This window comes from Micromonospora globispora, assembly GCF_003857015.1.
GTDB classification, from domain to species: Bacteria; Actinomycetota; Actinomycetes; order Mycobacteriales; family Micromonosporaceae; genus Micromonospora; species Micromonospora globispora.
Genome location: NZ_QGGF01000387.1, coordinates 1 through 57553, shown reverse-complemented (window position 1 = coordinate 57553; position 57553 = coordinate 1). Strand labels below are relative to the sequence as shown.

The window sequence follows — 57553 nt, the reverse complement described above, 5'->3', positions numbered from 1 at the left end:
AGGAAGTCGGCGACCAGTCGGTTGAACTCGTGGGCGTGCTCGATCTGTACCCAGTGCCCGCACCGGCCAAAAACGTGGAGCTGAGACTTGCTGATCAGGTCATGCAAGCGCAGGGAGTTGCGCAGGGGGATGACGCGGTCGTCGCGTCCGTGCACGACGAGGGTGGGGTGCTCGATCGCGCGGATCAGCCCTTCATCGAGCGTCATGGCATCGACGGCGGCCTGTCGCGGAGCCGGGAACATGGCGCGGTAGGCCTCCTGTACTCCGGGACGGGTGGCGGCCTCGAGACGGAGCCGGGCGAGGTCGTCGTCCACGAGTGAGCGGTCATGCGCGAAGACATCGAGGATCGCACGCATGTTGGGCAGGGACGGCTCGAAGCCCCAGACGGCGTCCAACTCCGGGGTCAGCTCGAACGGCACGCCGACGCTCCCCATGAGCACGAGCCTGTCGACCCGCCGCGGAAAGCTCGTGGCGAGGCTGAGGGCGAGCGCGCCGCCGAAGCTGTTGCCCACCACCGACACCCGCTCGAGGCTGAGTGCGTCCAGGAAGCCGACCAGATGGTCGGTCCAGGTCGCGAGGTCGTAGCGCACGCCTTCCGGACGCTGGGTGTAGCCGAAGCCCAGCACGTCCGGGGCGAGGACGCGGAAACGCTCGGACAGGGACGGCAGCGTGAGTCGCCAGTTGGCCCACGCGCTGACACCGGGACCGGACCCGTGGATGAGGACGATGGGGTCTCCGGAGCCGATGTCGTGGTAGTTGGTGCGGATTCCGTTGACGTCGACGGCTTCGCCGATCTCCGGGCTAGTAGGAGCAGTCTCCTGCATGGTGGGCTTCCCTTCTCTGGCTTGGGCAAGCAGCCATGCACGCATCGACCGGTAGGGCTTGAGCGGCGGGAGCAGCGCCTCGACCCAGCCGTCGACGACTCGGGTGGGATAGACCGTCGCGCCGTGGTCGGGCAGATCGGTGCGCTCTCCCGTGGTGAGGTCGAAGCGCCAGAAGTGCCCGGGACAGACGAGCGTCCCATTCTTCACGATCCCGCGTGAGAGCGCGATGTCGCGGTGCGGGCAGCGGTCGAGCAGTGCGACGAACTCCCCGTCGTCCCTGGCCACCACGCAGACCCGGTCCCGGTCCTGGCCGGAGTCGCCGATGACCTTCCCGACCGGCTGGTCGGGCACGACCTCTTCGACGCGACAGACGCGTTCCCATGTTCCGCTCACTCGTGCCATCCCAGTCCTGCGGAGATGCGCATGGCGGTCTCCACGATGGGGCGGATGAGGTGTCGCAGCCCGGCCTCCACGTCCTCGACGTACTCCGCCACGGACACCGAGGCGACCACCCGGCCGAGGGGATCGCGGATCGGCGCCGCGATCGAGCACATGCCGGGCTGGGACTCCCCGCGGTTCTCGCCGTATCCCTGGCGCCGGACTTGGGTCAGTTCGGCAAGGAACGCCGACTTGGAGGTGATCGTGCGGGGAGTCCTGGGCGTGAGGCGCATGCTTTGCACGAGGCGCTTCTGGTGGTCAGCCGGGAGGAAGGCCAGGAGCACCTTGCCGCTGGACGTCACGTGCGCCGCGTTGCGGCTGCCGACCGCCCGGAAGACCGGGATGGCGCCCGGCCCCTCCCTCCGCTCGACGTACAGCACATCGATGCCGTCGAGGATGGCGATGTGCAGGGTGCCGGCCGTCTTGGTGCGCAGCTGGTCGAGCGGGATCGTCGCCGCTTCGTGCAGGCGCTGGGCGGTCTCGGCGCTGGCCCCGAGTGAGCGCATCGTCGTCGTCAGCCGGAAGAGCCCGGTCTCCTCGACCTTCTCGAGTAGACCTTCTTCAACGAGAGTCCAGATGATCCGGTGGGCGGTGCTCTTGCCCACGCCGACGCGGCCGGCCAGCTGGGTCACGCCGAGCTGGGTGCTGTGCTTGCCAAACTCCCGGAGGATCCGCGCGGCCGCGGTCACGCTCGAGAGCCGCTCGGCGCCTGGTGAGGTTCCCGTGCTCATCGGGTGACGTCGTCCAGGACTGCTGCGAGGCAGGAGGCGGCTGGCGCTCCTGCCTCGGGGGCGACCCGCCCGGAGGTGAGGTCGGCGGCGAGGAGGGCGGCGGCGCGGTCGAGGCCGAGGCGTGCGCACACGCCGAACTCGTCGACGGTGCGCTGCTGGCGGGGCAGCGCGCGCCGGATCCGGTCGAGGTCGCGGAAGGTCTTGGCGTGCTGGTTGGCGAGGGCGACGCCCGAGTGCTGGGCGTGGTGCCCGCTTAGGCCGCCGCCGACGGCAACGGTGAGGTGGTAGACGGTGTTGGTGATCCCGAGGATGCGTCGTACGTCCTTGGGGGCGTCCTCGGCGAGGAGACCCAGCTCGGGCAGGACCGACGGGTCGTAGAACCGCACCGTCCAGGCGATGCCGTGGTGTTCGTCGGCGAACTCCACCTCCGGACCCTGCGGCGCGGGCAGCGGTTCGGTGGTGGCGACGAGGTGCAGCCGTTGGGCGGCCGCCGCGACCACGGTGACCTCGCCGGCAGCGACCAGGGGTAGTGCTCCACGCTCGGCCGGCGGCAGGTGACCGACATGGTCAAGGTACGTCGTGTGCAGGGCGCAGACGTACTCCCTGACGAGGTCGCGCATCGCCTCCGGTCGAGCGGGGGGCGGTTCATCACTCACCCTGCAAGAATGACGTGTCTGGCCCGATCGACCATCTTCCGTTCTGCATAGCGGAACAGTGGAGCCGCGGTCAGAAACCACTGCGTACGTTCTCCGACATGGAAGATGTGAACGGCGCCACAGGTCACCGCGATCTGGTCGAGGGCACGCCGGCGGGCACGCGGCGCATCTTCGCGCCCGACGCCCCGCCCGACGGAGCAAGGTTCGACCCGTCCGACACACGCCAGGCGCGGCCCAGCACGGTGGCCGGCCCTCCGCGCGGCATCCTGCGCCTCGGTCACGTCGACGTGACCGTCACCGACCTCGACCTGGCCGCGGCCTACTACACCGGCGTCATGGGAATGGAGATCAGCGCGCTCACCGAGGACTCGGTCTACCTCAAGTGCTGGGACGAGGAGGACCACCACTCGCTGCGGCTGCGCTACGCGCCCCGGATGGGGATGCACCTGATGTCGTTCAAGGTCCACCACGAGGACGACCTCGCCGACCTGGAGAACAAGGTCTCCCGGTACGGGTTCCCTGTCGAGCGGATCAGCAAGGGCGAGGCCGTGGGCCAGGGAGAGTCGATCCGCTTCTCCACCCCGAGCGGGCAGCTCATGGAGCTCGTGGCCGACGTCGAGAAGGTCGGCACGTCGCGGCCCCGGCACCAGCCCGATCCTTCGTTGGGCGACGACGGCCAGTTCGCGCGAGACCGGATCGCGCCGCCACGGATGGACCACATGCTGATCACCGCCGAGGAGGTCGGAGAGTCGACGCGGTTCTACATGGACGTGCTCGGCTTCCGGATCACGGAGCAGCTCCTCGACGGGAACGGACACCAGTTGGGCACCTGGCTGGAGCGGTCGCACTCGCCCCACGACCTCGCGATCGTCCAGGGCGCCAACGGCGGCCTCCACCACTTTGCGTTCTGGCTCGACGACTGGGACGACGTGCGCGATGCGGCGGACATCCTCGCCTACAACGGCATCCAGCTTGACGTTGGTCCGACCCGGCACGGCATCACCCGTGGCTCGACCATCTACTTCTTCGACCCGCTGGGGACGCGCAACGAGGTCTTCACCGGTGGCTATCGCCCCGATCCCGACTTCCCGACCCTGACCTGGACCGAGGACAACATCGGCCGCGCCGTCTTCTACTACGAGGGCGAGCTCAACGACCGCTTCATGAGAGTGCACACCTGATGACAATTCTGCGACTTTCCCACGTCGAGATCCGTGTCCCCGATCTCGAGCTGGCTACTGCCTACTACTCGGAGGTCATCGGCATGATCGAGACCGGGAGGGACTCCTCCCGGGTCTTCCTGAAGTGCTGGGACGAGCACCAGCACCACAGCGTCATCCTGACCCTGGAGCCCACCCACGGCCTGAACCACTTCGGGTTCAAGGTCACCGACGCCGAGGACCTCGACCACTATCAGGCGCGTCTCGAAGCCGCCGGCGTCGCCGTTCGCCGCTTCGCCGCGGACGAGTGGGCGCCCGGCCACGGGACATCGATCCGCTTCACGCTGCCCAGCGGCCACGAGATGGAGCTGGTCTACGGCATGCAGCAGGTCGGCAACCTGCTCCCGCAAACCAACCCGCCGCCGCGGCCGATGGGCCTGGTCGGCATCGCGCCGCCGCGGGTCGACCACATCTTCCTGACCGCCGAGGAGGTCGACACCAACACCCGCTTCCTCAGCGAGCACCTCGACTTCCGGCTCACCGAGCAGGTCCTCGGGGACGACGGGTTCCAGATCGCGAGCTGGCTCGAGGTGTCCCACCGCTCGCACGACATCGCGTTCATCACCGGCCCGAACCACGGGTTGCACCACTTCGCCTACTGGGTCGACGGCTGGAACGACCTGCGGGGTGCCGCCGACGTGTGCGTCTACCACGGTGTCCACGTCGAGACCAACCCCACGCGACACGGCGCCACCCGCGGCCAGTGCCTCTACTTCTTCGATCCGGTGGGCAACCGCAACGAGATGTTCACCGGCGGCTACTGGGTCGACCCCGGGGCCGAGCCGATCACCTGGACCGAGGCTGAGATGGGCAGGGCGATGTTCTACTACGACGGCGTCGTCAACCAGCAGTTCCTCACGGTGCACAGCTGAGAGGCCTGGAGATGACCATCGAGGACCAGAGCAGTTCGTCGGCGCTGCCACGCACCGAGCGCCCCGACGCGCCGGCGTACCTGACCCGCCACCGGGCGCGACGCTCGGTGCCAGCGGCGGTGCCGGACGAGCAGGACGAATCCATCCCGCTCTACCTGCGCCAGTTCCGCGGTCGGGACCATCGCAGCGACCCGGTCATGTATGACGGCAACGTGGTCGGCTCGTCGCGCGCCTGGGCCGAGGTGACCCGCACCAAGGAGATCGTGCCGGAGCGGCGTGACCAGCTCGCCACGATCGACTGCGACATCTACCTGGTCCGGCACGGAGAGACCCAGGGCTACTCCTCGGAGTCGGGCCTCACGCCGTTGGGCTCCTGGCAGGCACACCGGCGCGGCCAGGAGTTCGCCCGGCGGGTCACCGACGGCATGACGGTCGAGCTGCTGTGTGCGCCGACGAACCGCGCGCGCCAGACCGGCGAGCATCTGCGCCGCGGCCTGCTCGATAACATCGAACTGTACGGCCGGGGCAACCCCAGCATCGGGCAACTCCGCGACGACCAGAACTTCCGCAACTTCGAGGTCGCGACGCCGGAGGGTCCCCGCGACGTCACCAGCGCCTTCCGGATCTACCACCGGGAGATGGAGAAGTACGAGCGGGTCGGACTCGGCGAGCGGCCCGGGTGGCTTGTCGACATCGACCGCTTCTGGGGCATCCAGCAGGGCGGCGGTGACCCGATCACCCACTGGCTCACGATGCCGATGATGTACTTCGAGCCACCGGTGTCGTGCGTACGCCGGTTCTGGCGCGGCATCCTCACCGTCCACGCCCAGACCTCCGCCCGGACTGTCGTCGTCGCCACGCACTCGGGCCCGATCCGCGCCTTCGCCACTCTGGCGATGGGCTACGACCCCGGCGAGCCGTTCAACACCGAGTTCGTCCGCGTGCGGCTCGTGGCCGGCGGTACCACCGCCCTCGTCCTCTACCGGAACCGTGTCCAGGAGGTCGTCATCCCCGACCTCGATGCCCTGCCTCCCAACTCCGACCCCCGTTTCCAGGAGTGACGTCCATGCCCGACCGTCTCACCGCCATCCCCTTCGAATGCCTCGTGACCGAGCAGCACCCACTCGTGGGCGGCAAGTGCGCCTCGCTCGGCACGATGAGCCAGGCCGGCCTCCCGGTCCCGCCGGGTTTCGCGGTCACCATCGACGTCTTCGCCGACGCCAAGCAGGGCTCGGGCCTGATGCCCCGGATCAAGGACCTGATCACCAACGTCGACACCGACGACCAGACCGCCCTGGTGAGTGCGGCGAGCCGGGCCCGCGAGATGGTGCGCAGCTGGAGGCTGTCCGAGGAGCACGAGAACCGCCTCCGGCAGATGTACGCCGACCTCTGCGCCCTATGCGGCACCGAGGACGTGCCGGTCGCCGTACGGTCCTCGGCAACGGTGGAGGACTCGCCGGACGCCTCGTTCGCCGGTGAGCACGACACCTACCTGTGGGTGTGCGGCATCGACGACGTGCTCGAGAAGGTCCGTGGGTGCTGGGCGAGCCTGTTCACCGAACGGGCGATCACCTACCGCAACGAGATGGGCTACGACCACGACCGGGTGGACATGGCCGTCGCCGTGCAGAAGATGATCCGTCCACGGGCTGCGGGGGTCGCCTTCACCCTGGACCCGACCAACGGTGACCGTTCCGGCATCTGCATCGACGCGGCCTGGGGCTTCGGTGAAGGTGTCGTCTCGGGTGACGTCACCCCCGACAACTTCCTGGTCGACAAGGTGATGTGGTCGATCAACCGCCGCATCATCAGCCCCAAGACGCACGCGCACCTCCTGACCGAGGTTGAGGGCTCCCACTGTCCGCGGGTCAGCCGGGTGCAGCTGCCGGACGACCAGGTCAACGTGCCGTCGCTCACGGACGATGAAATCGTCGCCATCGCCAAGCTCGCCCGAGCTGCCGAGAAGCACTACGGCTGTCCCCAGGACATCGAATGGGCCGTGGACGACGACCTCCCTGCGGGCGAGGACGCGGTACTGCTGCAGGCCCGTCCCGAGACGGTGTGGAGCAAGAAGCGCCACCGCGTCGGAGCGAAGACCGATGCCACGGCGTCCATCGTCGACACCTTGGTCAATCCCTTGTACGCGAGAAGGCGGAAACTGCCGGCCTGACTCGAGATCGGGACCCCGCCCGCCACAGGTACCGGCGGCAGAGATTCACCATTCCACCACCCGCTTTGCCTGACCTGAGGAGGCCACCATGGCCGATCGTTTCCCCAGCCCGTTCGAGATCCAGACGCCCGAGGGGGCGGAGGGCTGGCAGGAGCTCTACACCTACTCGTCGCTCTTCTGCGAGGAACGACGCGAATACGAGGAGGGCGCCTTCTGGTTCCACGACGGCGTGCACTGGCCCGAGGCACTGACTCCCTGGGACACCACGTTCCTGGAGTTCGCGCTCGCTTCCCTGTCGCAGTACAACACGCGGCACTACATCATCCCGCCGGCGTACGGCGTCGACTTCCGCATCCTCAACGGCTACGTGTACCTCAGCCCGGTACCGGCGCCGCCCGAGGACATCGAGAGCCGCGTGCCGCTGTTCATGGAGCGGGCGGGCTTCTACTTCGGCAACTGGAACCGGCTGTACGACGACTGGTTGGTCAAGATCCGTGACCTTGTCAAGGAGATGAGTGAGCTCCGCCTGGAGCCATTGCCGCAGTTCGAGGACCTCGAGGTCATCACGTCCGGTGTCGGCAAGGGATCGGGCAACGAGCTGCTCGCGTCGTACCACCGCCTCCTCGACCTCGCCCTCACCCTGTGGCAGTACCACTTCGAGTTCCTCAACCTCGGCTACGCCGCGTACCTGGACTTTTTCGGTTTCTGCAAGACGGCCTTCCCCTCGATCCCCGACCTGGCCATCGCCAAGATGGTCGCCGGTGTCGATGTCGACCTGTTCCGGCCCGACGACGAGCTCAAGAAGCTCGCGCGGCTGGCGGTGAGCTCGGGCATCGACGACCGCTTCGACGCGGGCGACGTGGCGACGACCTGGGAGAAGCTGAAGTCCGACGAGGCGGGCCGCGCCTGGATCGCCGAGTGGGAGAAGGCCGCCGAGCCGTGGTTCAACTTCTCGACCGGCTCGGGCTTCTACCACTCCGACAAGATCTGGATCGAGAACGTCGAGGTTCCGGTCGGCTACATCGCCGACTACATCACCAAGGTCAGGGACGGCGTGGACCTCGACCGCCCGATCCAGGCCCTGCACGCCGAGCGCGACAGGGTCGTCGCCGAATACCGCGAACTGCTCGACTCCGATGAGGACCGGGAGGCGTTCGACGCCAAGCTCGGTCTGTCGCGCACCGTCTTTCCGTACGTCGAGAACCACAACTTCTACGTCGAGCACTGGGCACACTCCGTGCTGTGGCGCAAGATGCGCGACGTCGGCAAGGTGCTCAAGGCGGCCGATTTCATCGTGAACACCGACGACGTCTTCATGTTGAAGCGCGCTGAGGTGTCCGACGTGCTGTGGGACCTTTACGCGGGCTGGGCCGTCGGAGCGCCGTCGCGTGGGCCGGGTTACTGGCCGGCGGAGATCGAACGCCGCCGCGGCATCCACGAGGCGCTCAAGCAGTGGTCGGCGCCGCCTGCGCTCGGCATCCCGCCGGAGGTGGTCACTGAGCCCTTCACGGTCATGCTCTGGGGCATCACGTCGGACTCTGTCTCGGCCTGGCTCAGCTCGGGCGAGGGTGGTGCCGACGGGGAGCTCAGCGGCTTCGCCGCATCCCCGGGCCTCGTCGAGGGTCCGGCCCGGGTGATCTTCTCCGCCGACCAGATCAGCGAGATCGAGGACGGCGAGATCTTAGTGGCCCCCTTGACGGCACCGTCTTGGGCACCGATCTTCGGGAAGATCAAGGCGACCGTGACCGACGTGGGCGGCATGATGAGCCACGCAGCCATCGTCTGCCGCGAGTACGGCTTGCCCGCCGTGACCGGCACCGCGTTCGGGACCAAGAACATCAGGACCGGACAGCTGATCCGGGTCGACGGCAACACCGGGAAGGTCACGGTCCTGGAGTGAGGGCGCACCTGCGCTCTCCCCAGTCCACGCAGACCACCTGAGACCACCAGGCGCGAAGGAGAACATTCATGCTGACTGTCGAGCAGAACGAAGAGCTGACCCGGGTCGGTCCCGGCACCCGGATGGGCGAGCTGCTGCGCCGCTATTGGTACCCGATCGCGTTCGAGCAGGACTTCGACACCAAGCCCAGTAAGACGGTGCGGCTGCTGGGCGAGAACTGGACGCTCTACAAGACCCCGTCCGGCAGGTACGGGATCATCGGCGAGGCCTGTCCGCACCGGCGTGCGTCGCTGACCTACGGCGTGGTGCACGAGGACGGCATCCGCTGCGGCTACCACGGCTGGAAGTACGACTTCAGTGGGCAGTGCGTGGAGCAGCCCGCGGAGAACGACAACACCACGTTCCGGGACAAGATCAAGGCCAAGGCCGGCGTCGCGCAGACGATGGGCGGCATGGTCTGGGTGTACGTCGGTCCGGCGCCGGTGCCCGAGTTGCCGCGGTTCGATGTCTACGTCCTCGACGGGATCCGCGACGTGGGCGTGGCGACACTGCCGTGCAACTGGCTCCAGATCATGGAGAACTCCGTCGACCCGCACCACGTCGAGTGGCTGCACGGCTACTACTTTGAGTTCCTCGGCCAGACCCAGGGCTTCGATGCCCCGAAATCGTTCCAGAAGAAGCACATCAAAGTGGCGTTCGACGAGTTCGAGTACGGCATCATCAAGCGCCGCGTCCTTGAGGGACACACCGAGGAGAACGACGACTGGGCCATCGGCCACCCGCTGATGTTCCCCTACGGCATGCGGGTCGGCGGGATGTGGATCGACCAGATGCAGATCCGGGTGCCCATCGACGACACCACGACCTGGAAGCTGTTCTACTCCGTCCACCACCCCGAGGGTGGTGTGTGGGAGAAGCAGGAACGCCCCGTGGTCTACGAATACCCGTTCCGCGACGAGAACGGCGAGTTCATCACCGACTACGTCGAGGGCCAGGACGTCATGGCCTGGGTCTCCCAGGGCGCCATCACCGACCGCTCACAGGAGCATCTCGGACGCTCCGACCAGGGGGTGGCGATGCTGCGCAAGATGTTCAAGGAAGCGATGGCCGCGGTCGAGGACGGCGAGGACCCGCCCGGTGTGGTGCGCGAGAAGCACGAGATCATCGAGCTGCCGTGCGAGAAGGACAAGTTCGGCGCCGGGACCGCATTCACCGACCAGTGGATCAACGGCGGTTCGATGCGCTACAGCCCGATCCGTGAACAGCTGCTCGCACTTCATCGTGACGCGGCAGCCGCACGCGAGAAGGTCGGGTCCGGTGCGTGACCTCGATGAGGAAGCACGGCGCGGGGCCCATCACGGGCCGATGCCCGCGCTGCCTCCCGACCCGCATCGCCTGCCGCCACCGGGCGACTGGTTCGCCTCCGACGCCGCCCACCACCTCCTGGACAGGCCGAAATTCTGTCCGCGCTGCTCCGCGTCGCTGGAGCGCGGCCTGACCTCGGAGTGGTGGAGCGGGAAGGACCGGGTCTTCCTCACCTGGTGTGCCGAGTGCCGGTGGACCGGCAACGTGGTGCTCTTCGACCGCGCCGTCATTGAGGAGCCGGAGCACTGATGACGAGCCCCGCTCTCGTGCTGGACTTCGGTGGTCCGGTGCTGCTGACTCCCTTCGAGCTGGCCGCCGCCGAATCGGGGACGCCGGCGTACGCGCTGCTCAATCAACGTGGCCCGCTGGCCGCGGCGGAGCAGCCGGACCCGGCCTGGGAGGACCTACAGGCGGGGCGGATCACCGAGCGCGCCTACTGGGCCGCGCGCGCGGCGCAGTGGCACGAGTCGGGCGGGCACGAGCCGGACATACGCGCGATGATCGCCCATCTGTATGAGCCTGCTCGGCCTGCGCTCGTGCGGGAGCAGGCGCGGGCCCTGGTCCGCGATGCCCGGGCCACAGGCATCCCGGTCGGGATCCTCACCAACGACCTGCGGGCGTTCCACTCCGAGGACTGGATCGAGAAGATCGAGATTGTCGGTGACGTGGACGTGGTCGTCGACGGGTCGATCGAGGGGCACCTCAAGCCCGCACCGCGGCTCTACGAGCTGCTCTCCCAGCGACTCGGGGTCGCCTTCGCCGACATGGTCTTCCTCGACGACCAGGCCACCAACATCCGGGGGGCCGAAGCGCTGGGCATCCCGTCAGTGTGGTTCGACGTCGCCAATCCCGATGCTTCGTACGCCGAGGTCCGCAAGCTCCTGGGTCTGCCGGTAATGGAGGAGGGCAGAGATGGTTGAGCAGCGCGAGCTCCGGGTCGCCCAGATGACCTGGGAGGCCGAGGGAGTGGTGTCGGTCCGGCTGACGCGGATCGAGAGCGACGACCCGCTGCCCGAGTGGGAGCCGGGCGCCCACATCGACGTCTACGTCCCGGACGGCAGCACCCGGCAGTACTCCCTGTGCGGCGACCCGGACGACCTGTCCTCCTGGCAGATCGCGGTGCTTCGCGAGCCGGAGAGCCGGGGCGGGTCAAGCTTCGTGCACGACGAGTTGCGCGTGGGCGACCGGTTGCTGGTGACCCGGCCGAAGAACAACTTCGTCCTCGAGGAAGCGCCCTACCACGCACTGGTCGCCGGCGGGGTCGGGATCACCCCGATCATGGCGATGGCCGAGCGGCTGCACCGCGACGGTCACCCCTTCCACCTGACCTACGGTGGCCGAACGTCCGGTTCCATGGCGTTCCGCTCACGTCTGGCAGGTCTCGGTGACCGGGTCACCTTCCTCGCCGAGGACGCCGACGGCCGGCCGGACCTCGAGCAGCTCGTCAAGGAGCTCCCCGAGGGTGGCCTGGTCTACGTATGCGGACCCCTGGGGCTACTCCGGGCTGTCCAGGGCGCAGCCGAAAAGATCCAGGGCGTCGACCAGGACATCGTCCGGTTCGAGCTGTTCAGCCGTGCCGGGGTCGAGTCGACCGAGCCCGCGGCGCTCGACGCCGACAACTACGAGCTGGTCCTCACCAAGTCCGGGCACACGCTCCGGCTGGCGCCGGAGGCGAACATCCTCGAGGTCGTGCTCGCACTGGGTGTCGAGGTCGACAACGACTGCCGTGACGGCATCTGCGGGTCGTGCATCACCCCGGTCCACTCAGGCACCGTCGATCATCGCGACCTCGTGCTGACCAAGAAGGAGAAAGCAACCATGGACCGGATGCTCATCTGCGTTTCGCGCCCGACATGCACGCGGCTCGAACTCGAGCTGTGACCAGGAAGCGAGAAGACCATTGATGGACCAGCAGTTGAGGTCAGCGGCTGCCCGATCGTTGATCGAGGCCTACGCGACCGGGAAGCCGATCGCGCCGCTGACCGGCACGCATGACGACCTCGGGGTCGAGGACGCGTATGCGATCCAGCTCCTCCAGGTCGAGGAATGGCTCGCTTCGGGACGGACTGTCAAGGGCCACAAGGTCGGCCTGACCAGCGCCGCGATGCAGCGGATGCTGGGGGTGCACGAGCCGGACTACGGCCATCTCCTGGACGACTTCTTCTTCCTCGAGCACGCGCCCATTCCGCTCGACCGGTTCCTGCAGCCCCGCATCGAGCCGGAGGTGGCCTTCGTCCTCAAGCATCCGCTCCGCGGACCGGGTGTGACCGTCCAGGAAGCAATCGCCGCCGTGGACTTCGTGCTGCCTGCCCTCGAGATCGTCGACAGCCGGATCGCGGACTGGAAGATCGGTCTGGCGGACACCATCGCCGACAACGCGAGCTCCGGGGCGCTGGTGCTCGGGTCCACCCCGACGCCGCTCACCGAGGTGGACCTGCGCCTCGCGGGCGCCGTCATGACGCGCAACGGCGCCGTGGTCGGCACCGGCGCAGGCGGCGCGGTGCTCGGCTCCCCGTTGACATCCCTGGTCTGGCTGGCCAACACCGTCGGCGCCCGCGGCGTCACGCTCGAGGCGGGTCACGTGGTGCTGCCGGGTTCGGTGTGCGCCATGGTTCCGGTCGACCCGGGCGACACGTTCACTGCCACCTTCGCCGGCCTGGGCTCGGTCACCGCCCGCTTCGCCAGCAGCCGAGAGGACACCCGATGAGCAAGACCAAGGCGACGGCGGCGATCGTCGGACCGGGAAACATCGGTACGGATCTGATGTTCAAGCTGATGCGCCGCAGCACGATCATCGAACCCCGCTTCATGGTCGGGGTCGACCCCACCTCCGACGGGCTCGCGCGGGCCAAGCGGCTCGGGCTGGAGGCCAGCGCCGAGGGGGTCGACTGGCTGCTGTCCCAGGAAGAGCTCCCCGACATCGTCTTCGAGGCCACCTCGGCGAGGGCCCACCAGGCCAACGCGCCACGGTACGCAGAGGCAGGCATCCTGGCCGTCGACCTCACTCCGGCAGCCGTCGGTCCCTACCTGTGTCCGCCGGTGAACCTGTCCTTCAACCTGGACGCGCCGAACGTCAACATGATCACCTGCGGGGGCCAGGCGACCGTGCCGATGGTGCACGCGGTGTCCTCCGTCGTCCCGGTGCCGTATGCCGAGATCGTGGCCTCGGTCTCGAGCCGCTCGGCCGGTCCGGGGACCCGGGCCAACATCGACGAGTTCACCGAGACCACGGCCGCCGCGGTGGAGGTGATCGGGGGCGCGGAGCAGGGCAAGGCGATCATCATCCTCAACCCTGTCGAGCCGCCGCTGATGATGCGCAACTCGGTCTTCTGTGCGATCCCCGAGGAGGCGGGCGAGCCGGGGGCGCTCCAGGACCGGATCCTCGAGTCGATCCACGCGATGGTGCGCACCGTCCAGGAATACGTATCCGGCTATCACCTGCGGTCCGACCCCCAGTTCGACCCCGCCCGGTCGACGTGGCGCGGACAGGCGCGAGTCTTCATCCCCATCGAGGTCAAAGGCGGCGGCGACTACCTTCCCGACTACGCCGGAAACCTCGACATCATCACCGCGGCGGCGGCCCGCGTCGGTGACCTCCTGGTCGCCCACCGGCTCGGCATCGCGACGTCGTGGAAGTCCACCTCGGAGCTCGGTGAGCAACCCGCCGACGCATCCGCACCCGAGAGAGCAGGGGTCTGAGCGCATGGGCGACATGAGTATCCGACCGGAGGATGCGCCGGTCGTCGGCCGCGACGTCACCGAGAGCGAGGTGCTCGCGCACGCGACCACCGCGGGCGGACCGACGGATCTGCGCATCACCGACTCCACGCTGCGTGATGGTTCGCACGCAATGAGTCACCAGTTCACCGAGGAGCAGGTACGCGGCGTGGTCTCCGCGCTGGACCGCGCCGGCGTCCAGGTGATCGAGGTGAGCCACGGTGACGGACTCGGAGGCTCCAGCTTCAACTACGGGTTCAGCCTGGTGGATGAGTTCGACCTGATCGCCGCCGCTGTGGACGAGGCCACCCGGGCGAAGATCGCCGTACTCATGCTGCCCGGGCTGGCCACAGTGAAGCATCTCAAGCGGGCGCACGCGGCGGGTGCGTCGGTTGCGCGGATCGCCACGCACTGCACCGAGGCTGACGTATCCATCCAGCACTTCTCGGAGGCTCGCGATCTCGGGATGGAGACGGTCGGCTTCCTGATGTTGGCGCACCGGGCGTCGCCCCAGGTGCTCGCCCAAAACGCCCGGATCATGGTCGATGCCGGAGCCGAGTGCGTGTACGTCGTCGACTCCGCCGGCGCGCTGGTGCTCTCGGATGCCCAGGAGCGGATTCAGGCGGTGATCGACGAGGTCAGCCGCGACGGCGCCCAGGTGGGCTTCCACGGTCACCAGAACTTGAGCATGGGGATCGCCAACTCGGTCCTGGCCTATCAGGCAGGCGCCAGGCAGATCGACGGTGCCCTGTGCGCCCTCGGCGCCGGTGCGGGCAACTCGCCCACGGAGGTGCTCGCCGCGACCTTCGAACGCATGGGCATCCGCACGGGTGTCGACCTCGGGGAGGTGCTGTCAGCTGCCGAGGAGGTCGTGCGTCCCTTCATTCCCCGGCTGCCCTGGATGGACCGGGCCTCGATCACCCAGGGCTACGCAGGCGTCTACTCGTCGTTCCTGCTGCACGCTGAGCGAGCGGCCGAGCGGTACGGCGTGCCGGCGCACGCAATCCTGCAGCGCGTCGGCGAACTCGGCTACGTCGGCGGCCAGGAGGACATGATCATCGACGTCGCGCTGCAGCTGTCCGAGGAGCAGCAGCTCGGAGACCTGGCTGCGGCGGGGGTGCGCTGATGGCCTGGGATGTCGCGTCGGTCGCGGCCGAGCTGCTCCGCTGCGAGGACGAGCGGGTCGACCGACCCCCGTTCACCGACGAGTGGCCCGAGCTCGACCTCGACACCGGTTATGAGATCCAGGACCTGAACCTCCAGGCCAGACTGGCACGAGGCGAGACCCTGGTGGGCGTGAAGCTCGGCCTGACCAGCAAGGCCAAGCAGGAACGCATGGGCGTACACGTCCCCTTCGTCGCGTGGCTGACCGATGCGATGCTGCTTCCGGCGGGCGAGCCGGTGCCGCAGTCGCGGTTGATCCATCCCCGGATCGAGCCCGAGGTCGTGTTCGTCATGCGGGACCGTCTGAGTGGCCCGGGAGTCAGTTGTGCCACGGCGATGGCGGCCGTCGACTCGGTGTGGGGCGGGGCCGAGATCATCGACAGCCGCTACCGGAACTTCCGGTTCAAGGCCGGCGACGTGGCTGCTGACAACGCTTCCTCAGGTGCCTTCGTCACCGGCCCCGTGGGGCTGCCCACTGCGGAGATCGACCTCACCCTTGAGGCGGCCCTGGTGGAGGTGAACGGGGTCATCGTCGACTCCGCGACCGGGGCCGCGGTGCAGGGTCACCCAGGAGAGGCCCTTGCCCTGGCGGCGAACGAGCTGGCCCGGCGTGGCCATGCCCTGGAGCCCGGCTGGATCGTCCTGACCGGTGGGATGACGGACGCCGTACCGGCACCGCCCGGATCTTCGATCGCCGTCCATTTCACCAACCTGGGCTCGATCTTCATCAACGGGGGAGTGTGAGCACGATGCCGCTCATCGAGGTGACCCTGACCGAGGGCCGAAGCGCCCACCAGTTGCGCGCCCTGATCAGCAGCCTGACGACAGCCGCCTGCGAGGCGATCGATGCCCCGCTCGAAAGCGTCCGCGTCGTCGTCCGTGAAGTGCCGGACACGCACTGGGCTGCCGGCGACGTGACCATCGCCGAACGAAAGCAGAAGCAGGGAGGCACGTCATGAGCGAGCGACAGTTCTTCGGCCACGTCATCGACGGGGAGGAGGTGCCGTCCGTAGACGGCGCCACCTTCGAGGTCTGGAACCCCTGGACCCAGGAGGTGTGGGCCGAAGCCGCCGAGGGCGGACCGGAGGACGCCGCGCGTGCCGTCGCGAGCTCCCGTCGCGCCTTCGACGAAGGCCCCTGGCCGCGCCTGGGGCGTGTCGAGCGCGCGGCCGCCATTCACCGCCTGGCCGACGTGATGGCTGACAGGGCAGACGAGCTCGCCACCCTCGACACCCGCAACATGGGCAAGCCCTTCGCCCAGGCCAGGCACGACGTCGGCCGTTCGGTGTGGAACTTCCGCTTCTTCGCCGACCATCAGCGCGACCACTGCGGCGAGGTGTATCCGATGGACTCGGGGCACCACACCTACAGCGAGTACGGACCGGCAGGCGTCGTAGCCGCCGTCAGTCCCTGGAACTTCCCGCTGATGATGGCGAGCTGGAAGGTCGCCCCGGCGATCGCCTGGGGCAACACCTGCATCATCAAGCCTTCCGAGGACACGCCAGCATCTGTCACGATGCTCGGCAGGCTCGCCACGGAGGCGGGCCTTCCTCCCGGCGTCATAAACGTCCTCAACGGGCACGGCACGCCTACCGGTTCGTCGCTGGTAGCCGACGACCGGGTCGACCGGGTGACATTCACCGGATCCTCGGCGACGGGCAAGCACCTGATGGCATCGGCCGCCGCCCACCTCGCGCCCATCTCCCTTGAGCTCGGCGGCAAGGGGGCCAACATCGTCTTCGATGACGCCGACATCGACAACGCCGTGCATTGGGCGGTGGAGGCCATCTTCTGCAACTCCGGCCAGATCTGCCTGGCAGGCTCCCGGCTCTTCGTGGGCTCCCGCATCTACGACGAGTTCATGGAGCGGTTCGTAGCCGCCGCCGAGGCGCTGACGATCGGCGACCCCTTCGATCCGTCCACGAAGTTCTCCAGCCTGGCGAGCAAGAAGCACTTCGACAAGGTGGCGTCGTACGTCGACGGTATCGGCCTCTATGGCGGCAAGGTACTCACAGGGGGCGTCGACCCCGACGGCCGCTGGCTGGTACGGCCGACCATCGTCACCGACCTGCCGCTGACCGCCCCCGCGTACTGCGAGGAGATCTTCGGTCCGGTCTGCGTCGTCAACCGGTTCGAGTCGGAGGAGGAGGCCATCAGCCTCGCTAACGACACCCGCTACGGCCTAAACGCCATGCTGTTCACCGAGAACCTCTCGCGCGCACACCGCGTGGCATCGCGGCTCAGGGCCGGAACGGTCTGGGTGAACTGCTTCTTCATCCGCGACCTGCGCACACCGTTCGGCGGCGTCGGCGACAGCGGAGTCGGCCGCGAAGGCGGCAACTTCAGCCGCGAGTTCTTCACAGAACCCAAGGCGATCGTCATGCAGATCGATCGGTAGAAGGCACCACTGCGATGCGCACCGAGGCCAGGAACACGGCGGTGGCTCTGCTGGTCATCTGCGGGCCGTTGTCGCTCATGGCCAGCAGCACCGGCAGCCCGTCGTGATCGGGCACGACGCCGCTGGCGAGTTCGGCCAGCAGCGGCCCGTCGAGCAGGTGTGCCTTGCCGTCTTCGACCAGGGCGCGGGTGAACGCCACCTCAACCTGGGTGGAGGTCTCCTCGGCGGACACCACGGTGGACAGCGAGTACCGGGACACCACGTCGATCACCGCTATCACCGCGCCCTTGACGCCGGCGAAGTGCGTGAAGTCGTAGATGTAGATGACTCCGGGGACCAGGTCGGCGCAGTCGGGCAGCCCGCGGCGCGGCCGCCGTGGCCTTGCTGGGCGTTCGGGCACGCTGATGCCCTCATCGCGCAGCACCCGCGGCACGGTCGACTCGGACACGTGCTCCAGGCGGGAACCGCGGTGGGCCAGCTCGCGATGCGACCGGTCGATACTCAGCCACTGTTCGGCCAGCTTGACGACCGCGTCGCGTTCCCACGGCAGCGGCGCATGCAGCGCCTCGGCCGGCCCGCCAGGCAGGTCGTCGATCCGGCCCGCGGCGGCGCGGGTCTGCCAGCGCAGCACCCGCATGTGGTCCAGGCCCAGCGTCGCCGCCGCGCGCCGCAGCGACCAGCCCTTCGCCAGCGCGTGCTCAACCAGGGCGAGCAGACCGGCCTTGACGCGCGCGTCCACCCGGGGTGGGACCAGGCCGGCAGTCAGTCCCAATGCGATTCTCCCTGGTGCAGCTGCACGACGGCCTGCTCGGTCACCGTGGCCCGCAGCTGCTCGATCTCCGCCTTCGCCGCCGCCAACTCGGCAGCCTCCACGGACTGCCCGGGCCGGCCCGGCACCGCCACCGCGAGCGCATCCAGGGCACCCTGCTTCGCGGTCCGGCAGATCGAGATCACCGTAGAGCGGTCAACGCCCCACTTGTCGGCGGCCTCCCGCTGGGTAGCCTGCCCGGTGAGGATTTGCACGAACACCTCTTACTTCTCCGACGCAGCCAGGCGTTTCCGCGGCTTTCGGCCAGGCTTGAGTCCTGGGGTACTCACGTGCTCCAACCTCCTGAGAGTTGATCAACTTAGCCTCGGTTGGTTGGGTATTTCAAACCGCTCCCGGCTCAAAGACTCAGACGCGCAAGGCCCGGGTGTTCCGTGGTCTCGGGCCGTTGTGGACGAGCAGGATCGGGAACGTGGCACTCGCGGGAGGGCGGCGCATACGCCAGCATGCGCTGGGGGCGAGGCGACGGGCAGCGTCACTTCTCCCCGTCCGTCACCCCAGAAACGGCTCCAGCTCGGTGGCGAGCTTGCTTGCCGGGGTGGCCCCGACGATGGTGCGAGCGACCTTTCCTGCGACGAACAGCTTGAGGGTGGGCGCGGTGGTGATCGCGTAGTTTCGTGCCGCCTCGCGATTGCTGTCGACGTTGATCTTCACGACCCTGAGCCGGTCCTGATAGCGCCGGGCGATGTGGTCCAGGACAGGGTGCATGAGCTGGCAGGGCGCGCAGTTTTCGGCCCAGAAGTCAACAAGCACGGGGACCGTGCTCGTCAGCATCGTGTCGGCCAGGGATGTCTCGTCCACGAGTTCGGCGGTGATCGTCGGGGCACTGTGGTCGGCTCGGGCGCCCACCGGGGGAGGGCCCGGAGGGTCATTCTCACTGGCATTCGGCACGGCCGGCTGGCGCAGCGCCGAGAGGTAGTGCTCGGCATCGAGGGCCGCAGCACAGCCGGAGCCAGCCGCGGTGATGGCCTGCCGGTAGCGACGATCGACCAGGTCGCCACAGGCGAAGACCCCTGGTACCCCGGTCGCCGTGGTGGGATGCTCCACGATGACGTACCCGTCGTCGTCCAACGGGAGCTGCCCGCGGACGAGCTCGCTGTTCGGCACGCGCCCGATCGCGATGAAGAGACCGCTGACGACGAGTTGGGCGGTTCGCCCGTCGGTATCGTCGCGGATCGCGATGGCTTCCAGGTGGTCCTCGCCGAGGAGTCCGGTCACCTCGGTGTTCCATCGGATGGTGATCTTGGGGTGGGCGAGCACCCGCGCCTGCATGACCTTCGACCCTCGAAGGCTTCCTCGTCGGTGGATGAGCGTGACCGACGTGGCGAAACGGCTGAGGAAGAGCGCTTCCTCAAGGGCGGAGTCGCCCCCGCCGACCACGGCCACCGGCCTGTCGCGGTAGAAGGCCCCGTCGCACGTGGCGCACGTGGACACCCCGCTACCGGTGAGCCGCTCCTCGTCGGGAAGGCCCAGGTGCTTGTGCGTCGCCCCGGTAGCCAGGATGACCGCGTCGAAGGTGTACACCCCGTCGTCTCCCGTCTCGAGCTGCTTCGTGCGGCCGGTCAACTCGAGCCGGGTGACGTCTTCGCGGACCATTTCACAGCCGAACCGCTGCGCCTGCTTGCGCATGTTGCCCATCAGGTCCGGTCCCGTGATCCCGTGGGGCTGTCCTGGGAAGTTCTCGACGGTGGGGGTCGTCATGAGGGCTCCGCCGGCGGTCACCGAGCCCTCGAAGAGGACGGGAGCGAGCTCGGCTCGCGCGGCGTAAAGACCTGCGGTGTATCCGGCCGGGCCGGAGCCGATGATGGCGAGGCTGCGGGGACGTGAGGGCATGGTTGCTCTCCTCGAGCGCGGCCGGTGCCACGCGACGACTCGGGATGGAATGGGGCGAGGCTAATTTGCTGGTGCAGGTGGTGGCGACGGCGAAGTTCCGTTGCCCGGAACCGTTCTGCGGCGGGAGCTCCTTCCATCCCGGTGAAGTCACTTCCGGTCACCGGAATTTTGGGTTTGTGAGGCGCGTCACTCGTCGTATTGACTGCCCGGCATCGAACGCGGCCCGCTCACTGCATGTCGCGGACAACGCAGGAAGCAGAGGTGCACCACATGGCAGCGCCAGGAACGTCGATCGAGGTACTCGACCCGCGGCCCAACCAGCACGGGGGGCCGCCCGTGAAGACCGCGCCCCGGCTGGACAGCCTGGAGGGGAGGACCATCGGGCTGCTGTGGAACGGCAAGGCGATGGGCGACGTGGCCCTGCGCCGGACGGCGGAGCTGATCAGTGAGCGGTACTCCGATGTGAAGTTCAAGTTCTACAGCGGCTCGATGCCCTGCTCTCCCGAACTGCTGGACCAGCTCGTCGAGGAGTGTGACGCCGCGATCGGATGTACCGCCGACTGTGGGTCGTGCACCTCGTGGATGACTCATGACTGCGTTCAGATCGAGCGCAAGGGTCTTCCCACGGTGATCATCGCCTCTCACGGCTTTGAGCACGACGTGGAGGTCAGTGCGCGGGCGTTTGCCATGCCGGATCCGTTCTACGTCGTGGTGCCTCAGGTCTACAACAACCTCACCGAGGAGCAGGCGGTAGCCCAGACCGAGCCGAAGGTCGAGGAGGTGATGGCGAAACTCACGGTCGGGGAAACCGGGACGCGCTTGAGCCTGGACAGCCAGCCACTGCCCTCGTGGTCGTATCAGGCGAGCGACCCTACCTCGCTGCTCCTGGAGTTCAACCGGGACTTCATGAGCCGCGACTGGGGTGATGGCTACCCGCTTTGGCCGCCGACGCGCCGGGCGGTCGACGCCCTGATCGAGGGCGTCGACGGGAATCCGGACGACCTGGTTTGCATGCTGCCGCCCGGGAACGGCGAGGCGACGGTGGAGAAAGTCGCCGTCAACGCGGCGATGGCCGGCTGCCGCCCCGAGGAGATGCCGGTGGTGATGGCCGCGCTGCGCGCCATCGCCAACATCCGGCCGGTGCCCCGTGGCGCGTTGATGTCGACCAGTGCCTACGCGCCGCTGATCCTGGTCAACGGCCCTATCGCCAAGCGGCTGGGGATCAATGGTGGTCGCACCTGCCTGGGTCCCGGCAAGCAGAACGAGGTGAACATCCGGATCAGCCGGGCCGTGGTGTTCTGCCTCAAGAACATCGGCTCGTGGTACCCGGGCGTGATGGATCTCGACACGATCGGGAGCACGCGCAAGCACATCGTGGTCGTGGCAGAGAACGAGGAGGAGAGCCCGTGGGAGCCCTACCACGTCTCCCAGGGCTACCGGGCGACGGACGACGTGGCCACCGTCTTCTGGACGAGCGGAGAGTGGGACATATCGATCCAGGGGCACACCGACCCGCAGCAACTGGCTCGGGCCATCGCCTCGTTCAGTGGTGGCAACAACAGCAGCGGGTACTTCACCAACCTCGGCGGCAGCGGCGAGAGCGGGCTCGGGCGGCTGCTCTTCCTCGCCCCGCCGCACGCTCAGCCGCTGGCCCGGGAGGGCGGCTTCTCCAAGGCGGGTCTGGAGAAGTTCATGTACTACCACGGGGCGGAGCCGGTAACCCGCATGATCGAGCCGGTTCGCAAGCTCCACCGGGACGGCAAGATCAAGCCTGAATGGGAGTGGCTCTTCCAGCTGTCGGACGAGGCCGCACGCCACACGACGATGCCGGTCATCGAGAAGCCCGAGTGGTACTCGATCGTGGTCGTCGGCTCCGTCCGCGCCAAGGACCTGCTGATGCCCACCCGGCAGAAGCCCAACAGTGAGCCGATCACCACCACCCCACAGCCAGCAGGGGGTCACGGTTCGGGGGCCGGGCCATCAAATGCGCAAGGAGCGATGCGATGAGAACTCTCTCCGTCAACCGACTGCGGCAGAAGCACCCAAAGGCCGGACTCGTGCCGGTCACCGTGGCTGTCGGCTGCGTCCTCGCCATGGTCGGATGCGCCGGTGGCACCTCGGCGAGCACGAGCGGCGAGATGACCAGCCTGCGAGTCGCGCTCGGCTACGAGCCGATGAGCATGGACCTCTGTGATGCCAGCTCGGCACGGAACGGCATGTTCATGACCGAGAACATCGGCGAGCCGTTGGTGGACGTGAACTTCAAGACGACCGAGCTCGAGCCCAAGCTCGCCACGTCCTGGAAGCAGGTGGACCCCAACACCTGGCAGTTCGAGCTGCGGCAGGGCGTGACCTTCCACAACGGGGCCCCCCTGAACGCCAAGGCCGTGGCCGACTGGGTCAACCGGATCCTCGACCCGAAGCTCGGCTGTTGGCTCTACGGCTCCGTTCTCGACGACAACGTCAAGGAAGCTGTCGCGGTCGACGACGACACCGTCAACATCACCACCGCCAGCCCGGACATGATCCTCCCGCAGCGGCTCGCCTTCGTGATGATCGGCCTCGCTGACGGCGACCAGGGCAAGAAGACCCAAAAGCCCATCGGCACCGGGCCCTACAAGTTCGTCAGCTATCAACCCGGGGCCGAGGTCAAGGTCGAGCGTTTCGAGAAGTACTGGGGCAAGGCGCCACAGTTCCGTCAGGTCACCTACCCCATACGGGTCGAGAGCTCGGTCCGCTCGGCCATGTCGGCCGCGGGTGAGGTCGACATCGCCACCATGATCGCGAACCAGGACGCCAAGGCGAAGGGCGCGGTCAACTTCACGGTGGGAGAGACGATCTACTTCCGGATCGATGTCAACCTGCCACCGTTCAACGACATCCGGGTCCGCCGGGCACTGAGTCTCGCCATCGACAGGGCGACCTTCGTCAAGAACGTCTATGGCGGCCTCGGTGAGCCGGCGAACGCCATTGTCGTGCCGACAACCGTCGGCTACCCCGACGACGTGACCTACCCCTACGACCCGGCGCAGGCAAAGGCGCTGCTCGACGAAGCGCGTCGGGACGGCGTCAACGTCGGGGCTCCGTTCAAGGTGGTCGGCTGGGCGGGCATGCGCGGCTCGAACGGTTCGGAGGTGCCAGACACGATCGTGGCGATGCTCAAGGAGGTCGGTTTCAACGCCACCACCCAACTCCTCGAGACCGAGTCCATGCGCAACCGGCTCGGGTCAGCCAACGACCCGAAGTTCGGGCCGGCAGTGGTGCTGAATGCTCACGGCAACTCCCTCGGTGACGCTTTGGTGAGCCTTCGGGGCAAGCTCGGATGCAAGGCACCGCAGAGCCCCGTGTGTGACGACCAGCTCGACGCGCTGCTCAAGCAGGCTGCCGAGACGGCCGGTGACCACCGTGCCGACCTCTTGGCCCAGGCGTTCCGCTATGAGCACGACAAGCTCGTCGCGCTGGTCCCTGTCGCGCACATGGCCGACACGATGATCATCACTAACGACCGGGTCTCCTACACGCCCAACCTCGCCAGCAGCGAGCGCCTCGACATCTCCGAGGTGAGCGCGAAGTAACCACCCCAGCGGGCGCCCGGTGCCGGGCGTCCGCCGACTCCCCGGGAGGCACGGCAGCGTGGCACGCTTCATCCTCCAGAGATTACGACAGGGCATTCTCAGCCTGCTCGGTCTGGTCCTCCTCGTCTTCGTCCTGGCCCGGCTGACGGGTAGCCCAGCGCACCTATATCTGCCCGAGGACGCGTCCCCGCAGATGGTGGCCGCCTTCAATGCGGAGAACGGGTTCGACAAGCCGCTCTACATTCAGCTCGTCCACTTTCTCGCCGGAGTCTTCCGCCTTGACTTCGGCGAATCCCTGCTCTACGGCGACCCGGCGGTTACGGTGGTGCTGCAGCGGTTCCCGGCGACCCTGCAGCTGGCCTCAGTCACGATGCTCATCGCTGTCACCTTGGCAATCGTCGTCGGCGCCGCCAGTGCGGCCCGTCGCGGCTCATACGGTGACGCCGCCACGCGGCTCGGGTCGATGGCAGCGCTCAGTGTCCCCGACTTCTGGATCGCCCTGATGGGCGTCGCCGTGTTCGCCGTCTACTGGAATCTCCTGCCCACCTCTGGGATGGGTGGTTGGCAGTTCTGGGTGTTACCGCTCCTGACTCTGGCCTTGCGGCCGTTCGGGATCCTCACACAGGTTGTCAGGGCGTCAATGCTCGATGCGTTGGACTCCGACTACGTGCGGGTGGCGAAGAGCAAGGGCGTGGGCCCGGGCGCCGTCATCTACAAGCACGCCCTCCGTAACGCGGCAATCCCGATCCTGACGGTCGCCGGAATCCTGGCGGCCCAGGTGGTCAACGGTGCTCTGGTGGTGGAGACCGTGTTCGGATGGCCCGGTATCGGTAATCTCATGGTCACTGCGATCAAGGGCAGGGATTTCGCCGTCATCCAGGCTGTGGTCCTCATTACCGGTGCCGCCATCATCGTGCTCAACTTCCTGATTGATATCGCCTACTCCTGGCTCAACCCACAGATTGGGTTAGGCGAATGACGCTATTGAACAACGACCAAGAAAACGTCGAGAATGACTCGGCCGAAGAGGCTCCCAGGCTCAGCCTGAGGGCGGCAGCCCGATCAGGCCCGGAGCCACTCAGAGCCGCTGACGGACTGTGGCGCAAGGTTGGGCACCTTCTGCGTCGAGATGTGCTCGGCATCGCGGCGACGACCTACCTGGTGCTCTTGTTGCTGACCACGGTCGTCGGGTCCTTCGTGCTCGCAGACTCCGCTCGTAACACGAACCTGCACCTGCGGTTCGTGCCTCCGCTCAGCACTCAGTACGGCTGGGAGTACGTCCTCGGCAGTGACGCGCTGGGACGCAGCTTCCTCGCCCAGCTGACCGTCGCCGCACGCACCACCTTGCTGATCTCCATCGGGGCAGTCATTGCGGCGGCCGTGGTCGGTGCCCTCATCGGCACAGTTGTCGGCTATGCCCGGGGACGTCTGGACAAGGTCGCGATGCGGATCGCCGACGTGATGCTGGCCTTCCCGTCACTGCTGTTGGCGCTCATCGTGCTCTACACCCTCGGTGCCGGTCTCGGCTCCCTCATCCTGGTCCTGGCCCTCGCCCGAATCGCCATGTACACCCGGGTGGCACGTGCCGAAACCCTGGCCGTCAGGGAGCGGGTCTTCATCCGCGCCTCGCGTGCGTTCGGAGCAGGGTCCCTCCGCATTGTGTGCACCCAGATCCTGCCGGTAATCGCCAACCCGCTGGTCGCACTGGCCACGCTGGAGTTCGCGCTGGTGATGCTCGCGGAGTCTGCGCTCAGCTTCCTCGGACTCGGGGTGCATGAGCCGGACGTCACCTGGGGTGGTCTGATCGCGGAGGGCCGCAACTACCTGCAGCACGCCTGGTGGATTGCTCTGCTGCCTGGCCTCGCGATCACCCTGACGGCGATAGCGACCAATGTGCTGGCGGAACTGGTCCGCAAGGCTGCCGAGTCCGAGTGAACGGCTCAGAAAGGGACGTCATGAGCAAGGCAGTGACCAGCCTCATCACCCAGGACGACGACGCCCTGCAGGTCTCCGCAGCGTTGCTCGAGGTCCGTGACCTCCTGGTGGAGTTCCACCTCAGGCGCGGCGTGGTGACCGCGGTGTCCGGACTCAGCTATCAACTCCACAGGGGCGAGACCCTTGCCATCGTGGGGGAGAGCGGATCCGGCAAGACGGTGGCGGCCCAGGCGGTCCTGGGGATCCTCACGACTCCGCCGGCTCGGGTGGCTGGGGGAGAGGTACTGCTCAACGGGCAGGATCTCCTGCTGATGTCGGAGTCGGAGCGGCGGCGAATCCGTGGCGAGGACATAGCCCTGATCGCCCAGAACGCCTCTTTGAATCCGGTGTTCTCCGTCGGCTGGCAGATCGCCGAGCCGTTCCGGATCCACCGCGGTATGTCGCACCGGGACTCACTCATCAAGGCGGCCGAGTTGCTGGACCGGGTCGGCATCCCCGCCGCGAGGTCCAGGCTCAAGGACTATCCGCACGAGTTCTCGGGCGGGATGCGCCAGCGGGTGAGCATAGCCATGGCCATGGCCCTCGAGCCCGACGTGCTCATTGCCGACGAACCCACGACCGCCCTGGACGTGACCATCCAGGCGCAGATCATGGCACTGCTACAGGAGATGCAGGGCGAGACCGGCATGGGCATCGTGCTGATCACCCATGACCTCGGGCTGGTCTCCGAGTGGGCCGACCGGCTCCTGGTCATGTACGCCGGACGGGAGTGTGAGACGGGCACCGTCGAGGAGATCTTTGCCCAGTCTGCACACCCCTACACGCGCGGACTCATCGGATCGATACCCCAGGCTCGACACAAGGCGGGGCGACTGGCACCCATCCCCGGGTCTCCCCCCGACCTGATGCAACCGGCGCCCGGCTGCTCCTTCGCGCCCAGGTGCGCCTGGGCGATCGACCGCTGCACAGCCGAGCGCCCCGAGTTGAAATCTCTGGGATCCGGCCGCGCCAGTAGCTGCCACCGGACCGAAAAGCTTCTGCACGTAGGGGAAGGGGAGTACCAACGTCATGCCTGAGGAGCCAATGCTACGCGTCGAGAACCTGGTCAAGCACTACTCGATCAACAACGGAATGAGGGGTCGCCGCCACGGCGCAGTCCTGCGCGCTCTCGACGGCGTCAGCTTCCAGGTCGCCGCAGGCGAAACCCTCGGGCTGGTCGGGGAGTCCGGTTGTGGTAAGTCGACACTGGCGCAAACCCTGCTGCGCCTGGTGGAACCCACGTCAGGGCACGTGTACTACCGCGGCAAGGATGTCTACTCCATGTCGCGCAAGGAGCTGAAGGACTTCCGCAAGCACGCGCAGGTGGTGTTCCAGGACCCTTTCGAAAGCCTCAACCCACGCAAGACTATCGGCCAGATCATCGCCGAGCCCTGGACGATCCACCGCGGCCTGGTGCCGAGGGCACAGTGGCGGTCCCGTGCGGCCGAGCTGCTGGAGCTAGTAGGGTTGCGTCGCGACCACATCGACCGCCACCCTGGCCAGTTCTCGGGCGGCCAGCGCCAGCGCATCGGTATCGCCCGCGCGGTGGCCGTAGAGCCGGACCTGTTGATCTGCGACGAGCCGGTGTCGGCCCTCGATGTGTCGGTCCAGGCCCAGATCCTCAACGTCATCCAGGACATCCAGCGCGAGTTCGGCCTCGGAGTCATCTTCATCTCGCACGACCTCGGCGTGGTCCGGCATATCTCCGACAAGATCGGCGTGATGTACCTCGGCAGGATGATGGAGTACGGCTCGGAGTCGGACGTGTTCGAGCGTCCCCGCCACCCGTATACGCAGGCGCTGATCAGCGCGGTGCCCGTGTCGCGGAGCGAGCGGGAGACAGCCCTACCACGGCGCATCCTGGCCGGCGACCTGCCCAGCCCGGTCAACCCCCCTTCGGGATGTCGTTTCCGGACCAGATGCTGGCAGGCCGAGGCCATCTGCGCCGAACGGGAACCCGCGCTTGAGACCCACCATGCCGACGAGCGCACCCGGGTGGCCTGCCACTTTCCGGCCAGCTCCATCGCTCTGAGCACTGACCTGATTCCCGGTCCCTAACCACAGGAGGAGAAGCCACATGTCTGAACACGAGGCCGAGATCAACGAGGTGGTCGGGGCCATGAACGAGCTGGTCGCCCGTGACGGCGGCAAGGTCAGCGTGCTCGGCTACGAGGAAGCAGCCGCCCGACTTCAGCTGGACTACGACACCGGCCGCAACGCCGAGTGCGAAACCTGCCTCATCACGCCGGATACCCTGCGTGACTTCGTCAAGGAGGGCCTCCGCTCCCGTGGCGTGGCGGTCGCGGACGTCGTGGTCCACCCCTCGTGACTCTGGGAATGCCCAGGCCGCGCTCGTGGTACCGATCGACCGCCTGATTGGAGGCACAGATGACGCACTCCCTCCCCTACGACGTGAACGCGTCGATCCTGTTCACTGAGCTTCCGGTCCTCCAGCGCCCGGCAGCCGTCAAACAGGCTGGCTTCGACGCCGTGGAGTTCTGGTGGCCGTTCGCCCAGTCGGTACCCCGGGACTCCGAGGTGGACCTCTTCGTCAGGTCGGTGGCCGATGCGGGAGTCAAGCTGGTAGGCCTCAACTTCGCGGCCGGTGACATGCCCGCTGGTGAACGTGGACTGGTCTCCTGGCCGGCTCGCGCCCAGGAGTTCGTCGACAGCGTCGACATCGCGGTTGCGATCGCGGAGCAGCTCGGGTGTCGCTCCTTGAACGCTCTCTACGGCAACCGAGTGGCCGGAGTGGAAGGCGAGGAGCAGGACGATGTCGCCGTCGCCAACCTCGTCCTCGCCGCTCGGGCGGTCGAGAAGCTGGGCGGTACGGTTCTGGTCGAGCCGATCAGCGGGTCGGACGCATACCCCCTCCGCACCGCCGCAGACGCACTCGCGGTCATCGACCGCGTCCATGCGGAGGCAAGCGTCGACAACCTTGCCGTCCTAGCGGACCTTTACCACATGGCGGTCAACGGCGACGATGTGGGCGCCGTGATCGCCACTCACGCCAGCCGGATCGGCCACGTGCAGATCGCCGATGCTCCGGGGCGGCACGAGCCCGGATCGGGGGACCTACCCCTCGAGCACCAGCTGCACGCCCTCGAGCAGGCCGGCTACTCGGGCTGGGTCGGCCTCGAGTACAAGCCCCAGACAACCACCCTCGCGAGCCTCGACTGGCTACCCCGTGAACGGCGTTCCCGACGCTGGGCCGGAGGGACCAGGACAGCAGGACTCACCGAAAGGACGATATGACCACCATCGCCTTCATCGGACTCGGTGTCATGGGCAGCCCCATGGCCGTGCACCTGGCCAGGGCCGGGCACCGGGTCCACGGGTTCAACCGCAGCCCAGGAAAGTCGGCTCCGCTGGTCGCCGCCGGTGGCCACGCAGCCGGGTCTGTCGCGGAGGCGGTTCGGGATGCCGACGTCATCGCCGTGATGGTCCCGGACTCACCCGACGTCGAGAAGGTGCTCGCCGGTGATGGCGGAGTGCTCGCCCATGCCAAAACCGGCGCGCTCATCATCGACTTCTCCACCATCCGTCCCGACGTGGCGCGAAGTCTGGCTGCCCGGGCCGCAGCGGACGGTTTCCGGATGCTCGACGCCCCGGTGTCCGGCGGCGAGGTCGGTGCCGTCAACGCCGCTCTCTCCATCATGGTCGGTGGTGAGCGGCGCGAATTCGAGGCGGCCAAACCCATTTTGGGCCTTGTCGGTAAGACCGTGGTGCACGTCGGACCCAGCGGCGCTGGCCAGACGGTGAAGGCGGCCAATCAGCTGATGGTGGCTGCCCACCTCCAGGCACTCTCGGAGGCGGTTGTCTTCCTGGAGGCCAACGGGGTCGATACCAAGGCTGCGCTGCAGGTCCTGGGCGGTGGACTTGCCGGATCAAAGGTCTTGGAACAGAAGTGTCACAACGTCCTGGGCCGGTCCTTCCAGCCGGGCTTCCGGATCAACCTGCATCACAAGGACCTTGGCATCGTCATATCGGCCGCACGTCAGGTGGGTGTGGTCCTGCCGATCGGCGCGCAACTGGCTCAGTTGATGGCGCATGCTGTGGCAGTAGGTGATGGTGACCTTGACCACTCCGCGCTGCTCCGGGGTGCCCTGCGCATGTCCGGGCGCGAGGTGGACTGACGGGAGGAGACGTGTCCCGCATGGCCGTCGCGTACGACAAGTTCAAAGGACACCTCACCGGGCCGGAGGCCTGCACTGCTGTGGCAGCCGGCATCGCCTGCGGGCATCTCGAGGGCGACGTCGTGGAGCTGCCGGTAGCAGACGGCGGCGAAGGCGCCGTGACTGCCGCACTCCCTGTGAGCTTCACCCCCGTGGAGGTGATAGTCGGCGGACCCACCGGTGAGCCCAGGCTCGCCAGATACGCCCGCCACGGAGACCTGGCGGGCGTCGAGCTCGCTGAGGTTCTGTTGGTTCACGCTCCCTCCGGTGGTCGACTCGCGCGGATGGCGGCCTCGAGTCGAGGAGCCGGTGAGGTCCGTAGCGCCGTCCCGGGCTCCGCACGTGGCGGCGGAAACAGTTCTTTCCCAAGCACCGGCGGTGGAGGGTCGAATGGGCGAGCAAGCCTCAAGGACCGTGACCTCCAAGGTCCTCGCGATACTGCGTGCATTCGACTGCAGCGAGTCAACCCTGACGCTCACCCGGATCGCCGAGGTGGCCGGCCTCACCATGCCGACGGCGCACCGACTGGTGGGAGAACTCGTCGAGGGAGGAGCACTGAAGCGGGACGGGCGGGGGTGCTACCGCGTGGGCAGGCTCATCGGGAAGGTCGGCGAGAACGCCGGCCCAGAGCTGCGCGCCACTGGCCGTGCCCACCTCGTCGAGGTGATCCGCCTGACGGGCGAGGCCTGTCACTTCGCCATTCGGGACGGGGACCAGGCTCTCATCCGGGATCGGCTCTACGGCCCCGAGCAGGCCCTTCGGGCCAGAAAGGTCGGTGACCGGTTGCCGTTGCACCTCACCGCCGTCGGCATGGCGCTTCTGGCATTCGACGGGGAGCACGTGCGCGAGGCGTATCTGGCGCGTGAGGTGGATGGCACTGCCAGGTTCACTGGGCGGGAGAGGAAGCGGCTGGCGCGGGAGCTCGAGCAGGTCCGCGAACGCCGCTACGCGATCATGATGCAGGAACCGCAGGCCGGCCCCTGCTCGGTTGCCGTACCGGTTCTCCTAGGCGAGGACTACGCAGTCGCCGCGCTCGGGTTGATCATGAGCGCCACATACCCTCGCCAGCTGATTCGGCACACCGCGGCCCTGCAGGCCGTCGCGCAGAGAATGGGGCCCGAGACCAGGCGGTGGATCCACTTCAACGAAGTCATCGAGGCGCTTGAGCGCGGCCTCTGACCAAGCCTTGACTGCTGGTGTCCGGCGGCGGTGTGCGCCGGCCCGCCGGCCCACTTTCTGCTGTCCAATTCTGGAGGTGCCCCCGATGGCCGATGCTACCCCTTACCTGCTGCCAGGCTTGGCAGAGCCCAGCGACCGCCCCGCCGTGCGCGTCGGTGACCGCGAGCTGTCCTACCGGGAGCTGGCGGCTGCCGCACAGGCAGTATCGGTCTCGCTTTCCTCTCGTGCGCGCGTCGCGGTCTGGGCGACGCCCACGATGGAGACCGTTGTGGGGGTCGTGGGCGCGCTCCTCGCCGGCGTCCCGGTGGTGCCGCTGAACCCCCGCAGCGGCGAGCGAGAGCTCATGCACATTCTGGCCGACGCCGACCCGGACCTGGTGCTGCACGGGGCACGCGACGATCTCCCGGCGGCAGTGCGGCACCGTCCTCATTCCATCATTGACTTGTCGATCCCTGGCGGTCCTGAGGCCGTGACGGCGATTGCCGAACCGTCGCCGGAAACCCCTGCGGTCATCGTCTACACGTCGGGAACCACCGGGCCGCCGAAGGGAGTCGTGCTGCCCCGGCGTGCCATCGCCAGCAACCTCGACGCGCTGGCGCAGGCTTGGATGTGGACCGCGGACGACGTGGTGGCGCACGCTTTGCCGCTCTTTCACGTGCACGGCCTGATCCTCGGCGTCCTCGGCCCGCTGCGGCGCGGCGGCATGGTGTATCACCTTGGCCGGTTCTCGGCGTGCGCAGTCGCCGAGGCGCTGCGTGGCCCAGCGAACGTCCTGTTCGCCGTGCCCACCATGTATCACCGACTCGCCGACGAGGCCACGGGCGATTCGACGATCGCCCACGCGCTTGCCGGAGCCCGCCTCCTGGTGTCTGGATCAGCCGCATTGGCCGAGGTCGACCACGAGCGCATAGCGACAGCGACTGGTCAGCGTGTGGTCGAGCGATACGGCTTGACCGAGACCATCATGAACTGTGCGGTTCGCGTCGACGGGGACCGCCGAGCCGGTACGGTCGGGCTGCCATTGAACGGTGTCCAGGTCAAGCTGGTCGACGACGACGGACAGAGCATCGTGGTGAGTGACGACGAGACCATCGGGGAGATTGCGGTGCGTGGCCCAAACCTCTTCCTGGGTTACTTCAACCGCCCCGACGCAACGGCCGAGGTGATGCGGGACGGCTGGTTTCACACCGGGGACCTGGCGACCAGGGCTGCCGACGGTTACCTGCGCATCGTCGGGCGGCGCGCCACCGATCTCATCAAGAGCGGCGGTTTCAAGATCGGAGCTGGCGAGATCGAGAATGTGCTCCTCGAGCATCCCGGCGTGGTCGAGGCCGCGGTCACGGGTGCTCCAGATCCCGACCTAGGCGAGCGGGTCGTGGCCTGGATCGTGCCGGCCGAGGGACGCCGGCCGGAACCGGACGAGCTTGCCGAGTACATCGCGCTTCAGTTGACGCCGCACAAGCGTCCTCGCGAGTTCCACTTTTTGGATCGGCTGCCCCGCAACGACATGGGCAAGGTGATGAAGCGAGCGCTGCACCGGCCCGGGGTGGGCGACGAGGTGAACCGTGGCTAGCACTGTGCCCCGGGCGGCGGAGGCCGAGCACCCTCGTGGGGCGCGCGCCGCGATTTCCCTCGTCGCCGCCGGATTCGAGCCCTTAACCGAGCCTGATGCCGTGACAGGCGAAGGCGATGGCCCGCTGGACTGGCCGGGCTACGCCTGCGACCGCGTTCGCGCCGCAAGAGTCAGCGGCGAGGACGAGTCGGTGCTCTGTGGTACCGCCCGCATCGGTGCCCACACCGTCGTCGTCATCTCGTTCGACTTCCGCTACATCGGCGGATCGATCGGCCAGCGCGCCGGCGCACTGATATGCCGTGCGCTAGCCGAGGCCCGCGATCGGCGCTGCCCGGTCGTGTCGCTGATCGCCACCGGCGGCAGCCGAATGCAGGAGGGCATGCACTCCCTGCGCCAACTGCAACGAATCGCCGCAGAGTGCTCGCGCAACGCGATAATGGGCATCCCGCATATCGCCGTGCTCCGGAACCCCACCGTCGGGGGATTGTGGGCTTCGCTCGGTGCGGGCGCCGACTTCGTTGTCGCGCTTCAGGAAGCCACGGTGGCTTTCGCTGGACGGCGAGTGCGTGGCGACCATGAAGACACTGATGATTTCCGAGCTGAAGGCAAGTACCGCACCGGTCAGGTGGACCTGTTAGTGAATCCGGCCGATGTGCGGCGTGTCGTGGCGGACCTAGTCGAACTGCTCGCTCCTGCGGCCGGCCGGCGACTTGCCGACGGCGTTCCGGCCCCTGTCCCGCGTGCGCTGGGCTGCACTGACCTGCCTCGCGACGGCTGGACTGCAGTGCGGCACGCACGTGATCCCGATCGGCCACGCGCTGCCGCTTACCTCGACGACTATTTCACGACACGGGTGTCGATCAGCGGCGACCGTGCTGGTGGCGTGGACACCGGAATGCTGTGTGGCATCGGTCGCCGCGATGGTCGGATCATGGCGTACGCCGCGCAAACGGGAACGGCGAATACGCCTGCCGGGTTCCGTACGGCGACCCGGCTGGTCCAACTCGCCGACCGGCTCGGAATTCCGGTGCTCACCCTCGTCGACACGCCCGGAGCGGCAAACGACGAGTCGGCCGAGCTAACGGGCATAGGTCCGGCGATAGCAGGACTCTTCGCGGCGACCGCCAGCGCCCGGGTGCCGCTGACGACCCTCGTGATCGGGGAGGGCGGATCGGGAGGAGCCCTCGCCCTCTCCTCACCCGATCGACTGTGGATCACCCCGGACGGTTACTTCGCCGTCATTGCGCCGCACGCGGCCGCCGCGATCCTCAAGCGCGACGAGACCGACGTGCCGGCTCTGGCCGCGCAGTTCCGGCTGCGGCCGCAAGATCTCCTCGAAGACGGCATGGTGAGCGGCATTGCCGGCTCGACCGTCGTCGCCCTCAACCAGACCGATGAATATGCCACCAACATGGGGGCGGCTACGCCCGGAATGGAAGGCCTGTGATCAATATGCCATATTGTCCTGGCATCGGCCTCCTCTCGGGGCTGATCGCACTTGCCGCGCCGCCGTCGGGACGCCTGCACGGCTAGCGTTCGCTTGGTTTCTGGGCGTTCGCCTGGTTTCTGGGGTTTGACGGTTGAGCCAAGTTTCATCCGGCGGCGGCAGGCCTGTTCAACGAGCCCCGCGCCCAGTCGTTCCTCAACCCCGAGGACCTGGCGGGGATGATGCCCGGTGCGCAGAGCAAACCCTGATCTGTGGCCGCTTGGTCGGCCGGCCTCGGGCGCCCAAGCGCTATTCGGCGTCTGCGCACCGCGCCCCACTCAGCCCAACCGCCGAGCCGTACCGACAGGCGAGAAGATCCCGCAGCCCCCTTGACGCTCACGCCCACCGATGTTCCTATCAGCCTGTCATACAGGATGACACCGTTCCGGACGAGGTACTGCTGGAGGGCGAAATATGCAAATTTTCCGTCGCAGCGGACGAGCCCGGTTCTCATTCGCAGCGGGAGTGCTGTCCATGGCACTGGTTCTCGCCGGCTGCGGGTCGGACGCCGGAGTGTCCGCCGACAACCCGTTCGTCGGCGATCCCAAGTGGGATGAGCTGATCTCCGCTGCGCAAAAGGACGGCGAGCTCGTCATCTACGGTCGCCCGGACCCCGGTCTGCGTGCGGTGGCCGACGAGTTCCAGGAACTGTTCGGCGTCAAGGTCACCACCACCCTCGGCCGCGAGGAGCTCCAGACCCGCATCGAGAACGAGCGGAAAAAGGGCATCTACAGCGTGGACGTCATGGTCGACGGCAACTCCGGCATCTACAGCTTCTACAAGCAGGGCTTCCTCGCGCCCGTGGAGCCGATGCTGCTGGACGAGGTGAAGGACCCGAAGTTGTGGAACTGCGTCGGGTGTGACCTCACCGGGCCGCTGCCGTTCATCGACCCCGAGAACTCGCACGTGCTGCGGCTGGTCAACGCCAAGGTCCCGATCGGGATGTACAACACCAAGCTGGTCAAGCCCGAGCAGCTCAAGAGCTTCGACGACCTGATCACCCCCGACCTCGCCGGCAACATCGGGCTCAAGGACCCACACGGCGGCTCCGGCGCCTTCAACGTCGACTTCCTGCGCGCGATGGTGGGCGACGACTTCGTCGGGAAGCTCTACAGCCAGAACAGCTCCACCGTGATCAAGGACTCCCGGCAGCTGGAGGAGGAGGTGCTGCGAGGTACCAGCTCCCTGATCGTGGCGCCCACCGGCACCACCCCCGTGGACGTGGAGCCGCTGAAGGAGCAGGGCCAGCCGGTCGAGTACATCTGGGACCTCGACGGCGCCAAGTACGACGGCGGGGTGTTCTCCACCGGCCTGCTGATCGAGTACTTCAAAAACGCCCCCAACCCCGGTGCGGCGGCGCTGTTCTTCAACTGGCTGATGACCAAGCAGGGGGCGCAGAGCTTCGCCGAGAACCTCAACTTCCCCTCCACCCGCGCCGACCTCGACAACTCCTGGATCGCGGCCAAGGAGTCGATCCCCGAGGACGGCAAGAAGTACATCGACCCCGCCAGCTGGAAGTCCACCGAGAAGCTGATGAGCGACGGCTATTTCCAGGAGCTCATCGGCCTGACCGGGATCAAGCGCTGACCCGTTGCGAGGCAGCGCCCGCACCAGCGAGCAGGCGGGTCCGGCGGCGCATGAGATGGAGATTCGAGACGTGAGTACGAGGACGACGACAGTGGTCGGAGCAGCACAGGAGGCGACGCCGGCGACAGGAGCGTCCGGCACGGGCCAGGCCGTGCTGGAGCTGCGGGGCCTCACCAAGCGGTTCGGCGAGACCTTCGCCGTGGAGGGTGTCAGCCTCGACGTGCAGCCCGGGGAGGTGTTCACGCTGCTCGGCCCCAGCGGCTGCGGCAAGAGCACCACGCTCCGCCTCATCGCCGGTCTGGAGCATCCGGACGGCGGCGAGATCCGACTGCGCAACCAGCTCATCGCCTCGGCCCGCTCCATGGTGCCGCCGGACCGCCGGGGCCTCGGCATGGTGTTCCAGAGCTACGCCATCTGGCCACACATGACCGTGGCCGAGAACGTGGCGTTCCCGCTGAAGGTCCGCCGCTCGACCCGGCCGTCTCGTGCCGAGATCCGGCGTCGGGTGTCCGAGGCCCTCGACATGGTCGGGCTCTCCGGGCTGGAGGAGCGCCCCAGCACCCAGCTGAGCGGTGGCCAGCAGCAGCGGGTGGCGCTCGCCCGGGCGATCATCAACCGGCCCGACGTGCTGCTGCTGGACGAGCCGCTCTCGAACCTGGACGCCACGCTGCGGGAGCAGATGCGCGGCGAGATCAAGCGGGTCCAGCGGGAGCTGAACATCGCGGTCGTGCTCGTCACCCACGACCAGACCGAGGCGCTGATGCTCTCCGACCGGGTCGCCGTCATGAACGCCGGGAAGGTCGAGCAGCTCGGCGCGCCTGCGGACATCTACGAACGCCCGACCTCGCCGTTCGTGCGCGACTTCCTGGGCCGAGTGGCCGTGTTCGAGGCCACGACCACCCCCGGAGCGGGCGCCGGCAGCCTGGAGATCGCGGCCGAACGGTGCCGCCTGCAGCTCACCGAGAGCCAGGTCGACGGGGTCGGCTCAGCCGGCAGGCCCGTGCACGTGGTGTGCAAGCTGGAGGACCTGCGGATCGACGAGGCCGCGCACGGCGCAGCGCACGCGATCGACGTGGTCGTCGAGGACGTCCTCTACCTCGGGGACCGGCTCGAGTACAAGGTCCGCACCCCCTCGGGCAGAGAGCTCGCGGTGTTCGGTCCGCGCCGGGGCGGCCTCGCCGCCGGCACGCGGGCCGGCGTCGTGATCGACCCCCACGGCGTAACGGTGTGGGACTCATGACCGTCCTGCAGGAACGCCCCACGAAGCAGCCCGCGAAGCGGCGCGCCACCCGCAGCAGGGGAGGCGGCGTCGGTCGTGCCTTCGTGCTGGTGGTGGCCGCGATCGTCGCCATGCCGCTGGTGCTGCTGGTACTCAACAGCTTCAACACGGCCGCCGGGCCGACCGATGCGAACGACTACGGGCTGTCCAACTGGACGGCGGCGTTCGACAACGCCGGCATCCGCGACGCGCTGTGGAACAGCCTCACGCTGAGCATCACCCGCGTGGCCATCTCGCTGCCGCTGTCCTGTCTCATCGCCTGGCTGATCGCCCGGACCGACCTTCCCGGCCGCAGCTGGCTCGAGCTCGCCTTCTGGGTGGGCGTGTTCCTGCCGGTGCTGCCGCGGGTCTTCGGCTGGATCCTGCTGCTGTCCCCCGACTACGGCGTGGTGAACGTCTGGCTGATGGAGACCTTCGGCCTGGACTCGGCACCGCTCAACATCTACAGCTTCTGGGGGATCACCTGGGTCCACCTGACCTCGGTCACCGTGTACATCCAGGTGGTGCTGCTGGTGCCCACCTTCCGGCGGCTGGGCGCGGCGCTGGAGGAGGCGGCCCGGGTGGCCGGCGCCTCCACCGCCCAGATGCTCGCCCGGGTCACCCTGCCGCTGCTGTCGCCGGCGATCATCGGCGTCGGCATCCTGGGTTTCGTCAAGTCCCTCGAGGCGTTCGAGGTCGAGCTGCTCCTCGGGACGCCGGTGGGGCTGGACGTCTACTCGACCGAGATCTACAACCTGCTCAACGGCGAGGTCCCCAACTACGGCCAGGCGACCGCGCTGGGCAGCCTGTTCCTCGTCATCCTGATCCTGCTCGGCATCGCCTACGCCCTCTACATGAAGGTCCCGGGCCGCTACGCCACCGTGACCGGCAAGGGCTACGTCGCCCAGCGGATGCGCCTCGGCAAGGCGCGGTGGCCGGTCGCCATCGTGGTCTACGGTGCCCTCATGATCGGGCTGGTGGTGCCGACGGTGCTGCTGGTGCTCGGCTCCTTCATGACCCGGTACGGATACTTCGACCTCCCGGACACGTACACGCTCGCACACTGGCAGGACGTGCTCGGCCAGAGCATCCTGCCGGAGTCGCTCACCAACAGCCTGACCATCGCGGGTGCCTCGGCCGTCGTGGCGGTGTTCCTCTACTCCGTCGTGAGCTTCCTGCTGGTGCGCGGCAACTCCCGCTGGCACCGGGTGGCCGACGTCTTGATGTGGGTGCCGTGGGCGGTCCCCGGCATCCTGCTCGGACTCGGGATCCTCTGGCTGTTCCTGGACACCCCGCTGGGCAGCGTCTTCTACGGCACCATCGGTGGCCTCGTCTTCGCGATCGCGCTCAAGGAGTCGCCGATCTCGACGATGCTGTTCAAGTCCAGTATCCAGCAGCTGGGCCCCGAGCTGGAGGAGAGTGCCCGCGTCTCCGGCGCGTCGTGGGGCAGGACCTATGCGAAGGTCGTGCTGCCGCTGATCGCGCCCGCGGCGATGACCGTGGGGACCTACGTGTTCCTCAACGCCATCGGCGAGATCAGTACCATCATCCTGCTCTACACGGGAGACAGCCGGCCGCTCTCGATGCTGATGCTGGAGTACTCCTTCCTGGGTTCGATGGAGGCCGGCTCGGTAGTTGGCCTGCTGATCACCGGTATCGTCCTGGTCGTGGTCGTGCTGTCCCGGCTATGGGGCGTCCGGCTCACGGGGGAGAAGCAGCCGTGACCGCTGACCCAGCCGCCGCGGCCCTCTCGCTGGTCGACTTCCACGTGCACGCCGGACCGGACGCGCGCCCCCGCCGGTGCGACGCCTTCGACCTGGGCCGGGCCGCCATCGAGCACGACGTCGTGGGTCTGGTGCTCAAGTCGCACTCGCTGAGCACCGTGGGCACCGCCGCCCTGCTGGAGCGGGCCCGGCCGGGCCTGCGGGCGGCGGGCGGCGTCGCGCTCAACCACGCCGTCGGAGGCATCAACCCCGCCGCGGTCGAGGCGTCGATCGCGGCGGGCGGCAAGGTCGTCTGGTTCCCGACCCAGGACGCCGAGAACGACCGCCGCCGGACGGGCGCCCCCGGACCCGTGGTCACGATCCGGGACGCCGGGAGCCTGACCGAGGACGTCCACGAGGTGCTGCGGCTCTGCGCGGAGACCGACCAGGTGGTCTGCTCCGGTCACCTGGACCCGACCGAGGTCGACGCGCTGTTCACGGCCGCCAAGGCGCACGGCGTGGAGCGGTTCGTCGTCAGCCATCCGGACCATCGGCACGTCGACGTACCGCCGTCGCTGCAGCAGGAGCTGACCGCCCGGGGGGCGCTGATCGAACGCATCATCCCGCGGGAGCACACCAGCACGATCGGCCTGACCGAACTGGTGGCGCGGATCCGGGCCGTGGGCGTGGAGCGGAACATCCTGGCCAGCGACCTGGGGCAGCCGCAGAACCCGGTGCCCGCTGAGGGATTCCGGCGCTTCGCCGAGGCGCTGGCGGACGCCGGACTCACCTCGCAGGAGATGCGGACCATCGGCTGCCGGAACGCCTGCGAGCTGCTCGGCTGGGAGGTGGCCTCGTGACCGACGCGACGCTCCGGGTGGCGGTCGTGGGCGCTGGGAACGCGAGCCGGCACCATCTCGCCGGGTGGCGACGGCTCGCTGGCGTGGACCTGGTCAGCGTCGCCGACACGGTTCCCGAACGCGCCGCCGGCCTGGCGGACGAGTTCGCCATCGCCCACAGTGGAATCTCGGTGCGCGACCAGATCGAGTCCGGCGCCATCGACGCACTGGACGTGGTCACCCCAGCCCACACCCACGCCGACTTCGTCGAACACGCGCTCCGACACGGCGTACACATGCTGTGCCAGAAGCCGATCGCCGAGACGCCCGCGGACGTGGCCCGCATCAAGGTGGCGGTCGACCGGGGCCCGGGCAGGCTCATGGTCCACGAGAACTGGCGCTTCCGGAGCTGGTTTCGTGCGCTGCGCCGGCGACTGGACGCGGGAGAGCTGGGGGAGGTGTTCCACCTGGGATCGTCGGCACGGTTCGCCGGCACGGTCCCCACGCACAGCCATCCCAAGGTGCCGTTCAGCCTGGGGCGCCAGCCGTTCTTCGCCGAGATGGAGCGGTTCCTCATCCTCGAGTCGACCATCCACCAGCTCGACGTCGCCCGGTACCTGCTCGGTGAGCCGACGGGCCTCTACGCCCGCAGCCACCGCGTCAGCGATCTGGTTCGGGGCGAGGACGTCGCCACCGTGGTGCTCGCCTATCCGGACGCGACCGCGGTCGTCGACCGAAGCTACGCCTCAAAGGGGCATGCTGCGCCGCCGCTGCTCAGCGAGACCGTCGTCGTCGAGGGGACGCGGGGCTCGGCGTTCATCGACGCCGAGGGCCGACTGCGGGTGGTGGTCGACGAGGGCGGGCACCGGTACGAGGACGTCACCGAGCCCGAGCCCGACGCGTACGCCGGCAGCTATGCGCGGGCGATCGCGAGCTTTGTGCACGCACTGCGGCACGGGGAGCCGTTCGAGACCGACCTGGCCGACAACCTGAAGACGCTGCGGCTGGTATTCGCCGCCTACGAGTCGATCCGTACCGGGCAGGCGCTCGACCAGCACGAGATCGCCGCGCTGCTCCCGGCCGGGTCGCCGACGGAGGAGAGAGTCTCATGAGGATCGGGATGCTGCACGCCACTCCGCTGGCGCAGACCCCGGCAGCGCTCGCCTGCGCCGAGGTGATGCCGGACGTCGAGCAGTGGCACCTGCTGGACGATCGGCTGCTGCCCGACCTGAAGCGGGAGAGCGGGCTCACGCCGCGGCTGCGGCGGCGGTTCCTGGGGTTGCTCGGCGTGCTGCTTGAGGGCGGTGCCGACGGCGTCCTCGTCACCTGCTCCAGCTTCTCAGAGCTGACCGACGTCGCCGAGATCTACCACGGCGCACCGGTGGTCAAGCCGGACGCGGCGATGTATCGCCGGGTCGCCGCCGACCGCCCCGACGCCGTGGCCCTGGTCGCCTCGACCGAGTCCGCGTTCCCCCCGGCGCTGACCCAGCTCCGGTATTACGACGCGGCCGACGTCACCGTCCACCGCGTCCTGGTCATCCCGGTCCCGGTCGGAGGCGAGCCCGACGTCGCGTCGTGGCGCGACCCGGTGGCGACGGCCATCGACCAGGGTGCGAGCGCGATCGTGCTCGCCCAGTACTCGCTCGGCCCGGCCGCCGACGCGCTCGCCGACATGTTCGGCGTACCGGTGCACTCCGGAGCGCACGCGGCGGCCCTCGAGCTGAAGAACCGGCTCGGTCTCTCGGACCGGTCCGACTCCGAAGCCACGGATACGGCAGGAAAGGTGTCACGTTGACGACGATTGGAATCATTCCCGGCGACGGGATCGGGCCCGAGATCACCGAGGCGGCGATCCAGGTGCTCCGTGCCGCGGCGCCCGGGCTGACCTACGAGTACCTGCCAGTCGGACACGTGGCGGCCGCCGGCTCCGGGGACCCGTTGCCGGACCAGGTGATGGACCGGCTCCGCGAGCTGGGCGTCGTCCTCAAGGCCCCACTCGAGGCACCCAAGGGGACCGGCCGGATCGTGAAGCTGCGCCCGGACGGACACCGGGTGTACCCCAGCATCAACAACGCCGTCCGGCGGGAGTTGGAGCTCTACGCCAACGTGCGTCCCGTCCACGCCGTGCCCGGGGTCGGCCGGCCCGGCGCCGAACTCGACCTGATGCTGGTGCGCGAGGTGTCGGAGGGCATCTACTCCGGCATCGAGCACCGCATCGGCGACGTGGCCCAGGCCATTAAGATCGCCACCCGCCCGGCCTGGGAACGGATCGCCCGGTTCTCCTTCGAGCTGGCCCGGGAGCGCGGCTACGACCGGGTGCTGCTGGGCCACAAGGCCAACGTCCTCAACCTCACCGACGGCCTTGAGCTGGAGGTCGTGCGGACGATCGCCGCCGACTACCCCGATGTCGAACTGCAGGACATGATGGTGGACGCTCTGGGCCAGGCGATCGTGCGCGGCGATGTCCCACGATCGGTGGTCCTGCTCGACAACCAGTACGGCGACATCCTCTCCGACGTGGCCGCCGCCGTCATCGGCAGCGTCGGGCTCGGCCCCGGCGCGAACTACGGCGCGGACGTCGCGGTGTTCGAGGCCTGCCACGGGGCCGCCCCCGACATCGCCGGCACCGGGAAGGCCAACCCGGTCGGCCTGATCCTCTCCGGCGCGATGCTGCTCCGGCACCTAGGCGACCACCGCGCGGCCGAGGCCGTCGAGGCCGCCGTCCGGCTCGTGCTCGGGGAGCGGCGTGCCCTCACGCCGGACCTCGGCGGCTCGGCCACGACCGGCGACGTCACCGCCCAGGTGGTCGCCGCCCTCGACGAGGTCGATGAAGCTGTGGCGGTGCGGGCATGAGCGACCGCACTCTCGAGGTCCGACTGGCCTACACCGTGATGTCGCCCGAGGTGGAGATCCGGCAGCCGCTCGCGTACCCGGCGCCGTTCGGCGAGGCACTGCGGCGCCTCGCCGCGATCGGGTACGACGGCGTCGAGCTCCAGGTCGGTTCACCCCGGGACTTCCCGGTGCAGCAGGTGGCCGACCTGCTCCGGGAGCACGGTCTCGCGATCTCCGCGTTGGCGACCGGGCCGATGGGTGCTCAGGGTGCGAGCCTGTGCGACCCGGACCCTGAGCGGCGGCAGCAGGTGGTCGCGGATCTCCAGGTCCTGGTCGACCACGCGGCGACCCTGGGGACGCGCGTCTCGTTCGGCAGGATCATGGACGGCGCGGCGAACCCGGGACGGTCCCGCGAGGAGCGGCTCGCCACCACTGCGGGCTCCCTCCGGGAGCTGGCGGACTATGCGGCGAGCCGGGAAGTGGGCCTGCTCGTCGAACCGCAGTGCTCGGAGTCGACCGACCTGGTGAACACCGTCGACACCGCGCTGGAGCTCATCGCCGGAGTCGGCCGCCCTCACATCGACGTCATCGCAGACACCTTCCACCTCGACCTGACGCACGGTTCGGCTGAGCAGGGGATCCGAGCCAGCGGGGACCGGCTCGGGCACGTCCAGTTCGGCGACAACCCCGGTCGAGGGCGTCCGGGAACCGGTGCGCTGCCGTTCGAGAAGATCATCGGTGCCCTGGCAGACCTTGGCTACCAAGGTTGGATCACGCTCGAGCACGCTCAGGATGCCGGTGAGCGTACGGCGGAGCTCTCTTTTGACTACGTCAACCGGCTCACGTCAGCTACTCACACGAAGGAACCTCAGCATGTTCGGTAACGGTGACTCCTGGCGGCCCGAGGACGCGACCGTGCTTCCCGGGCCCACGCTCGCGGAGCAGGTCGCCGACCAGATCCTGAGCAAGATCCTCGGCGAGCGCCTGGCCCCCGGCGCCCCACTGCCCTCGGCCAGGGAGATGGGTGAGGAGTTCCGGGTCTCCCGCACGGTGATCCGGGAGGCGATCAGCTCACTCGCGGCGCGAGGGATCGTCGAGACCCGGTCCGGCGTGGGGGTGCGCGTGGGCCAGGTGAACTCCGACCGGGTGACCGATGCGCTGTGCCTGTTCATGCGCCTCAACGGCGGCTTCGACTACAAGCACGTCCACGAGGTGCGGCACCTGCTGGAGCTGGAGGTGGTCGGTCTGGCCTGCGAACGGGGGACCGACGAGGACCTCGAGCGGATCCGTGACGCCCACGCCCGCATGGTCGAGGGCCTGTCCTCCCCTGACGCCATCAGGCTCGACGTCGCGTTCCACCGACAGATCGCGGTGGCGACCCACAACCCCCTGTACTGCGTCGTGCTCGACTCGCTGCAAGGCGTCCTGCTGGAGGCGCGACGCGGAGCGGCCCACTCCCCGAGCCGCGGCCAGCATGCCGCCGAGCTCCACGAGCGCATCCTCGACGCGATCCTGCAGCGCGACCGTGACGCCGCAGTGCTCGCCATGACCCGCCATCTCGACGACGTGGCAGCGCACTGGGCGAGCATGCAGCACAACTCCATCGCCAAGCCGATCGGAGCGGGCAGTGCCGGGGATGCCTGAGAGCAGGGGGCCGGTACTCGGGGTCATCGCGGACGACTACACCGGGGCGACCGACGTGGCCACCGCGCTCCGGCGAGCCGGGCTCCGGCCGGCGGTGGTCTTCGGCGGCGAGCCGAACCAGCCGATCCGGCTCGACGGTATCGATGCCGTCGTCGTCGCCCTCAAGATCCGCACCGTCCCGGCGGCGGACGCCGTGCGCGCTGCCCTGGCCGCGGCCGACTGGCTTCGCGGCCTCGGGGCGGAGACGCTCTACTACAAGTACTGCTCGACCTTCGACTCGACCGACAGCGGCAACATCGGTCCGGTGGTCGACGCCCTGCTCGACCGGACCGGCGCCGGCTCCACCATCATCTGCCCGACCTCACCCCAACACGGCCGCACGGTGTACGGAGGCCTTCTGTTCGTCCACGACCAGTTGCTGTCGGACTCGCCGATGCGGTTCCACCCGCTGACCCCCATGACCGACGCCAACCTGGTGCGCGTCCTTGGTCGCCAGACCGCGCACCGGGTGGGGCTGCTGCCGCATGCCGTCGTCAGGGCGGGCAGCGATGCGGTGCGGGCGAGGCTGGCCGCCATGGCGGCCGACGGGGTTCGGCACATCGTGGTCGACAGCATCGACGACGCCGACCTCGACGTCGTCGCCGCGGCCTCCGAAGGACTGCCCGTGCTGACGGGTGCGGCGGGCCTCGCCGGTGCTCTCCGCCGGCCGGGGCAGCCACCGCATCCGGCGGCGAACACTGAGGTGGGACCCTCCACGCCGCTCCCCGTCGGGCCCTCGGTGGTGCTCGCCGGCAGTTGCTCGGCGACCACCCTGCGACAGGTCGCCCACGCCCGCGACCGGATGCCATCGCATCGGCTCGATCCCCGGCACACCCCGACCCCCGCCGAGATGCGTGACAGCGCACTCGCCTGGATGCGAGACAACGTCGCCGCCGGCCCGTTGCTCGTCTATTCGTCGGCACCGCCCGAAGACCGCGCGCCGGAGGAGGTCGACAGCGTCGTGTGGTCGGACGTGTTCGAGCAGATCCTCGGTGAGGTTGCCAGCCTGGCCCGCGAGCTGGGCGCCCGGCGCATCGTCGTCGCCGGCGGCGAGACCTCCGGCGCGGTGATCCAGAGCCTCGGCGTGACCGGCGTCCGGGTCGAGGGGGAGGAGGCCCGCGGCGTCCCGTGGTGCGTCACGACCGATGCCACCCCGATCGCCCTCCTGCTCAAGTCGGGAAACTTCGGTGAGCAGGACCTCTTGAGCCGCGCCGTCGTTGGCGAGGGAGCCCTGCGTTGACCAACCCGGATCGCGACATCATTGCTGCGGGACGATCGCTGTTCAGCCGTCGTCTCACTCCCGGACGGACCGGAAACATCAGCGTGCGCTGCGGAGAGCTCATGCGGGTGACGGCGTCCGGATCGTCGCTGGGGGACCTGGCCGGCGACGACATCTCCGAGGTCGACCTGGCGGCCGGCACCTGGACGGGCAAGAAGCCGACCAAGGAGGCGTCCCTCCACCGTGCGATCTATGCGGTGCGCCCCGACGCCGGCGCCGTCGTCCACCTGCACAGCACCTACGCCGTCGCGGTGTCCTGCCTCGCCGACGTGGATCCGGAGGCGGTGCTGCCGCCGCTGACCGCCTACTTCGAAATGCGAGTCGGGCGGCTGCCGCTCGTCCCCTTCTTCGCCCCCGGCGACCAGGCCCTGGCAGACGCGGTCCGATCGCTCGCCGTCGACCATCACGCCCTGTTGCTGTCCAATCACGGACCGGTCGTGGCCGGCCCCGACCTTCCGTCCGCCCAGGATGCGATCGAGGAGATCGAGGAGACCGCCCGGTTGTACCTCCTCCTCGATGGGCGGCGCGTGCGACCCGTGCCGCGGACACCCCGTGACCCTGACCCCACCATGGAAAGGAGCCGGCGGTGACCACCGTCGTCCACATCGACCGGGACCGCTTCTACGTCAACGGCCGCCCGACCTATGAGGGTCGCGAGTACGACGGGTTGCCGGTCGAGGGCCTGCTGTTCAACGCCCGCCTGGTGCAGGGCCTGTTCGACGACGTCAATGAGGAGACCCGGTCGCGCTGGGCGTACCCGGACACCGCCGAATGGGATCCGGAGCGGAACGTGCGGGAGTTCCTGGCGCAGATGGCCACGTGGCGGCCCCATGGCCTGCTCGGCTTCACCCTGAACCTGCAGGGCGGCAACCCGGTCCGTGGTACCGGGCCTGGCGGGCCGGTGCCGATCGAGCAGCCGTGGCACGTGTCGGCGTACAGGGAGGACGGCTCGCTGCTGCCCGACTGGCTGGACCGGCTCACCCGGGTCCTCGACGAGGCGGACCGGCTCGGGATGGTCGTGATCCTCGGGCTCTTCTACTTCGGCCAGGACCACCGGCTGCGTGACGAGAAGGCGGTGCGGACCGCGGCCGAGAACGTGCTGGGCTGGCTCGCCGACCAGGGCCGCCGCAACGTCATCGTCGAGGTCGCCAACGAGTGCAACGTGCCGCGCTACTCCCACGACCTGCTCACCCCCAGCGGCATCGTGCCGTTCATCCGCGAACTCCGGGCGTCCACCCGCACCGAGGTGCCGTTGTCGGCCAGCTATGCCGGCTTCCCAGAGGATGCAGTGCCGTCCGAGGAACTGCTGGAGGTCGTCGACCTGGCGCTGCTGCACGGCAACCTCATCCACGACCCGGAGGTCTTCGTGAGGGTGATCCGGGAGACCCGCGACAACCTGCGGGGTCGGCCCATGCCCCTCGTCTTCAATGAGGACAACCACTTCGACTTCGACGCCCGCGACAGCCACCTGCGGCTGGCGCTGGAGAACTACGCGTCCTGGGGCTACTTCGACCCCGGCGCCGCCGGCAACTACCACGACGGCTACCAGTGCCCGCCCGTCAACTGGGCATCGACGACGCAACGGAAGCAGGATTTCTTCCGCACCATCGGCCAGATAACCGCGGACACCGGTGCCCCAGCCGCCCAGTTGGCGGAGCAGGTACACGGGTGACCACATCGACCGAGACACAGCGAGCACAGAGAGCCGAGCACATGACCGACTTCAGCCAGCACGTCCACGGATCCGACCAGCTGCACCTGGCCTGGGTGTACGACACCGCCACCACCATGACCGTGATCTGGAGGAACTGCGAACCGTCGTCGATCCCCACGCTGGCGTACCGGGCTGCCGGCGACGGCGAATGGATCACGATCCAGGGCGCGCATCGGATGACCGACGACCGGGGTGCGCTGGAGGAGGTCACCCTCTCCGGCCTGGCGCCGTCGACGCGGTACGCCTACCGGGTCCGGTGCGGCGAGGGCAACTGGGGAGAGGTCCACGAGTTCACCACCGGCCCCGAGCGCGACGGGTACGCAGCGATGGACATCGCCTACGTCTCCGACACCGGCCTGGTCGGACGCGCCGACGGGCTCTCCGACGGCACCGCCCAGGTGATCCAGGAGATCGCCCGGCATGACCCGCTGCTGGTTCTCCACGGCGGCGATTTCGCCTACTTCGACACTGACCGGCGGTTCCAGTGGCTGGAGGAGGCGATCGACTACTTCTTCAACCAGATGGTGCCGGTCGCGTCTCAGGCGCCGATGATGCCGACGTACGGCAACCACGAGCTGATGTACGTGCTCCAGGAGCGCTTCGAGCCGTGGGCGGAGCGGTTCGCCACCCCGGAGGGCAGCGAGGGCCGCCTCAACTACTCCTACGACGTCGGCCAGGTCCACTTCGTGTCGATCTGCGCCTTCGAGTTCGACGACCCGCTGCCGGAGGAGCGCCTCGCCTGGGTCGTGGACGACATCAAGAAGGCGCAAGCGGCCGGGCGGCCCTGGATCATCCCGGTGCTGCACGTGGCGCCGTTCGCCGAGGGGCAGAACCACCCGTCCAACCTGGCGCTCCGGGCCCAGCTCGGCCCGGTCTTCGAGGAGCTCGGCATCCGGCTGGTGCTGACCTCGCACGACCAGTCCTACGAGCGCACCTTCCCCCTGGTCGACGTACCCACCGCCAACACGCCGACCTCCTCCTCCCTGGACGAGTACCACCCCGGCGACGGCACCCTCTGGATCAAGGTGAGCCCCGGCGGGAAGCGGAGCAACATCAACAAGTCCTTCTCGGTCTTCGCGACGGAGGAGGCACCGCACTGGACGGCGGTCCGGAGCAACACGTTCCACTGCTTCGCGCTGCTGCACTTTGGCGACCAGGGCGACCTGGAGGTCGAGGTGCTGGGCGTCACGGGCGACGGCAGCGAGCCAGTGCAGGTCGACCGGTTCCGGCTTTTGGCGCCGGCCGGGGCGTGACCGCTCCTTACCGTCGCTGATCAGCGCGGGGTGCCGCCCCGCCGGACCGGAGCGTTTGCCAGAGCAGGGCCAGGGCGGTGAGCTGGAGGACGGCGATGCCGGCGGCTAGCGTGTCGGTACCGCCGATCGTCAAGGCGCCGCGGGGTGGGTGCCGCGCGCGAGTCATCCGCCAGTAACGGCCCAGCCGTAGCCTGGCCGACTAGGCCAGCTCCGCGCTTCCCGGTTGCTCGGCTGGCGGCGTCCCCCGGAACGGAGTCGGCTTACCCTGTACTTAACGGACATGGCCCCGGTTATCGCCGGGGCCATGTCGTTCAAGACGGTGATCCGAACACGCGGATCTTGTCGAGGATTAGATACAAGTCGATGATCGGTCGGTATGGGGAATTAGTTTGTGTCGATCAGCCGACACGAACCCCCATGCCTACGGCGGGCGGGGTTGCGACGGGCAGACGCAGGTCCTCCTCTTGGTGACGGAGGTCCCGGTGGCGGGGGAGTGGGCGCGGCGAGACCTGACGGCGTTCTGTCGGAGCCTGTGGGGCTCGTAAAGCCGGCGGGTGGCGTGCTCGATGACAGCGAACACGTACAGCCGCGCTCCGGTCAGCGTTCGGGTTTCGAAGAAGTCGGCGGCGAGGATCGCACGAGCCTGGCGGCGCAGGAAGGCGGCCCAGGTCTGATGGCCACGCCGGGGCGCGGGTTCGATCCCGTTGGTCTTGAGGATTTCCCAGACGGTGGAGGGGGCGATTTTGATGCCCAGGCCAGCCAGTTCGCCGTGGACTCGCCGGTAGCCCCAGCTCGTGTTTTCCCTCGCCAGGCGCAGGACGAGCGTCTGGATGCTGCGGACGGTGGGTGGCCGGCCGGGCCGTTTCGGCCGGGATTGTTGGCGTGATGGCGTCGGAGCAGGTCGCGGTGCCAGCGCAGGACGGTGTCGGGGGAGACGATCAGGTGGAGCTGGCGCAGCCTGGGGCGGGACAGCTGGTGCAGGAGGGCGGCGAGGTACGCCCGGTCGGGCGGGGTGAGGCGGGGCTTGTCGATCTGGCGCTGCAGGATGGCGAGCTGGTGGCGCAGCGTCAGGATCTCGATGTCTTTGTCCGTGTCGCTCGTGGGCAGCAGGCGTATGAAGGCGAAGACGCTCGTGAGCGTCAGGTAGGGCAGTCGCAGCAGCACGATCGACCATCCTGGCGTACCCCCAGCGGCCATCAGGCGCCCGCGAACTGGCAGGTCACGTCCTATGGATGGGATTTCGGCCCCCACATCATCACGGCGCAGCGTATCGCGGGTCCCACTGCGGTTCGCGGATCTCTCCGCGTGGTCCCATCGCGGTGAACCAAGGTTTGATGTCGATGACGGGTGTGCCATCGACGGCATGGAGATCCTCGACATGATGATCCACCGCCGGCTCGCGGCCGGCGCGGGCCGTGTGACCATCGCTGCGTGTCAGGTACCGGTCATCGGTCTCCTTCGCGGGTCCTATCCAGGAGCGGCACCTCGAGAAGACGCATCAGCTCGTCGAACGTGCAGTCGAACAGCTCCCGTACTGCCACGCCCTCGTCCTCGATGACGAACACCGCGAGGTCGGTGTAGACGCGGCTGACGCACCCCACACCGGTCAGCGGGTAAGTACATTCCGGCACCAGCTTCGGAGCCCCGTCCCGAGACAGCAGATTCATCATCACGAACGTCTGCTTGGCCCCGATGGCAAGGTCCATCGCGCCGCCGACGGCCGGGATGTCGTCGGACCGGCCGGTGTGCCAGTTCGCGAGGTCACCGCGGGCCGACACTTGATAGGCGCCGAGCACGCAGACGTCCAGGTGGCCGCCGCGCATCATGGCGAAGGAGTCGGCGTGGTGGAAGTATGAGGCGCCGGGCAGTTCGGTCACGGGAACCTTGCCGGCGTTGATGAGGTCGAGGTCGACGATATCCCCTTGCGCCTCGGGTCCCATGCCCAGCATGCCGTTTTCCGTGTGCAGCATGACGCCGCTGTCCGGGGACAGGTGGTTGCTGATCCGGGTCGGGAGCCCGATACCGAGGTTCACGAAGGCTCCGCGCGGGACGTCGCCCGCGACGCGGGCGGCGAGTTCGTCGGTGCTGAGCCCGCGTCGGGTCACCCCGGTCACTGACCTGCTCCGACCGGCTCAGGCGCCCGCGCGGGCGCCGGCACCCGGACGATGCGGTCGACATAGATGCATGGTGTGACGATGATCTCCGGATCGAGTGCACCGACCGGCACCACCTCCTCGGCCTGCACGATGGTCGTCGTCGCGGCCGCCGCCATGATCGGCCCGAAGTTGCGGGCAGTCTTGCGGTAGACCAGGTTGCCGAGTTCGTCGGCTCGGTGCGCCTTCACGAGGGCGTAGTCCGCTCGCAGCGGGTACTCCAGCACGTAGTGATGGCCGTCGACCTCTCGGGTCTCCTTGCCGTCGGCTAAGGATGTCCCGTAGCCGGTGGGCGTGTAGAAGGCTCCGATGCCGGCACCCGCGGCGCGAATGCGCTCGGCAAGGTTGCCCTGGGGAACGAGCTCGAGCTCGATCTCGCCGGCCCGGTACTTCTGGTCGAAATGCCAGGAATCCCGCTGGCGGGGGAAGGAGCACACGATCTTGCGAACGCGGCCCGCACGGATCAGTGCCGCCAGGCCCACGTCCCCGTTTCCGGCGTTGTTGTTCACCACGGTGAGATCGGTGGCGCCCGATGCGATGAGCGCGTCAATGAGCTCGACCGGCTGACCGGCCGTGCCGAATCCGCCAATCATCACCGTGGCGCCGTCAGGGATCCCCGCCACCGCCTCGGCCGGGTTGTCCAGGATGCTGACCACCGCTCAGGTATCCAGGTTCTCGAGGACCACGGCGAGCCCCTGCCCGACACCGATGCAGATCGCGGCGACCCCCCACCGCTTGCCCGCCGCCTGCAGCGAGCGGGCGAGCGTGCCGAGCACGCGGGTCCCGGATGCGCCCAACGGGTGGCCGATGGCGATGGCGCCGCCGTGTGCGTTGACGATGCCGGGGTCGACGCCCCAGGCATTGATGCACGCCACGGTCTGCGCGGCGAACGCCTCGTTCAGCTCGACCGCGCCCACATCACCCCAGCCGATACCGGCACGCTTGAGCGCCGTGTTGGCGGCCTCCACGGGCGCGAACCCGAAGTACTGCGGGTCGTTCGCGGCAGCCCCGCGACCGGCGATGCGCGCCAGCGGCGGCCGACCGACGATCCCTTCGGCGGATGGGCAACCCAGCAAGACTGCGGACGCGCCGTCGTTGAGGGGCGAGGAGTTCCCGGCGGTCACGGTGCCGTTCTGCGGGCGGAACACCGGTTTGAGCGCGGCGAGCTTCGCCAGGCTGGTGTCGGGCCGGATGGACTCGTCGCGGGCAAGGTCCACCCCGGGCACGCCGACGAGGTCGTCGTAGAACCTTTCCTCCCAGCCCCGGGCAGCCGCGTGGTGCGAGCGCAGCGCGAAGGCGTCCTGCGCTTCGCGGCTCACCTGCTCACGTATCCCGAGCAGCTCGGTGGCCTCGCCCATCGAGACCGTCCATTCCGGATTCATCCGCGGGTTCACCAGCCGCCAGCCCAGGGTGGTGGACACCAGCGTCGCATCGCCGGCCGGGTACGCCTTCTCCGGCTTGGGTAGCACCCAGGGCGCCCGGCTCATTGACTCCACACCCCCGACCAGCACCACGTCCGCCTCGCCGAGGGCGATCTGTCGGGAGGCAACGATGGCGGCGTCCAGGCTGGAGCCGCACAGTCGGTTGACCGTCGTGGCCGGTACCGACGTTGGCAGGCCGGCCAGCAGGCCGGCCATCCGGGCGACGTTGCGGTTGTCCTCCCCGGCGCCGTTGGCGTTGCCCAGGACGATCTCGTCGACGCGGTCCGGTTCCAGCGCGGGCGCGCGCTCGACCAGCGCCCGCAGCACGTGCGCCGCCAGGTCGTCCGGCCGCACACCGGCCAGCGCACCGCCGTACTTCCCGAAGGGGGTGCGTACGGCGTCGTACAAATACACGTCGGTGGGCATGGGTCAAGCCTCCTCGTGAGCCGCGGCCGCGGGCGCCAGGACGATGTCGAAGCGCACCTGTGACCACGCGCGGTCTCCCAGGTCGCGGCCATCGGGGGTGGGGGATCCGGCCAGCTGAGGCTCGAAATCCATAACCAGCGAGTCCCGTACTCCGAAGACGCTGTCGCGGTTCAGCAGCTCATCCCCGCGGACGAAGATGTGCGTCACCAGGGTCCTGAATCCCTCCGCTTGGACCATGAAATGCAGGTGCGAGGCCCGCATCGGGGACCGGCCGGTGGCGGCCAGCAGCCGGCCGACCGGGCCGTCGTGCGGGATCGGGTACGGCGTCGGGGCGATCCCCCAGAAGCGGTAGCTCCCGTCCCCGTCGCTGTACAGGTGGCCACGCGCGGAGACCCGGTCGTCGCCGTACTGGACGTCGTAGAAGCCGTCCTCGTCGGCCTCCCAGACCTCGATCCGTGCATGCGGCACCGGGTTGCCGTGCGTGTCGGTGACCGTGCCCTCGACCCAACACGGTTGCCCGGATGCCCCGGCCCCGATGTCACCGCCGAGCTCGATCTCCGGCGAGCCCTCGACGAAGAACGGGCCGAACACCGTCGCCTCGGTGGCGTTGCGGTACGCCTCGTGGTTGAGGGTGATGGTTTGCATCGAGGCGCCCAGGACGTCGGAGAGCAGGATGAACTCCTGACGCCGGTCGTCGGTTATGTGCCCGGCGGCGGTGAGGAACTCGATGGCGCGCTGCCACTCCTGCTCGGTCAGCCGCACCTCCTGCAGAAAGGCGTGCAGGTGCCGGGTGAGCGCCTGCATCAGCTCCTTGAGCCGCGGATCCGGCGTGTTGTCGAACGACGTGACCACGCGTTCGACGAGCTGTGACTCGCGGTTCTGCTGCTCCATGCTCATCGTGGCTCCCCTCCGTCCCAGGCTCGGCGTAGCAAGTCCTCGAGGTTCGCGCGGGTGACCGGGGCCGGGTTGTTCGGCGGCACGGCCGCCAGGACAGCGTCGACGGCAGCCGGGATGTCGGTCTCGCGCAGCCCGTAGTCCCGCAGGGCGCGAGGTGCCTCCACCTGCTCCCGCAGGCGCTGCAACCCGTCCAGGGCGGACGCCTCGCCGAAGGCCGCCGCCATCCGCTGCTCGCTGTCGGGGACCGACGGTGCGTTGAGCGCGAGGACGTACGGCAGCACCACGGCGTGGGTCTGCGCGTGCGGGAGGTTGTACATCCCGCCGAGCACGTGGCAGATCTTGTGGTGCAGCCCGGAGCCGGCCGAGGCGAACGCCACCGCGGCCAGGTAGGCGCCGTACAGCGTCTGCTCGCGCCCGTCGATGCCCCGAGGATCGCGCACGACCTCGGGGAGTCCCTGGCGAAGGGCGCGGATGCCGTCCAGCGCGAGCGCCTGGTCGATCGGGTCAACCCGCGGCGCCCACATCGAGTCGACACAGTGCGCCAGCGCGTTCAATCCGGAGGCCACGCTCAGCGGCACCGGCAGGGACAGCATCAGGCTGGCGTCGTAGACGACGGACCGCGGCAGCACGCGGGCGTCGACCCCGGTGGTCTTGCGGCCGCCCTCGGTCAGCCCCCAGACGTTGGTGGCCTCCGAGCCCGCGTACGTGGTTGGAACGGCGACGATGGGCAGCCCGGTGGTCAGCGCCACCGCCTTGGCCAAGCCGGTGGTGGAGCCGCCACCGATGCTGACGACGACGTCGACGTCGTGCTTCTCGGCGGCCATGCGGGCCCGCCCGGCAACGTCGGTGGGCACGTGCATCACCACCTCGGTATGGCGCACCGCGGCCGGCAGGGCGGCCACCAACGGGTCGGCCAGCGCGCTGTCGGCCTCTGCGGCGATCACCATCGGGCGAGCGGCGCCGAGCCGAGCTACCTCGTCGGCCACGTGACCCGCGGCCTCGTACGACGCGAACACCACCCGCTGCGGCAGCGTCTCGTGTGTGAAGCTGACTCTCATGCCGCAACACCCCGGCCGAGGATCGCCGACATCGCCTCGTGCAGCGCCCGCTCCGGATCGGCGGGCAGCCGCATCGACCGCCAGCCGATGTGCTTGTCCGGGCGCACCAGAAGCACGCCGTCCTCCTCGACCTCCCGCACCCGCGCCCAGTCGTAGTACAGGTCGGTCACCCGACACCCGGGGCCGATCACCACGGCCTCCAGCGGCACGCCGAGCTCCTGGCCGACCTTCTCGGCAGCCGCCACCCACGGCTCCCCCGCGATGCCGGTCAACAGCGTGAACCGGGTCATCGGCGCCAGGTCGAGCGTGGAAACCTTGTGCAGGGCATCGCCCACCCAGACATGCGGCAGCCGGGATCCCGGGACCGTGGACGGCTCGTAGTACAGCTCCGGGTCCCGGCTCGGTTCCGGCCGCCGGGTGCCGTCGGAAACCACCGCGTCGGACTCGTAGAACTGCCCCAGCTCGACACCGTGGGCGTTGAACTCGTAATGCTTCAGCTCCATGGCCGACACCAGCGCGGCCCGCTTCGCCGCCCCCTCGGGAGTGTTGGCTTTGCGCTCCTCGATGCGCGCGGCCATCTCGGCCTCGTCCTTGGCGTCGAGCAGGCCCAGTACCTCGAAGAACTGGACGAACTCGCGGCTGGACTTGTTCGCGCGCTGAACGATCTGCTTGGCCACCGGCGCCCGTTCCACCGAGAAGGTCTCCAGCAGCGAAGGCGCGGCCTGCCCACGGAGGACGGCTGCCAGCTTCCAGGCGAGGTTGTAGGAGTCCTGGATCGAGGTGTTCGACCCCAGTCCGTTGCTCGGCGGGTGGCGGTGGACCGCGTCCCCGACACAGAACACCCGCCCCGACTGCAGATGCGTCGCGTACATCTCGTTGTTGCCCCACAACGACGTGCCGGTAATCTCCACCTCGATGTCGGGCAGCCCCAGCAGGTTGCGCACGATCTGGACGGCGGCGGCCTCGTCGACGACCGGTGGGGGTTGGCTGATGTCGTAGCCCCACACGATGAGCCACTCGTTCCACGGCCGCACCATCCGCACCAGCCCGGCCCCGATTCCGCCGACGTTCGAACCGGGCTGGATCACCCAGTAGAGCACCGACGGCCGGTGCCCGACGTGCGCCGAGATGTCGGCCTTGAAGGTGATGTTCATCGAGCCGGCGATGTCCATCGCACCCTCCACCGGAAGGCCGAGGTCGGCGGCGACCTTGGAGCGGGCGCCGTCGGCACCGATGAGGTACTTGGCCCGGATCGTGTGCTCCTCGCCGGTGAGGCGGTCTCGAACCTCGACGTCGACGCCATCGGAGTCTTGCCGGTGCCCCAGGTGCTCGGTGGAGAACCGGGCCTGGGTTCCCCGCGCTGCGGCGTTGCGCACCAGGATCGGTTCCAGGTAGGTCTGGGGAATGTCGACCGGCAGGCACGGTGACGCGAGCTGGTAGTCGGCCCGCCGGGCGGGATGCGTACCCCAGGTGAGGATCCGCCCGATCTCCTCGCCGGCGATCGAGGTGCAGAACACGGTGTCGCCCATCAGCTCGTGCTGAGTGGCGTCGGCGAGCACCTGATCCTCGATGCCCAGGTCCCGGAAGGTCTCCATCGCGCGCTGGTTGGTGATGTGCGCCCGCGGCGTGTTGGCCGTCCAGCGGTACTTCGTGATCATGACGTTCGGGATCCCTAGCGTGGACAAGAACAACGCCGCTCCTGCCCCCGCAGGACCCGAGCCGACGACCACGACGTCGGTCGTCACCATCGATCCTTGGGGAAGCGGCGTCTCGGCCATCCCGTCGCTGAACTCTGCCATCAGCTCACCCACTCCACTGCTCGGCGTGTGGTCCTGGCCACTCGCGCGACCAGTGTGGGGGGGTGCTCCGCCGCCAAAGCAAGGGCTGAGGCCGTAACACGGCGGAAATACAAAGCTGTGGCGGAATCAGGAAACTAACGGAGCCGGCCTGCCCGGGCCTGCCGACGCATGTCAGTGGCGCGCATGCCGAAGCGCGCCCGGAATGCCTGCGAGAAGTAAGTAGCCGACCCGAAGCCGCAGCGCGCCGCGACCTCACCGACTGGAATCTGCGGCGAGGACGCAAGCAGCGCACGGGCACGTTCCAGCCGCCGCGCCAGCACGAACTGCGGAACAGTGGTGCCAGTGGAGGCGAACGCCCGGGACAGGTGGCGTTCGCTGATACCGATCCCGGCCGCGACCCGGGCAGCAGTCAGGCCACTGTCGGTCAGGTGATCCTCGATGAACGTACGCGCGTTGGCCAGATGCACCGTGCCGAGGTGGACCGGACGGCTGCCTGCCATGCTCGCGAGCAGGTCGAGCGCGATTCGTTCGTCGACGTGCTCGCCTCCCTCGACACGCAGGGCGCGGTCGATCAGCCTCGCGAACGTCCGTGCCGGCACATCCCCCCTGGCGAAGTCGCGCACCAGCGGGGTGCTGAGCGAACCGACGCCGGTCAGCTCCCGGAACAGCGGCCGCGGCACCTTGATCGCGAGTTCCTCCAAGCCATGCGAGAAGCCGCGCATGAATGGACGATCTGCATCGCAGATCAGGACCTGTCCCGGTCGCAGGGTGAGCACGCCGTCGTTGTGGTAGAAGAAAGCCTCCCCGACGAGCGTCAGGTAGACCGCGACCGCGTCCGCCGGATGCTTGCGGATCACTTCGGCCGGACGTTCGACGACGTGCGCGTTGCTGCGGACGCGGGCCAGGTGCATCTGCTCGAGCTGAAGGTTGAGCTCGGTCCCGTCGAACGGCGCCGCGCCCAGCGTGTGACACCGCAGGCCGATCAATGCCTGCGCGTTGTGGTCCTCCCACAACGCGATCCTCTGAGCCTCCGGGAGCCCCCCGGTGCTGAAGCTCACCGGGCGTCGGGCCGTCGCCGAACCCGTCGTCACGGTCACCCCCAACTGTCGGCCTTAGATACTACAGCCACCGCACTGTAATGAATGACACATCATGCACTTCGCGGACGCCTAGCTCGTCGTGCAAGTTGGCGGATGTCGATAGAGCGCCGCCATCCAGCCGGGCGGGAATCCGCGAGCGTGGGCGGGAACCGCATACCAACTCCGGTGGGCGAACACAGTACGACGACGGCAGCACCCTGCCTATCCCTTCCGGCGCGCTGGGCGAGGGTACCGCTGGTCGCAACCTGCCGCTTCCGGTCCACCGTCTCGCCGCGCCGTGGCGGCTTCTCGCCACGGCAGGTTGCGTGCCTACTGAGCCGCCCGGGTGCGCGGTCACCACGGCGACGTGGGACTGGCGGGCGGCAATCTCGACGACGAACGTCGCCCAGAGCCGCCGCAGGAACACGGAATCGACCGTGAAAGAGTCGCAGCCCAGGATCGCGTGCGCGTGCGCGGGGGGGGGGGGGGGGGGGGA

General features: G+C 68.5%; 55 protein-coding genes and 2 pseudogenes (1 of these 57 cut by a window edge). 43 read left to right on the top strand and 14 right to left on the bottom strand.

The genetic code is table 11. The annotated features are described in order from the left end of the window. The 3 genes in view from DKL51_RS20235 to DKL51_RS20225 are tightly spaced (at most 38 nt apart) and all read right to left on the bottom strand, a layout consistent with a single transcriptional unit that may run on beyond the window. Positions 1–1226: the 5' portion of an alpha/beta fold hydrolase gene (locus tag DKL51_RS20235; RefSeq protein WP_109966249.1), read on the bottom strand. 22 nt of this gene lie to the left of the window's left edge; the window shows 1226 of its 1248 coding nt (coding positions 1–1226); its start codon is at positions 1224–1226; the stop codon falls past the left edge of the window. Next, complete coding sequence (locus DKL51_RS20230) at positions 1214–1951, bottom strand: IclR family transcriptional regulator (RefSeq protein ID WP_165824581.1); 738 nt, start codon at positions 1949–1951, stop codon at positions 1214–1216. The genes DKL51_RS20235 and DKL51_RS20230 overlap by 13 nt, the downstream gene beginning before the upstream one ends. A gap of 38 nt (positions 1952–1989) precedes the next feature. Further along, positions 1990–2649 carry a hypothetical protein gene (locus DKL51_RS20225; protein WP_123809793.1) on the bottom strand — a complete coding sequence of 220 codons (660 nt, stop codon included), beginning with the start codon at positions 2647–2649 and terminating at the stop codon, positions 1990–1992. Between the two features lie 98 nt (positions 2650–2747). On the opposite strand from DKL51_RS20225, the gene DKL51_RS20220 reads away from it, so the two are divergent. From DKL51_RS20220 to DKL51_RS20150, 15 genes are all read left to right on the top strand, one after another. Then, positions 2748–3830, top strand: a complete 1083-nt coding sequence (locus DKL51_RS20220; RefSeq protein ID WP_109966246.1) for a catechol 2,3-dioxygenase — start codon at positions 2748–2750, stop codon at positions 3828–3830. Beyond that, the gene (locus DKL51_RS20215) at positions 3830–4741 is read left to right on the top strand and encodes a catechol 2,3-dioxygenase (protein WP_109966245.1); all 912 of its coding nucleotides are present in this window, start codon (positions 3830–3832) and stop codon (positions 4739–4741) included. The genes DKL51_RS20220 and DKL51_RS20215 overlap by 1 nt, the downstream gene beginning before the upstream one ends. An 11-nt stretch (positions 4742–4752) precedes the next feature. After that, positions 4753–5802 (top strand): histidine phosphatase family protein, encoded by a 1050-nt coding sequence (locus DKL51_RS20210; protein ID WP_109966244.1) that lies wholly within the window; start codon positions 4753–4755, stop codon positions 5800–5802. Positions 5803–5807: 5 nt separating this feature from the next. After that, complete coding sequence (locus DKL51_RS20205; RefSeq protein ID WP_109966243.1) at positions 5808–6911, top strand: PEP/pyruvate-binding domain-containing protein; 1104 nt, start codon at positions 5808–5810, stop codon at positions 6909–6911. A gap of 88 nt (positions 6912–6999) precedes the next feature. Further along, positions 7000–8811 (top strand): PEP-utilizing enzyme, encoded by a 1812-nt coding sequence (locus DKL51_RS20200; RefSeq protein WP_109966242.1) that lies wholly within the window; start codon positions 7000–7002, stop codon positions 8809–8811. A gap of 68 nt (positions 8812–8879) precedes the next feature. Further along, the gene (locus DKL51_RS20195; protein WP_109966241.1) at positions 8880–10136 is read left to right on the top strand and encodes an aromatic ring-hydroxylating oxygenase subunit alpha; all 1257 of its coding nucleotides are present in this window, start codon (positions 8880–8882) and stop codon (positions 10134–10136) included. 40 nt (positions 10137–10176) lie between these two features. Then, positions 10177–10425: a hypothetical protein gene (locus DKL51_RS20190; protein ID WP_109966240.1), complete on the top strand. Its 249-nt coding sequence runs from the start codon at positions 10177–10179 to the stop codon at positions 10423–10425. Then, positions 10425–11096 carry an HAD-IA family hydrolase gene (locus tag DKL51_RS20185; protein WP_109966239.1) on the top strand — a complete coding sequence of 224 codons (672 nt, stop codon included), beginning with the start codon at positions 10425–10427 and terminating at the stop codon, positions 11094–11096. The genes DKL51_RS20190 and DKL51_RS20185 overlap by 1 nt, the downstream gene beginning before the upstream one ends. Then, on the top strand, positions 11089–12057 hold the full coding sequence (locus tag DKL51_RS20180; protein WP_109966238.1) for a PDR/VanB family oxidoreductase: 969 nt from the start codon (positions 11089–11091) through the stop codon (positions 12055–12057). The genes DKL51_RS20185 and DKL51_RS20180 overlap by 8 nt, the downstream gene beginning before the upstream one ends. 22 nt (positions 12058–12079) lie before the next feature. Continuing rightward, a complete protein-coding gene (locus DKL51_RS20175) occupies positions 12080–12883 on the top strand; it encodes a 2-keto-4-pentenoate hydratase (RefSeq protein ID WP_109966237.1) in 804 nt (267 codons plus the stop codon). Continuing rightward, entirely contained in the window at positions 12880–13875 is a 996-nt protein-coding gene (locus tag DKL51_RS20170; RefSeq protein WP_109966236.1) for an acetaldehyde dehydrogenase (acetylating), read from the top strand. Before DKL51_RS20175 ends, DKL51_RS20170 begins: the two co-directional genes overlap by 4 nt. Beyond that, a complete protein-coding gene (dmpG, locus tag DKL51_RS20165; RefSeq protein WP_260428590.1) occupies positions 13829–15019 on the top strand; it encodes a 4-hydroxy-2-oxovalerate aldolase in 1191 nt (396 codons plus the stop codon). The genes DKL51_RS20170 and dmpG overlap by 47 nt, the downstream gene beginning before the upstream one ends. After that, entirely contained in the window at positions 15019–15801 is a 783-nt protein-coding gene (locus DKL51_RS20160; RefSeq protein WP_109966234.1) for a 2-keto-4-pentenoate hydratase, read from the top strand. The genes dmpG and DKL51_RS20160 overlap by 1 nt, the downstream gene beginning before the upstream one ends. Positions 15802–15806: 5 nt before the next feature. Next, positions 15807–16016, top strand: coding sequence for a tautomerase family protein (locus DKL51_RS20155; RefSeq protein ID WP_109966324.1), 210 nt, complete (start codon positions 15807–15809; stop codon positions 16014–16016). After that, positions 16013–17455 (top strand): aldehyde dehydrogenase, encoded by a 1443-nt coding sequence (locus DKL51_RS20150; RefSeq protein ID WP_109966233.1) that lies wholly within the window; start codon positions 16013–16015, stop codon positions 17453–17455. Before DKL51_RS20155 ends, DKL51_RS20150 begins: the two co-directional genes overlap by 4 nt. On the opposite strand, the gene DKL51_RS20145 is transcribed toward DKL51_RS20150, so the two are convergent. From DKL51_RS20145 to trxB, 4 genes and pseudogenes are all read right to left on the bottom strand, one after another. Beyond that, entirely contained in the window at positions 17436–18227 is a 792-nt protein-coding gene (locus DKL51_RS20145) for a hypothetical protein (RefSeq protein WP_123809792.1), read from the bottom strand. The genes DKL51_RS20150 and DKL51_RS20145 overlap by 20 nt on opposite strands. Then, positions 18218–18484, bottom strand: coding sequence for a hypothetical protein (locus DKL51_RS20140; RefSeq protein ID WP_207786366.1), 267 nt, complete (start codon positions 18482–18484; stop codon positions 18218–18220). Before DKL51_RS20140 ends, DKL51_RS20145 begins: the two co-directional genes overlap by 10 nt. 289 nt (positions 18485–18773) lie before the next feature. Continuing rightward, the gene (locus DKL51_RS36485; protein WP_243420951.1) at positions 18774–19055 is read right to left on the bottom strand and encodes a thioredoxin family protein; all 282 of its coding nucleotides are present in this window, start codon (positions 19053–19055) and stop codon (positions 18774–18776) included. 123 nt (positions 19056–19178) lie between these two features. Next, positions 19179–20114 (bottom strand): annotated as a pseudogene (gene trxB, locus DKL51_RS20135) (thioredoxin-disulfide reductase); the annotation flags it as partial. A 270-nt stretch (positions 20115–20384) separates the two neighbouring features. Here trxB and DKL51_RS20130 point away from each other — a divergent pair. From DKL51_RS20130 to DKL51_RS35035, 28 genes and pseudogenes are all read left to right on the top strand, one after another. Continuing rightward, positions 20385–22121, top strand: coding sequence for a UGSC family (seleno)protein (locus DKL51_RS20130; RefSeq protein ID WP_109966230.1), 1737 nt, complete (start codon positions 20385–20387; stop codon positions 22119–22121). Positions 22122–22288: 167 nt separating this feature from the next. Further along, positions 22289–23689: an ABC transporter substrate-binding protein gene (locus tag DKL51_RS20125; RefSeq protein WP_185734856.1), complete on the top strand. Its 1401-nt coding sequence runs from the start codon at positions 22289–22291 to the stop codon at positions 23687–23689. 58 nt (positions 23690–23747) lie between these two features. Continuing rightward, positions 23748–24668, top strand: a complete 921-nt coding sequence (locus tag DKL51_RS20120; protein ID WP_109966323.1) for an ABC transporter permease — start codon at positions 23748–23750, stop codon at positions 24666–24668. Next, positions 24665–25624, top strand: coding sequence for an ABC transporter permease (locus DKL51_RS20115; RefSeq protein ID WP_109966228.1), 960 nt, complete (start codon positions 24665–24667; stop codon positions 25622–25624). The genes DKL51_RS20120 and DKL51_RS20115 overlap by 4 nt, the downstream gene beginning before the upstream one ends. A gap of 20 nt (positions 25625–25644) precedes the next feature. Beyond that, the gene (locus DKL51_RS20110) at positions 25645–26700 is read left to right on the top strand and encodes an ABC transporter ATP-binding protein (protein WP_109966322.1); all 1056 of its coding nucleotides are present in this window, start codon (positions 25645–25647) and stop codon (positions 26698–26700) included. Then, positions 26693–27721: an ABC transporter ATP-binding protein gene (locus tag DKL51_RS20105; RefSeq protein WP_109966227.1), complete on the top strand. Its 1029-nt coding sequence runs from the start codon at positions 26693–26695 to the stop codon at positions 27719–27721. Before DKL51_RS20110 ends, DKL51_RS20105 begins: the two co-directional genes overlap by 8 nt. 19 nt (positions 27722–27740) lie before the next feature. Beyond that, complete coding sequence (locus DKL51_RS20100) at positions 27741–27992, top strand: NifU family protein (RefSeq protein ID WP_109966226.1); 252 nt, start codon at positions 27741–27743, stop codon at positions 27990–27992. Between the two features lie 47 nt (positions 27993–28039). Then, positions 28040–28918, top strand: coding sequence for a hydroxypyruvate isomerase family protein (locus DKL51_RS20095; protein ID WP_260428589.1), 879 nt, complete (start codon positions 28040–28042; stop codon positions 28916–28918). Continuing rightward, positions 28915–29799 carry a 2-hydroxy-3-oxopropionate reductase gene (locus DKL51_RS20090; RefSeq protein WP_109966224.1) on the top strand — a complete coding sequence of 295 codons (885 nt, stop codon included), beginning with the start codon at positions 28915–28917 and terminating at the stop codon, positions 29797–29799. Before DKL51_RS20095 ends, DKL51_RS20090 begins: the two co-directional genes overlap by 4 nt. Positions 29800–29819: 20 nt before the next feature. After that, positions 29820–30143 (top strand): annotated as a pseudogene (locus tag DKL51_RS37205) (glycerate kinase); the annotation flags it as partial. Positions 30144–30228: 85 nt separating this feature from the next. Next, complete coding sequence (locus DKL51_RS20080; RefSeq protein WP_109966223.1) at positions 30229–31017, top strand: IclR family transcriptional regulator; 789 nt, start codon at positions 30229–30231, stop codon at positions 31015–31017. Positions 31018–31102: 85 nt separating this feature from the next. Next, positions 31103–32590 (top strand): acyl-CoA synthetase, encoded by a 1488-nt coding sequence (locus DKL51_RS20075; RefSeq protein ID WP_109966222.1) that lies wholly within the window; start codon positions 31103–31105, stop codon positions 32588–32590. Further along, entirely contained in the window at positions 32583–34037 is a 1455-nt protein-coding gene (locus DKL51_RS20070; RefSeq protein WP_221623210.1) for a carboxyl transferase domain-containing protein, read from the top strand. The genes DKL51_RS20075 and DKL51_RS20070 overlap by 8 nt, the downstream gene beginning before the upstream one ends. Before the next feature lie 513 nt (positions 34038–34550). After that, positions 34551–35663, top strand: coding sequence for an ABC transporter substrate-binding protein (locus DKL51_RS20065; RefSeq protein WP_165824575.1), 1113 nt, complete (start codon positions 34551–34553; stop codon positions 35661–35663). A gap of 70 nt (positions 35664–35733) precedes the next feature. After that, positions 35734–36903, top strand: a complete 1170-nt coding sequence (locus tag DKL51_RS20060; RefSeq protein ID WP_207786365.1) for an ABC transporter ATP-binding protein — start codon at positions 35734–35736, stop codon at positions 36901–36903. Continuing rightward, the gene (locus DKL51_RS20055) at positions 36900–38645 is read left to right on the top strand and encodes an ABC transporter permease (protein ID WP_124812373.1); all 1746 of its coding nucleotides are present in this window, start codon (positions 36900–36902) and stop codon (positions 38643–38645) included. Before DKL51_RS20060 ends, DKL51_RS20055 begins: the two co-directional genes overlap by 4 nt. Beyond that, complete coding sequence (locus DKL51_RS20050) at positions 38642–39484, top strand: DUF6282 family protein (protein WP_109966218.1); 843 nt, start codon at positions 38642–38644, stop codon at positions 39482–39484. The genes DKL51_RS20055 and DKL51_RS20050 overlap by 4 nt, the downstream gene beginning before the upstream one ends. Continuing rightward, positions 39481–40575 (top strand): Gfo/Idh/MocA family protein, encoded by a 1095-nt coding sequence (locus DKL51_RS20045; protein ID WP_165824573.1) that lies wholly within the window; start codon positions 39481–39483, stop codon positions 40573–40575. Before DKL51_RS20050 ends, DKL51_RS20045 begins: the two co-directional genes overlap by 4 nt. After that, on the top strand, positions 40572–41258 hold the full coding sequence (locus DKL51_RS20040; protein ID WP_109966216.1) for an aspartate/glutamate racemase family protein: 687 nt from the start codon (positions 40572–40574) through the stop codon (positions 41256–41258). Before DKL51_RS20045 ends, DKL51_RS20040 begins: the two co-directional genes overlap by 4 nt. Next, positions 41255–42316: an isocitrate/isopropylmalate family dehydrogenase gene (locus DKL51_RS20035; protein WP_109966215.1), complete on the top strand. Its 1062-nt coding sequence runs from the start codon at positions 41255–41257 to the stop codon at positions 42314–42316. The genes DKL51_RS20040 and DKL51_RS20035 overlap by 4 nt, the downstream gene beginning before the upstream one ends. Beyond that, positions 42313–43179 carry a sugar phosphate isomerase/epimerase family protein gene (locus tag DKL51_RS20030; protein WP_109966214.1) on the top strand — a complete coding sequence of 289 codons (867 nt, stop codon included), beginning with the start codon at positions 42313–42315 and terminating at the stop codon, positions 43177–43179. Before DKL51_RS20035 ends, DKL51_RS20030 begins: the two co-directional genes overlap by 4 nt. Then, positions 43169–43939 carry a FadR/GntR family transcriptional regulator gene (locus tag DKL51_RS20025; RefSeq protein WP_165824571.1) on the top strand — a complete coding sequence of 257 codons (771 nt, stop codon included), beginning with the start codon at positions 43169–43171 and terminating at the stop codon, positions 43937–43939. The genes DKL51_RS20030 and DKL51_RS20025 overlap by 11 nt, the downstream gene beginning before the upstream one ends. Then, positions 43932–45218, top strand: a complete 1287-nt coding sequence (gene otnK, locus DKL51_RS20020; RefSeq protein WP_109966320.1) for a 3-oxo-tetronate kinase — start codon at positions 43932–43934, stop codon at positions 45216–45218. Before DKL51_RS20025 ends, otnK begins: the two co-directional genes overlap by 8 nt. Continuing rightward, complete coding sequence (locus DKL51_RS20015; protein ID WP_109966212.1) at positions 45215–45847, top strand: class II aldolase/adducin family protein; 633 nt, start codon at positions 45215–45217, stop codon at positions 45845–45847. Before otnK ends, DKL51_RS20015 begins: the two co-directional genes overlap by 4 nt. Continuing rightward, complete coding sequence (locus tag DKL51_RS20010; protein WP_109966211.1) at positions 45844–46929, top strand: hypothetical protein; 1086 nt, start codon at positions 45844–45846, stop codon at positions 46927–46929. Before DKL51_RS20015 ends, DKL51_RS20010 begins: the two co-directional genes overlap by 4 nt. Before the next feature lie 41 nt (positions 46930–46970). After that, positions 46971–48224, top strand: coding sequence for a purple acid phosphatase family protein (locus DKL51_RS20005; protein WP_109966210.1), 1254 nt, complete (start codon positions 46971–46973; stop codon positions 48222–48224). Between the two features lie 559 nt (positions 48225–48783). Beyond that, positions 48784–49110, top strand: coding sequence for a hypothetical protein (locus DKL51_RS35040; RefSeq protein WP_165824569.1), 327 nt, complete (start codon positions 48784–48786; stop codon positions 49108–49110). Beyond that, the gene (locus tag DKL51_RS35035; protein ID WP_165824567.1) at positions 49110–49547 is read left to right on the top strand and encodes a hypothetical protein; all 438 of its coding nucleotides are present in this window, start codon (positions 49110–49112) and stop codon (positions 49545–49547) included. Before DKL51_RS35040 ends, DKL51_RS35035 begins: the two co-directional genes overlap by 1 nt. A gap of 122 nt (positions 49548–49669) precedes the next feature. Here DKL51_RS35035 and DKL51_RS19990 read toward each other — a convergent pair whose 3' ends face one another. From DKL51_RS19990 to DKL51_RS19960, 7 genes are all read right to left on the bottom strand, one after another. After that, positions 49670–50338 (bottom strand): 3-oxoacid CoA-transferase subunit B, encoded by a 669-nt coding sequence (locus DKL51_RS19990; RefSeq protein WP_109966208.1) that lies wholly within the window; start codon positions 50336–50338, stop codon positions 49670–49672. Then, entirely contained in the window at positions 50335–51033 is a 699-nt protein-coding gene (locus tag DKL51_RS19985) for a 3-oxoacid CoA-transferase subunit A (RefSeq protein ID WP_109966207.1), read from the bottom strand. Before DKL51_RS19985 ends, DKL51_RS19990 begins: the two co-directional genes overlap by 4 nt. A 3-nt stretch (positions 51034–51036) precedes the next feature. Then, the gene (locus DKL51_RS19980; protein WP_109966206.1) at positions 51037–52224 is read right to left on the bottom strand and encodes a thiolase family protein; all 1188 of its coding nucleotides are present in this window, start codon (positions 52222–52224) and stop codon (positions 51037–51039) included. 3 nt (positions 52225–52227) lie between these two features. Continuing rightward, positions 52228–53121, bottom strand: coding sequence for a dioxygenase family protein (locus DKL51_RS19975; protein WP_109966205.1), 894 nt, complete (start codon positions 53119–53121; stop codon positions 52228–52230). After that, a complete protein-coding gene (locus tag DKL51_RS19970; RefSeq protein ID WP_109966204.1) occupies positions 53118–54179 on the bottom strand; it encodes a maleylacetate reductase in 1062 nt (353 codons plus the stop codon). The genes DKL51_RS19975 and DKL51_RS19970 overlap by 4 nt, the downstream gene beginning before the upstream one ends. Continuing rightward, positions 54176–55927 (bottom strand): FAD-dependent oxidoreductase, encoded by a 1752-nt coding sequence (locus DKL51_RS19965; RefSeq protein ID WP_207786383.1) that lies wholly within the window; start codon positions 55925–55927, stop codon positions 54176–54178. The genes DKL51_RS19970 and DKL51_RS19965 overlap by 4 nt, the downstream gene beginning before the upstream one ends. 185 nt (positions 55928–56112) lie before the next feature. Then, positions 56113–56991: an AraC family transcriptional regulator gene (locus tag DKL51_RS19960; RefSeq protein WP_165824565.1), complete on the bottom strand. Its 879-nt coding sequence runs from the start codon at positions 56989–56991 to the stop codon at positions 56113–56115. Positions 56992–57553 lie beyond the last annotated feature (562 nt).

Coding starts and splice junctions, on each gene's coding strand:
- DKL51_RS20220 (WP_109966246.1), top strand. CDS start 2,748: ATGGAAGATGTGAACGGCGCCACAGGTCACCGCGATCTGGTCGAGGGC.
- DKL51_RS20215 (WP_109966245.1), top strand. CDS start 3,830: ATGACAATTCTGCGACTTTCCCACGTCGAGATCCGTGTCCCCGATCTC.
- DKL51_RS20210 (WP_109966244.1), top strand. CDS start 4,753: ATGACCATCGAGGACCAGAGCAGTTCGTCGGCGCTGCCACGCACCGAG.
- DKL51_RS20205 (WP_109966243.1), top strand. CDS start 5,808: ATGCCCGACCGTCTCACCGCCATCCCCTTCGAATGCCTCGTGACCGAG.
- DKL51_RS20200 (WP_109966242.1), top strand. CDS start 7,000: ATGGCCGATCGTTTCCCCAGCCCGTTCGAGATCCAGACGCCCGAGGGG.
- DKL51_RS20195 (WP_109966241.1), top strand. CDS start 8,880: ATGCTGACTGTCGAGCAGAACGAAGAGCTGACCCGGGTCGGTCCCGGC.
- DKL51_RS20190 (WP_109966240.1), top strand. CDS start 10,177: ATGCCCGCGCTGCCTCCCGACCCGCATCGCCTGCCGCCACCGGGCGAC.
- DKL51_RS20185 (WP_109966239.1), top strand. CDS start 10,425: ATGACGAGCCCCGCTCTCGTGCTGGACTTCGGTGGTCCGGTGCTGCTG.
- DKL51_RS20180 (WP_109966238.1), top strand. CDS start 11,089: ATGGTTGAGCAGCGCGAGCTCCGGGTCGCCCAGATGACCTGGGAGGCC.
- DKL51_RS20175 (WP_109966237.1), top strand. CDS start 12,080: ATGGACCAGCAGTTGAGGTCAGCGGCTGCCCGATCGTTGATCGAGGCC.
- DKL51_RS20170 (WP_109966236.1), top strand. CDS start 12,880: ATGAGCAAGACCAAGGCGACGGCGGCGATCGTCGGACCGGGAAACATC.
- DKL51_RS20160 (WP_109966234.1), top strand. CDS start 15,019: ATGGCCTGGGATGTCGCGTCGGTCGCGGCCGAGCTGCTCCGCTGCGAG.
- DKL51_RS20155 (WP_109966324.1), top strand. CDS start 15,807: ATGCCGCTCATCGAGGTGACCCTGACCGAGGGCCGAAGCGCCCACCAG.
- DKL51_RS20150 (WP_109966233.1), top strand. CDS start 16,013: ATGAGCGAGCGACAGTTCTTCGGCCACGTCATCGACGGGGAGGAGGTG.
- DKL51_RS36485 (WP_243420951.1), bottom strand. CDS start 19,055: ATGCTGACGAGCACGGTCCCCGTGCTTGTTGACTTCTGGGCCGAAAAC.
- DKL51_RS20130 (WP_109966230.1), top strand. CDS start 20,385: ATGGCAGCGCCAGGAACGTCGATCGAGGTACTCGACCCGCGGCCCAAC.
- DKL51_RS20125 (WP_185734856.1), top strand. CDS start 22,289: ATGAGCATGGACCTCTGTGATGCCAGCTCGGCACGGAACGGCATGTTC.
- DKL51_RS20115 (WP_109966228.1), top strand. CDS start 24,665: ATGACGCTATTGAACAACGACCAAGAAAACGTCGAGAATGACTCGGCC.
- DKL51_RS20110 (WP_109966322.1), top strand. CDS start 25,645: ATGAGCAAGGCAGTGACCAGCCTCATCACCCAGGACGACGACGCCCTG.
- DKL51_RS20105 (WP_109966227.1), top strand. CDS start 26,693: ATGCCTGAGGAGCCAATGCTACGCGTCGAGAACCTGGTCAAGCACTAC.
- DKL51_RS20100 (WP_109966226.1), top strand. CDS start 27,741: ATGTCTGAACACGAGGCCGAGATCAACGAGGTGGTCGGGGCCATGAAC.
- DKL51_RS20090 (WP_109966224.1), top strand. CDS start 28,915: ATGACCACCATCGCCTTCATCGGACTCGGTGTCATGGGCAGCCCCATG.
- DKL51_RS20080 (WP_109966223.1), top strand. CDS start 30,229: ATGGGCGAGCAAGCCTCAAGGACCGTGACCTCCAAGGTCCTCGCGATA.
- DKL51_RS20075 (WP_109966222.1), top strand. CDS start 31,103: ATGGCCGATGCTACCCCTTACCTGCTGCCAGGCTTGGCAGAGCCCAGC.
- DKL51_RS20065 (WP_165824575.1), top strand. CDS start 34,551: ATGGCACTGGTTCTCGCCGGCTGCGGGTCGGACGCCGGAGTGTCCGCC.
- DKL51_RS20055 (WP_124812373.1), top strand. CDS start 36,900: ATGACCGTCCTGCAGGAACGCCCCACGAAGCAGCCCGCGAAGCGGCGC.
- DKL51_RS20040 (WP_109966216.1), top strand. CDS start 40,572: ATGAGGATCGGGATGCTGCACGCCACTCCGCTGGCGCAGACCCCGGCA.
- DKL51_RS20030 (WP_109966214.1), top strand. CDS start 42,313: ATGAGCGACCGCACTCTCGAGGTCCGACTGGCCTACACCGTGATGTCG.
- DKL51_RS20025 (WP_165824571.1), top strand. CDS start 43,169: ATGTTCGGTAACGGTGACTCCTGGCGGCCCGAGGACGCGACCGTGCTT.
- otnK (WP_109966320.1), top strand. CDS start 43,932: ATGCCTGAGAGCAGGGGGCCGGTACTCGGGGTCATCGCGGACGACTAC.
- DKL51_RS20005 (WP_109966210.1), top strand. CDS start 46,971: ATGACCGACTTCAGCCAGCACGTCCACGGATCCGACCAGCTGCACCTG.
- DKL51_RS35035 (WP_165824567.1), top strand. CDS start 49,110: ATGGCGTCGGAGCAGGTCGCGGTGCCAGCGCAGGACGGTGTCGGGGGA.
- DKL51_RS19980 (WP_109966206.1), bottom strand. CDS start 52,224: ATGCCCACCGACGTGTATTTGTACGACGCCGTACGCACCCCCTTCGGG.
- DKL51_RS19975 (WP_109966205.1), bottom strand. CDS start 53,121: ATGAGCATGGAGCAGCAGAACCGCGAGTCACAGCTCGTCGAACGCGTG.
- DKL51_RS19970 (WP_109966204.1), bottom strand. CDS start 54,179: ATGAGAGTCAGCTTCACACACGAGACGCTGCCGCAGCGGGTGGTGTTC.
- DKL51_RS19965 (WP_207786383.1), bottom strand. CDS start 55,927: ATGGTGACGACCGACGTCGTGGTCGTCGGCTCGGGTCCTGCGGGGGCA.